Source organism: Microbacterium jejuense (assembly GCF_039544225.1).
Classification (GTDB): domain Bacteria; phylum Actinomycetota; class Actinomycetes; order Actinomycetales; family Microbacteriaceae; genus Microbacterium; species Microbacterium jejuense.
Window position 1 is genome coordinate 142,246 of sequence record NZ_BAABLG010000008.1, and the last position, 55,545, is coordinate 197,790.

Consider the following 55,545-nt stretch of genomic DNA (forward strand, 5'->3'; position numbering starts at 1 on the left):
ATCTCGATCCAGTGGCCGAGCAGCATGATCACGATGAGGAGCGCGAGCTCCCACCAGAACTCCAGCTCGTGGTGCAGCAGGCCGAGGCTCGCTCCCCACGAGGCGAAGAACGCGACGGTGATCGCGAGCCCGATGAGCAGCATCATGCCGGGCTTGCGCGCACGCAGTTCCGACACGGCGCCGGTGAGGAAGGGCCAGCCGCCCCAGAAGTACATGACCGTGCCGATCACGGGGGCGACCCACGCCACCCAGGGCGCATCGGGGAGCGTGTAGCCGAGCACCATCGCGAACATGCCCGAGAACGCGACGACCGGCACGGCGAGGACGAGGTTGATCCAGAACAGCCGGCGGAAACGCGCGACGTGGTCGGCGCCGTGGCCCGCGTGCGCACCGTGGCCGGCGTGCGCGTCGTGGCCTTCGTGGTCCGTCATCGACATCGCGGTGCGGTCGTGCGACGCGTGGTCGTGCGCGGTGTGGTCGTGGGCCACGTGGTCGTGGGCCGCGTGCACGGAAGGGCCGTGCTCGGCGCCGGTGGGCGCCGGCGCGTGCGCGACTCCGCCGTGGTCGTGATGGTCGTGGTGCGGGTCGGTCACGTTTGCTCCTCGTCGAAGGGACAGTTCCGTTATACCCCCTAGGGGTATCAGGGTCAATGCTCGCGACGCGTGTCGTATTCCCGTTCGCCGGGACGTCTTCCCGATGTCGGAGGAGCGCGCGACACTGGCGTCATCCCGGAATCGTCGAAGGAGCCGAAATGGACATCATCCTGGTCGCCGGCCTGTGGATGGGCGGGTGGGCGTGGTACGAGGTCGCACCCGCCCTCGAGGCGGCGGGTCATCGGCCCGTCCCCGTGACGCTCCCCGGCATGGCGTCGGTGGATGACGACCGCTCGGTCGTGTCGCTGGCCGATCATGTCGCGGCCGTCGTCGAGGCGATCGATGCCGCGCCGGGCGATCAGGTCGTGCTCGTCGGACATTCGGCCGCCGCGGGCATCGTCTACGCGGCCGCGGATGCGCGCCCCGATCGGGTCGCGCGCCTGATCCTCATCGGCGGCTTTCCGACCTCCGACGGCGAGCCGCTGCTGCGCGGCTTCGAGCCTGTGGGCGCCGAGCTTCCGCTCCCCGACTGGAGCGAGTTCGACGAGGCGGATCTGCGCGATCTCGGCGAGGGCGGCATGGCGGCCTTCGGCGCGTACGCGGTGCCGTCGCCGGCGGGCGTGGTGACCGGCATCCAGCAGCTCCACGACGACCGCAGGTTCGGCATCCCGGTCACGGCGGTGTCGACGGAGTACACGACGGCCGATCTGCGCGACTGGATCGCCGCCGGCGAGGCGCCGGTGCAGGAGTTCACGCGCCTGCGCGACGTCACGTACGTCGACCTGCCGACGGGGCATTGGCCCATGCTCACGCGGCCGCAGCAGCTCGCCCGGATCATCGTCGCGCAGCCGCCGATCGGCGACGGCACGATCGAGCCCGAGATCGAGACCATCAGCGCGAAGGCGTTCCACGCCGCCGAGGGCGTCGAGGACTGGCGCGTGCTCTACGGCGGAGCGCACGCCTTCTTCCGCACCGAGTCGCTGGGCGACGGCGCACGTCTGGTGGCCGAGGTCGTCGCGATCGCCGAAGAGCAGGGGCACTTCCCCGACGTGGATCTGCGCCCCGAGGGCGTCTTCGTCAAGACCTTCAGCCGTCGCGACGGGGCGCTGAGCGCGGCGGACGCCGAGCTCGCCGCGGCGGTCTCCGCCTCCGCCCGGCGCCTGGACCTGGAACCGGACCCGTCGGTGCTGCGCGTGCTCGGCATCGCGGTGGCACAGGATCCCGACGCACGGGTGCGGCCGTTCTGGACCGCCGCACTCGGGTACGAGCCGATGGGCGCCGACGACGCCGTCGATCCGCTGCGCCGCAGTCCCCATCTGTGGTTCCAGACGATGGACCCACCCAGATCGGGCCGTGGGCGCACCCACATCGACGTGTCGGTGCCGCGCGACCAGGTCGACGCCTATCTCGCCGCGGCGCTGGAGGCGGGCGGCCGCCTGGCCGACGACTCGCACGCGCCGGAGTGGTGGACGCTCGCGTCGCCCGACAACCACGGCATCGACCTCGCCGCGTGGAGCGACGACACCGACGAGACGTACTGACCGGGCGACTCAGCGGGTGGGGATCCACACCCGCATGGCGCCCGGCGTGCGATTCGCCCACCGGTAGTACGGGATCGCGGTCACCGGCCCGTAGTCGACGACCGTGGGTTCGCCGGCCGCGGGGGCGTAGAGCGCGTCGTCGGCATGCCGCACCCGGGCACCGAGGATCTCGAGCACCGGCGCGCGCAGCTCCGGGTCCCAGCCGCGGTCCCACGCCGTGGGGACTGCCGGGATCACCACGTCTTCCAGCCGCAGCTCGGCGAAGTACGGATGGGCGATCTCGGGCATGGCGAGGGCGATGGTGCCGGTGCGGCCCGAGCTCAGATTGCGCGCCGACACGTTGAGCGTGTAGTTCAGCTCCGCGACCGCGGCCTGGATGCGCGCCCGCGTCTCGGGACGGATGTACGGGTAGCCGTTGAAGTAGTTCGAGATGGTCTTCTTCGACACCCCGGCCACGCGCGCGACGTCGGCCATGGTGGCTGCGCCCATCGGATCCTCCTCGTGACCTATCGCACCATGCGGGCGTCGGTGATCGACGGCGCACCCTCGTCGACCACTTCGACGCCGTCGAACTCGAACCCGTTGCGACGGTAGAAGGCGATGGCGCGCGGGTTCTGCGTGGCCACCCACAGCATGGCGGGCCCGTCGCCGAGCACCCCGTCGATGAGCGCCTGCCCGGCTCCCCCGCCGTGCGCCTCGGCCGCGAGGTACAGCATGTACAGGTGACGGTCGCGCGGCGCCTCGTCCGCGAGCGGGCCGATGGGTCGCCCCGACACCGCGAAGCCGATGATGCGCCCGTCCTGCTCGGCGACGCGGATGATCAGGTCGTCGCGCGGCTCTTCGATCATCCGGGTCCACATCCGGCGGCGCCCCTCGAGGAACGCGTCGTCGAAGTAGCCGTCGGGCAGCAGCTCGGTGTACGTCTCCTGCCACGTCGACACGTGCAGGGCCGCCAGCGCCTCTGTGTCGGCGGGCTCGGGTCCGCGCAGGGTGAAGGTCATCCCGTCATCCTGCCAGCCTCGGCGCTCCGTCACCGCGGCATGTCGAAAGCCTCGAGGAACCGGTCGCGGAAGGCGTCCATCCGCCACACCGGCGCGGCCTCACCGGGGCGCAGGCCGCCCTGCCAGCGCCACTCGCCGATCGCCGCGAGAACGGCCGGGTCGCGGGCGATGAGGGTGACGGGCACGTCGTGTGAGGCATCCGGTCCGCTCACGATCGGCGCCGGCTGGTGGTCGCCGAGCACGAGCATCACGAGATCCGGGTCGTCGATGTTCTGCAGGAACGACACCAGCGCGCCGAGCGAGTACTCGACCGACCTGCCGTAGAAGCGCTGCACCGTGCGTGGGTCCTGCCACACCGCGTCGGCCGAGGCGCTGAGCGCGGGCTGGCCGTCGAAGACCGAGCCGTCGCCGAGCTCGTGCCACGGCACGAGCCGGGGCAGCGGCGCCCACGGTGTGTGCGACGAGACCAGGTCGATCTCGGCCATCACCGGTTCGTGCGCGCCGGCGAGCTCGGTGTCGGCGAAGTGCTTGAGCGTGTACTGATCGGGCACACGGGCGTAGCCGAACCTGGGCCCCTGGTAGCCGACGTCGCTCGCACCGAGCAGAGTGTCGTAGCCGTAGAACGACGTGCCGACCTCCCACGGCCGGATGTTCGACGGCACATCGCCCACGGTGCGCCACCCGGCCTGCGAGAACGCCCGGGTGAGCGTGAGGCGGTCGCTCGCGACGACCTGCTCGTACGCGGTCTGCGCGTCGATCCACACGCCGGTCTGCAGCGTCGAATGCGCGAGCCAGCTGCGCCCGCCGTAGGTCGGCGAGGTGAGCCACGCGCTCTGCGCCAGATAGCCGCCGGCGGCGAGCGCCGACTCGGCGTCGCCCAGCACCGTCCCCACACCCGGCGAGATGCCGGGGTCCTCCAGCGCGACGCGTCCGTAGCTCTCGACGAACACGACGAGCACGTCCTTGCCCCGCAGGGCCGTGAGCAGCCGGTCGCCCGGCACCTCGGCGAAGGGATCGTCGGCGATGTCGCGCGCGAGGGCGGCCTGCTCCTGGAGCGCCGAGACCGTGCGGTCCACGGCCGTGCCGACGGATCCGACGGATGCTGCCGCCGCGACCGGGTCCGTCGTCCGCAGCGGCGGCGCCACAACGGCGGCGACGATCCACACCCCGGCGACGGCGGCGACCGCCGCACGTCCGTCCGCGCGGCGACGCACGATCCGCGCCACCCGCAGCGCGGCCCACGCCAGACCGCCGACACACGCGGCGATCACGACGACGATGCCCGCGACCAGCAGGTTGGCGAATGTGGCGCCGACGGCATCCGTCACCACGCCGTAGGCGTCGCCCAGCTGCGGCCAGTCCAGCGGGACGAAATGGATGCCGAGCACGGCCTCGTAGCCGCGGTCGATGCCCGCGAGCACCAGCGCCAGCGTGACGAACGCCCCGAACGCCCCGGCGAGCGCGACGCGGGCCGCACGCCACGGCACCACGGTCAGCAGCAGCACGATCGCGAGCGATTCGACCGGGATGCGCACGAGTCCCGTCCCGCCGGCGCCCGCGAGCAGCCCCGGACCCAGCGGCAGCGCGACCAGCAGCGCGATCGCCGTGCCGGTCGCCAGCGCCGCCGGCCACCGGCGGCCGCTGCCCTCCCGCGGGTTCATGCCGGTCGCCCCGTCACAGGGTGGCGGCGAGCGCGGCGCGATGGCGGTCGAGGGCGTCGCAGCGCTCCGACAGCGAGTACCGCAGCAGCACGACGTCGCCGATCTGACGGGTGTCGGCCAGGCGAGCGCGCCGCGACGCGGTCCACGGGAAGCATCCGGGTCCGACGACACGCGGCGCACCGGCCTCGCCCACGAAGAACGGCGCCACGACGAGCTGCAGCTCATCGACGAGGTCCGCCTCCAGGAACTGCGTCAGCACCCGCCCGCCGCCTTCGACCATCAGCCGCCGGACGCCGCGGTGGGCGCCGAGGTCGTCGAGCAGCGCTGCCATCGTGACGCATTCGCCCAGCCCCACGACGGTGGCGAGGTCACCGAGCCGCGCGCGCAGCGCCGGTGCCGCAGCCGAAGGGCTGTATACGAGCCGGGAGGCCTCGCCCGTCGTGAAGAACGCGGCCTCGGGCGACAGCTCGCCCGAGGCTGTGACAGTGACCTTGATGGGCGACTCGGGCCGGCCGTACGACAGCCGGCGGGCGCGGCGCACGGTGTCGCGCACCAGCAGCCGGGGATCGTCGCGCCGCACCGTCGAGGCGCCGACCATGATCGCGTCGCTGCGGGCGCGCACCTCGTCGACGCGGTCGAGGTCCGCCGCATTCGACATCGCCAGGCGCTGCGGCTCGGCGCTGTCGAGATAGCCGTCGATCGACATCGCACAACTGAGGGTCACGTACGGCCGCTCATTCATCGTGTCCGCCTCTCCCCCGCGGGCCCCCGCCCGCGCCGGCGTGCGGCGCTCCCGTCCGAACGCCGCCCCCACCTCCCGTCTTACTCCGTTCGCTCGTCGCCTGTGCACGCAAGATCGCGGATTCGGCGTGCACAGGTGACGAACGAACGAGGGAGGTGGCGGTGGCCGGAGCGTCCGACGGCGCGACGGCCGCGTGCGCGCGGCGGCGACGGCGCCCCGCCAGCAGCACCACTGCGCCCGGTGCGACAGCGATCAGGGCCAGCACGCCGAAGGCTGTCGAGGTCGCCACGCCGTCGGCGGCCCCCGCTCCGGCCAGCGCGAACGCGGCGCCGGCCGCCGCCTCGCGCGGTCCCCACCCGCCCACATTGATCGGAAGGGCGGATGCCGCCAGCACGACCATCGCGGCCGGCACCAGGCCGACCGGCGCGGCATCGAGCCCGACGGCCAGTCCGGCCACCACGAACAGCGTGACGTGGGCCGCGACGACCGCGATCGACGCCAGCAGGATCGCGACGACGGCGAGCGGGCGGGCGAGCACGGGGCGCAGCATCCGGTACTCCCGCCGCAGCACGCGACGCGCGCGCGGCACGCTCATCGCGACCGCCACGGCCAGCACGACCGCCACGGCGACGACACCGGCGCCCCACACCACCGGCGCGAGCGAGGAGCCGAATCCGAGCGGCAGGACGACCGCGAGCGTCAGGACGAACTGCACGACCTGCCCGAAGACGCGTTCGGCCGCGACGGCGCGGGCGGCGAGCCCGATGCTGTCGCGGGCACTGCCGTGGACGTACGCCCGGTGCACGTCTCCGACGACCCCGCCGGGCAGCACGGCGTTGAGGAACTGCGAACGGTAGTACGCGCCGAACGCCTCACGCCACGGCAGATCGAGGCCGAACCCCGTCGCGACCACGCGCCACCGCCAGGCGGCCGCGGCCGTCGCGACGGCGATCAGCCCGAACGCGGCCAGGATCGACAGCGGCGACACGGCGGCGATACCCTGCAGGAAGGGCCCCACCCCCACCACGATCGCCGTTCCGGCGACGACGGTCACGCCGGCGGCGATCCGCACCGCGGTGCGCGTGCCCCCACGATCCCGCGCGGCGGCAGACTCCACCGCCCCGACCCGCCCCGACCCGGCCGACGCGACGCTCCGTGCGGCGCCTGCCGCATCACCCGCGGCAGTCGTCAGCGCGGCCATGCCAGCACATCCTCGTGTCCGACCTCGACGTGCAGCGTGCCCTCCGCGGCCTGGGACCGACGCCACCTGACATACGTGTCGGCGATGCCGTCGAGCTCGGGGCGCTGCTCGACGGCGGCACCCACCCAGCCCTCGAGCCACGACACGAGGAGCTCCGCGTCCGCCGCGCCGAGTCGCCATGGCGTCGCCTCACGGTGCACGTGCCAGCCGGCCTCGGCGAACCTCAGCCCGAGCACCGGCACGGCCTCGGGCCCCAGCATCCGTCGTCCGTCCGCCTCACGACGCTGATGGTCGTTGAACGCCGCGCCGAACGCGGCGTCATCGGGGTGCGGCGGGTCGAGGGTGACCTGCCCGGTCACCGACAGGCTGAACAGGGCGGGCGCGCGAGCCTCGACGCAGGCGTCGACGATGCGAGCGGCTTCGTCGCGGGTCAGCACGTCCAGCAGAGCGGATGCCGTCACGCCGGCCGCCCCGCGGAACGCTCCGACCGGCAGCAGACCGAGGTGCTCGACCGTCGTGTCGACGAGGACCGGTCGGCCGGCATCGTCGACGACCGACCGGAGATCGAGGTGCTCGAAGATGGCGGCGTCGCCGTCGTGCAGTACCCAGCGCTGCGGGCCGGGCAGCTGCGGCGCGAGCCAGCGGGTCATGGCGCCCGTCCCCGCACCGAGATCGTGCAGCTCGACGGGCGCCGCGGGCAGCAGCTCGGCCAGCGCCGCGGCGAGCACCTGTGAGCGCGACGCGCCGTCCGCGGCCGCGCGCAGAGCGAGCCACGAGGAGGATGCCGTCGAGATCGCGCTCACGTCGGCCCGCTTCGCCCGCTCGGTCCACCGCACGCCGCCTCGAGTGCCCGCGCGACCGCGGCCGTCGCGTCGGCCCAGGTCGGCATCGTCGTGCGCGCGGCCCGGGCCTCGCGGCGCAGCCGTCGTCGCAGCGCGGGGTCGGTCATCCAGGCCTGCAGCGCCGCGGCGAGAGCGCCAGGGTCGTCGGGACGCACCAGGACGGCGCCTCCGCCCGCGACGGTGTCGGGGATGCCGCCGACCGCTGCCGCGACGACAGGGATGCCGCGGGCGCGCGCCTCGGCGATCGCCATGCCCGCGCTCTCGACCCTCGAGGGTGCGACGAGCAGCCCGCCGCGCCGGTACTCCGCGGCGAGCGCCGCGGGTCCGAGCACCCCGGTGAACCGCACGCGACCGCCGAAGCCGGCAGCATCGCTGCGCACCGTCGCGGCGAACTCCGGCGCAGCGTCGGGCGAGCCGACGATCGCGCACGTCCAGTCCAGCCGCGGCAGACGCGCCAGGGCAGCGAGCAGCACGTCCTGCCCCTTGTGCGGTGCGACGACGCCGACGCACAGCCACCTGCCGTCGCGTCCCTCCCCCGCTCCTGCCACCACCGGTTCGTTCGTCGCATATGCACGCGTCTCGGCGGGATCCGCGTGCGTAGACGACGAACGAGCAGAAGACGACGGATCGACGGGAGAGGATGCCGCCACCCCGGGGGCGGCGACCGTCACGCGTGCGGCATCCACGAGCCCCCGGCGCGTGAGCTCGCGCGCCGTCCACTCGCTCGTGACCACGACTCCGTGTGCTGCGGCGAGCACGCGCCTCTCGGCCTCGACGAGCGCCGGCGTCGCGTCGGAGAACGCCGAGGCGACCATGTGCGCGAGCACCACGACGCCGGTGCGCGCGGAAGCCGCCGCGACCTCGGCCGGCGCCCAGCCCGCGACGAGGCCGTCGAGCAGCACCGTGGCGCCCGACGGCAGCTGTCGCAGGGCGAGCGCGGCGGATGCGGCATCCCCCGCCTCCACCGTCGACACCGACCATCCCGCAGCCCCGAGACCCTCGCGCAGGCGGCGGTCGTACACGTTGCCGCCGCTCACGCGCGCGGGATCGTCGAGGCCCTCGGGCACGACGAAGACGACCGGCCGCCCGGTCACAGCGACACCTCGTAGCTCGCCCAGGCGATGTGGGACTCGTGCAGGGTCACGGCGATGCCGGTGAGACGTGAGCCGCCGAAGCCCGAGACGCGCGCGGCCAGCCGGTCGCCGATGATCTGGCACAGCCGCTCGGTGGTGGTGTTGACGCCCTCCAGGTCGGGTTCGTCGTCGAGGTTGCGGTACGACAGCGCGCCGACGATCTCGCGCAGCTCGTCGGCCGCCCATCCGATGTCGACCACGACGCCATGCTCGTCGAGCTCGTCGGCGCGGAACGTGGCGTCGACGACGTAGGTGGCGCCGTGCAGCCGCTGCGCCGGCCCGAAGACGTCGCCGCGCAGGCTGTGGGCGATCATGAGGTGATCGCGGACCGTGACGCCGAAGCCCATCAGGCGCTCCAGTCGATCGTCTCGCACAGCTCTCCGGCCGTGCCGTCGGCAAGGGCGGCAGTGATCTCGGGCAGCCGTCGCCACGAAGACGTCGCGCCGAGCAGCAGGTCGTACGCCGGGTCCTGCAGCAGCCGCAGCGCGAGCGTCAGCCGCTCCCGCGTCGTGTGGCGCGATCGTCGGTTCGACGCCACGGCGCCGACCTGGCTGGACCGGATCGAGAGCCGCCGGGAGTGGAAGTCCCCGCCGAGCTCCAGCGGCACCGCCTTGCCGCCGTACCAGCTGGCGACGACGATCTCGCCGTCGGTGGGCGCGACGCGCAGTGCGTGCTGCAGCCCGGCTCCGCTGCCGCTCGCCTCGATCACGACGTCCGCCTCATCGACAGTGTCGGCGGCGAGCGCGAACCGCGCCCCCAGGCCTTCGACCACCGTCCGCTTCGTCGGATCGACATCGACGACGATCACGTCGGATCCGGGGATGCCGGCGGCCAGGCGTGCGACGGCACAGCCGATCATGCCGGCGCCGATGATCACGACGCGGTCTCCGATCGCCGGAGCCGCATCCCACAGCACGTTGACCGCGGTCTCGACCGCCCCCGCGAGCACCGCCCGCCGCGCGGGAACGCCCTCGGGCACCGCGACCAGCGCGTCGGCGGGCGCGACGAAGCGCGACTGGTGCGGGAACAGCGCGAACACCGTCCGCCCTCGCAGGGCGGGCGGGCCGTGCTCGACGACCCCGACGTTGAGATAGCCGTACTTGACGGGGAACGGGAAGTCGCCGTCCTGGAACGGCGCCCGCATGCGCTCGCGCTCCGAGAGGGGCACCGATCCCTTCGCGATGAGCGACTCGGTGCCGCGGCTGATGCCGGTCCACAGTGTCCGCACCGACGCCTCCCCCGCGTGCACCGCGGGCAGCGGCTCGGTGCGGAACTCGCCCCAGCCCGGGCCGACGGTCCACCACGAGGTGGCGGAAGCCGCTCCCTCGATCTGAACCGAGTCGGGCACCTGCGTCGTGTCACTCGTGAGGACCATGAAGGGAACACGGAGCCCGCATGCGAAAAGTTCACCTGACACCGTGGTGGTGGGCGGCGGCCGGAGTCGCCGCCCTGATCGTCGTGGCGACGGCGGTTCCACTGTCGCCGCTCGCGTGGGCGGCCGGGCTCGCATACCTCGTCGTCTCGTCGCTGCTCGTCTCGCTCGGGCTCCGCAGGCGGCGGGCCACGCGGTTCGGCTCCGCCAACGGCGTGACCGCCACACGCTCGGTGCTGGTCGGCGTGGCGACGGCGCTGGTCGTGGAGTCCTTCTCGGGCGAGGCGGCCACGGTCCTGCTGGTGGCGATCGTCGCGGTGGCCCTCGCCCTCGACGGCGTCGACGGCTACGTCGCGCGACGCACCGGCAGCGTGAGCGAGCTCGGCGCACGCTTCGACATGGAGGTCGACGCCTACCTGCTGCTCGTGCTGAGCGTGTACGACGCGCGGTTCGTCGGGTGGTGGGTGCTCTCGATCGGGCTCATGCGGTACGCGTTCGTGGCGGCGGCGTGGCTGCTGCCCTTCCTCGGCCGCACGCTCCCGTACCGCTACTGGCGCAAGGTCGTGACCGCGGTGTGCGGTGTCGCCCTCACGCTGGTCGCGGCACAGCTGCTGCCTCCCGTGGCGAACCTGCTCGTCGCCGCGGCCGCGCTCGCACTGCTGGTCGAATCGTTCGGCCGCGACGTGATCTGGCTCGTGCGGATGAACCGCGCGGGGACGGATCTCGTGTCCTCTGAGAAGGCCTCGACTCGAGACGAAAGCAGGTAGGACGATGGCACCTCCCACCCCCGCGCTCCGGGTGATGCGGATCCTCAGCGCGCTCGCACTGCTCGCGGCAGGCGGCATCCATCTGTTCCTCGTCTTCGACGGCGTGGGCGGGATCCTCGGCGTGATGTTCGTGCTGAACGCCGTCGGCGCACTCGTCCTCGCGATCGGGATGCTGTTCCTGCAGGGCCGATGGCTGCAGCTGGCGACAGTGCTCAGCCTGCTGTTCCTCATCGCGACGCTGCTGGCGCTGATCCTCGCGCTGACCGTCGGGCTGTTCGGGATCACCGAGACGTGGGACTTCACGCTCGTGCCCGAGACGATCATCGTCGAGTCGATCGGCATCGTGATCTTGGGCGTCACGACGGTGCTCGTCCTGCGCCCGAAGCCGGTGGCGGCCGCCTAGCACCGCTCCCCAGACACTTCAACCCCCGCCGCCGCGGCGGGGTCCGACGCTTAGCGTCAAGAAAGAGACGACCGCACCGGTCGAACGCCCGAAGGGGGCGAACCCATGATCGACATGAAGGATGCCGCCCACAGCGGCCGCTACATCCCCACGACCACGCACGGCGAATGGGGCACGGGTCACCCGCGGCTCATCGTCTCGGGCGGGGATCACTTCGAGTTCCCGCTCAACGCCGATCGGGTCACGATCGGCTCCGGAGCGGACGCGGACCTCCGCGTCGACGGCACCGAGACCCGGCACGCCGAGATCCGCCACGACGACGGCGACGAGTATCTCCTGCTGACGTACGCGAAGACCGAGACCAACGCCAGACCCGAGCCGAGGGACTCGCTCGACGGGGCCGAAGCCATCGTCCTGCGCTCGGGCGCGCAGTTCCGGATGGGCCAGTGGCGCTTCACGTTCGCCCGCGACGAGTATGCCGATCACGGCCGTCCGTACGGCGGCCGTCAGGGTGGCGAGATGTCTGACCAGCCCGTGCAGCCGGCGCGCCCCGACTACGCCGAGAACAGCGCGCACGCGCACGATGCCGAGCACCGGCGTGAATCCACGCGGAGCCCCGGCGACACCGGGGACGCGCGCGACATCAAGCCCGACCGGGCCTGAGTCCGCGACCTGACGCGGTCAGTCCTCGTCGCCGCCGTCGCCGTCGGCGTCCGCGTCCGGATCGACGAGCACCTCATCGACCAGAAGGATGCCGCCCGATGTGTTCGCCGAGTGGGCGAGCTTGTCGATCCAGGCGCGACTGAGCTCCGGAGGCTCAGCGTCGTCGAAGACGAACATGAGCGGGATCGACGGATGCAGCCAGATCGTCGAGCGCCCGCCAGGACCTTCGTCGGGGTGCTGCCACGACAGCGTGAAACTCTCGTTGCGGCGCAGCTTGGTGGCGATCACCACCTTCAGATGCGCGAGCGCCCGGTCCTCGATGTGGATGGGCACATCCTGCGCGCCGTAGTAGAGAGTTCCCATACGAGGGACGCTACCCTCTGCGGGTTCTTTCGACGTCATCGGGTTTCCTCCTCGGTGGGATCGTTCTGCGCGCCGGTCGACGGCTCGAACGGCGCACGCGCGGCGGACGCGTTCTCGTGGGCACTCTCCGGCTCGCCGTCGTCCGTGAGCTCCCCGTCCTCCGGTCCCGGCGATGGCGTGTCTTTCGCGCGCGCGGAGCGGCCGCTGCCGTGCTCCACATGTGAGGGCAGCGAGCCCTGGTTGTCGACGTCGCTCATGACCACCCCCGGGTGCCGCGTTGTCTCCAGTTCGCACGCTAGGCGTCGGAGCCGCGCGTCAGCGAGGGCCTTGACAGCGCCGTCCCGCCTGTCTACCGGGCTGCCGATCATGGGCCGCTGACGCTGCGGCGGTCCGGCGCGCGATGCCGCGCGCGCCGAGGCTAGGCTGACGGTGGGCGTCCGCAGTCCCCGCTCGGCGGACGCCGGGGAGGATGTCATGGGTCGTTTGACGTATGAGGGGTCGGTCCGCCTCGATGTGGACGACCGCACGCTCACCCATCTCGCCGTGGTGATCAGCGACAAGTTGCGCAGGGCGGAGTCGTTCCCGCTCACGTGGCGGAACGATCCGTCCACCGGCGATGGCCGCACGATGATCTGGGTGCATCCCGGATCGTCGCTGGTCTTCGAGTATTCGGGCAGCCGCCGCCCCGCGCTGAACCGCACCTGGCTCGAGGCGCTCGCGATCGTCGCGAATTCCCCCGAGGGCCTGCACATCATCCCCGAGCCCGCCGACGAGGGCATCCCCGACGTGATGGTCGAGCCCGCGGGCACCGCCTGACGCCGCGGGCGCTCAGACGGCGGTGAGGATCGCCTCGCGCTGCGCCAGCAGCGTGCCGATTCGCGTCGAGGTCTCTGCAGCGACGGTGGCGAGGTGCTCGGCGAGCTGAGTGAGGCGGTCGTCCAGTCTCTCGGCGCTCGCTCGGGCTTCGGAGATGCGGTCCATCACCATCCAGTCGCTGAGGATGTTGTCGAACAGCACGTCGAACACCGCCAGGGTGTCAGAGATCTCGACGCCGTCGACGGTCGAGCCGCCGAGGTCCGCGAGCTCGGTGGAAAGCCGTTCGAGTGCCCGATTCACCTCGGTGAAGCCATCGGTGGCCTCGCTGAGGTTCGAGTGCTTGATCATGTCCGCGACGAAACCGCCGCCGAAGAAGGTGTCGTATGTCGACCAGCCTCCCGCGCTGTCCAGCCGCTGGAGCGCTTCGTCCAAGGCCGCCTTCGCGGCGCGCAGCGCGTCGACAGCCTCCGCGATCTCACGTCGACGCGCCGCCGCCACGCCCAGCTGGTCGGCGATCGTGGTCAGTTCTGCCGCGTCACGACCACCGGTCGCGCGCAGGGCGACCTCATAGGCGGCCAGTGCCGCGCCGTATTCGCCGTCTGCTCCGTGGAGGCCGTCGCGTTCGCCGCGGAGTCGGGTGGTGTCGGCGAGCGAACTGTCGAGCCGCGCCTGTGCACCGGCGACCGCGAGCCCGGCGGCATCCGCCTCGGCGCGTTCGATGACGAGGCGATCGGCGGCGTCTCCGCGCAGCGTCGCCCAGATCTTCGTCGGCGACAGCTTCTCCAGCCGGCGGACATCGGACTGCTCGATCCGCAGTCTCTGCTGCAACTCGGCCAGCTCGCCGCGCCGCGACTCCACGAGCGCCCCCGCGGCATCGAGCTGGACACCGAGTCGACGATGACGGGCACGGGCCTCGGCGGCAGCGCGGACGCCCTCGGCGAGCGCAGCCAGATCAGGTTCGGTCACCAAGCCACTGTGTCACGTCTGCGTCGCCGCCGACTCCCGAAGGAAGGGCCGCCCTCGGTGCGCCTGTCACCGCGACGACGCAGAACGCTCCACGACGACGTCGCGCTGCGGGCCGTAGTGCAGCGGAGACGCGACGAAGGCGACCACGGCGACCAGCGCGAGCGCCGAGACGATCACGCAGACGCGGGTCATGACCGCGGACGTGCGCGCGCCCGACCTCCGACGGACGAGTGCGAAGATCCCCCAGCCGGCGAGCGCCCCGGCCGTGTTGACGATGAGGTCCGTGGTGTCGAAGCTCCCGGTCGAGATGAGATGCTGCACCGTCTCCAGCACAAGACTGGCGACCAGCGCGGCTGCTCCGGCCCTGACCCACGACCAGGCCGGCACGAGCGCCCCGACGAACAGGCCGAACGGCACGAAGAGCACGAGGTTGATCAGCAGCTCGGTGGGCGCGCTCGCTCCCGCGTCTCCGCTCGATACGAAGGGCACCAGCTTGATCGGCCGGGCCAGGCCCGCAGCGTCACCGCCCCAGGGAACCTCGAGCTTCCACAGCACGACCCATGCCAGCAGCGCGAGGTAGACGACGAACGCGACGATGAGGATGCCGCGGCTGCGACGCGAAGGATGCCTGGCCGGAGTGGTCACAGGGCATTCTCTCGCGAGACCCTCTGAAGGCACCGAACCCCGGTCGAGCAGTGGTCCCGCGGCGTCCCACCAACGACAAAACCCCCGGAATCCCGGGGGTTTCATTCTGTAGCAGGAGCGGGGCTTGAACCCGCGACCTCACGATTATGAGTCGTGCGCTCTCACCAACTGAGCTACCCTGCCGCACGCATCCGCGGTCGTGATGACGGATGTTGCGAGCCCCGAGTCAGGATTGAACTGACGACCCCTTCCTTACCATGGAAGTGCTCTGCCACTGAGCTATCGGGGCGTGCTGCCTGCAAGCAGGCAACTAGAAGAGGATACCAGAGCCGCGGCCCCCTTCCGAACCGAGTCACCCCACGGTGTGGGTCCCGTCGGTGTACGTCTGCAGCCACGGCCACGGGTCGATCGGCGTGGTGCCGTTCTTCCAGATCTCGAAGTGCGTGTGGGCGCCGAACGAGCGCCCGGTGTTGCCGGTGCGGCCGATGATGGTGCCCACGGTGACGTGCTGGCCGGCGACGACCTGGAGCGAGCCGTACTGCATGTGCGCGTAGTGGCTCGACACGAGCTCGCCGTCGACGATGTGGTCGATCACGACGTGCACGCCGTAGGCTCCGCCCGACTCCGACGCGATGCGCACGGTGCCGTCGGCGATCGCCTGGACGGGCGAGCCGGCGCCGGGAGTGAAGTCGATGCCCTCGTGCATGCGACCCGACCGCATCCCGAACCCGTACGACATCGTCACGCCGACCGAGAACGGCCATTGGATGTTCGAGTTGGGGTCGTTGTGGAACAGGTTCGAGAAGTTGCGGATGCCGGCTTCGGACGCCAGCTGGGCGGTCGTGGTCGTCCCGTAGTTCTCGGTGCGGTTGAGCTGGTCGCTCTGCACGTCGCCCGGCGCGACATACGCCTGGATCTCGGACGCGTCCAGCGCGCCGCCGACATCGCCCGGCGCCATGACCGACAGCGTGGACTCGGTGCCGTTGACCGCGGCCACGGCCTCGACGGGAGTCGTCATGCCGACGGCGATCAGTCCCACGACGCCGAACACGCCGATCGAGAAGGATGCGGTCGCCACACGCCGGAAGGCGGAGCCGCGACGGGTCTGCGCGACGCGAGGCGCGGTGTGCTGCGGGGCCTGCTCGGGTGCGGGTTCGGCGGCGGACGGAGCGGCAGCCGACTGCGTCGGCGTCTCGCCCGTGAACGAGAACAGGCGTGCGGCTGCGGCGAACTCGTCGACACCGGGGGCCGCAGGTGCGGGGATCGGCCCGGTCAGCGGCTCGATGCGCTCCGTGCGCGGACGCTCGGCCCGCACGCGCTCCCCCGCGGACTTCGGCTGCGGAGACGCGACAGGCTCTGCCGCCGGCTCGGGCGTGCGCGTCGGCTCTGCCACTGGAGCCGCCGCACGGACCGGCTCAGCCGCCGGCGTCGCCTTCGGCTCGGCAGCCGGCGTCGCCTTCGGCTCGGCAGCCGGGGTCGTCTTCGGCTCGGGCGCGCGCACCGGCTCGGGTGCGGGAGCCGCAACCACGGGCTCGGGCCGCGCTGCCTGCTCCGGGACGACGGGGGCAACGGGCTCGATCACGACGGGAGCCGGCGCGGGAACCGCGGCGGCGTCGACGGCCATGAGCCTCGCAAGCGTCTCGGCCATCCAGTCCGACGGCGCCGCGGGCTCCGCCGGAGCGGCGACCGGCGCAGCCTCGACCGGCGCCGGAGCGGCCTCGACGGTGGGAGCGAGGAGTTCGAAGGGCTCAGCGGGAGCGAGCACGGTCTCGCGCAGCGGCGTCGGCTCGTTGCGCGACATCACCTCGGCCTCGAACGCGGCAGCAGGCCGGACGGGCTCGGCGGGAGCGACCGCCGCGATCGGCGGCACAGCGACGACCGGCTGCTCGCCCGGCTGACCGCGACGTGCGCGACGGCTCAGCTGCTCAGTGGTGCCGGCGGAGGAAGAAGCGGATGCCGCAGCCACCGGCTTCACCGGCGCCACAGGTGCGACGGCCTCGACGACGGGGGTCGATGCGACGGGCAGTGAGAAGGGTGCGGGCGCCGGAACCTCGGGGACGGAGGCGACCGGAGCGGCAGGGTCCACCGGCTCTGCCGGGACGGCGGGCGTCACCGGCGCGGCAGTGGACGGAGCGGCCGCGGGCTGCCCAACGGGCGGGGTGGCGGCATCCACGCGCTTGAGCTCTGCAGCGCGACCCCAGACGACCGCGGGACGCTCGGGAGTGCTGCCGGCCGCCTGGCGCCGCGCAGTGGCGCGGCCGCTCGGGGTCTCCGGCGTCGCCTGGGCAGGCGTGGCGGCGGAGCGGCTGGAACGGCGCGTGGGCGCAGAGTCAGCCTGGGGAGCGTCAAAAGGCAAAGCGGCGGGGGGCTCTCGGGTCGTGCCGCGAGGGGGGTGTACGCGGCAAGGCGGTCGTTCGGGCTATGACCACCTTCGCCGTTCGGGCGGCGAAGGTAACGATCGGGTAAACGCTACACCGGAGGCCCTGGGAATGCCATGTGCGGCTCGGATTTTATGCGTGTCGCTTCGTGAGGATTCGATGAGACCCACGCTCACACGAGTCCCGCGGCCGCGGCGAGACTGTCGAAGATCGCCGGGGTCGCGGCGACGATGAGCGGCGAGCGCGCCGATCCGTCGGGCTGATTGCGGCCGTATCGTCCGCCGGCCTCGGTCACGAGCAGCGAGCCGGCGGCGAGGTCCCACGGCGCGAGCCCGCGCTCGAAGTAGCCGTCCAGGCGCCCGGCCGCGACGTACGCGTGATCGAGCGCCGCCGAGCCGCTGCGACGAAGGTCGCGGGCGACCAGCGGCATGACGTGGGCGATGAGCTCCAGGTCGCCGGGCCGCGTGGCGGGGTCGTAGCCGAAGCCGGTGGCCAGCAGGGCCCCCGCGGGTCCGACCTCAGGGTTGACCGCCAGCCGCCGACCGTCGAGCCACGCGCCCTCGCCGCGTGCGGCGCGGAACATCTCCCCCGCGACCGGCGCGTACACGGCTCCCGCGACCGCCTCCCAGGCTTCGGGCGTCGGCTGGCCGGTCACGGCCGCGATGCTCACCGAATACTGTGGGATGCCGTACGCATAGTTGACGGTGCCGTCGATCGGGTCGACCACCCACGTGATGTCGGACGTGCCGCGCTCGGCCCCGGTCTCCTCCCCCAGGAACCCGTCCTCGGGGCGCTCGGCCGCGAGCCGCGCACGGATCAATGCCTCGACCTCGCGGTCGGCCTCCGTGACGATGTCGGCCAGCGCGGACTTGGTCGCCGCGATGGCGACGCCGGCGTCCCGCCGGGTGCGGGCCAGTTCGCCCGCCTCTCGGGCGATGTCGACGGCGAGGGCTTCGAGCTCAGAGACGAGGGTCATGCCTCCACGCTATGCCTCCGGCGTGAACGCCGGGTCACGGCTGCTGCGTCGGGAGCGGGGGTGGCGGCGGGTATCCCTCGTATCCGGATGCCGCACCGGGCGCCTGAGGCGCGACGGGAGCCTGCGGCGCAATGGGAGCCTGCGGCGCAATGGGAGCCTGCGGCGCGACGGGCGCCTGAGCCGGTGCCGCGGCCGCCGGGGCGGGAGCCGGCGCCGGCCACTGCGGAGCAGCCTGCGGCGCCTCGACCTGCGGCGCGAGCGGAGCGAACACGTGGGCGCCCGGGGTCGGGTGGCCCGTGTAGTACGCGTTCCAGTCGGGCGAGCCGTCGGGCAGCATCGGCAGGGGCGTCACGGCGTCGATGTAGGTCGGCCAGGGCAGCAGCTCGGCGTGACCGGCCGGCTGTGCGCCATAGGCAGCCGCATGCACCCGGGGCTTCTTCGGCGCGAACAGCACGTTGACCAGCGGCACCAGGGCCGTGCCCACGGCGGCGAGGATCGCGACGGCCACGGTGATGCGCCAGTACAGCTCGGCCAGGTTCAGCCACTCCGCGAAGGCGAGCGGGATGATCAGCAGCGCGGCCAGGGCGACGACGAGAGAGATCGTGGCGATCGTCACGACCCGTGTGAAGGTCGTCTCGTACCGGTGGAACGCCTTGAGGAACAGTCGCACGTGCAGCAGCACGAGCTGCAGGATCAGGACGATCAGCAGGAACTGGATGAACCGGGTGACGCCGAGCCACGGGAACCGGCTCGGCATCCAGATCATGATCGCGCCGAGCAGCAGCGCGATGATCCAGCTGCCGAGGCTCGCCAGCGCGTACCAGGCAGGACGTGACGGAGCGAGGTGCGCGTCGAGGATCGCGACGCCTGCGAACGCCACGAGCAGCAGGATCGTGAGGAACGCGCGCCCGACGATGCCGTTCTGCGAGCCGACGAGCACCCAGACCACGCACACCAGAGCGGCGGCGATGAGGGCGCCGATCGCGACCCAGATCGCGGCACGCAGCAGCGGCGAGATCGCGTTCTCCGAGCGGGCGGGCTGAGCCGGCGCATAAGGAGACGTCGCATACGGATCGGGCACGGTCATGGCGTTCCTCTCGTGTCACGGACCGACGGCCCGCTTCCCCAATCCTGACACGCTGACGCAGCGCGTGCAGAGGAGGACCGTCAGCCCTGCGCCCTCCCGAGCCCCTCGACGAGCTCGGCGCCCGGGAGGGCCAGCAGCGCGCTGCCGGGGAGGAAGAGCTTGCTGCCGCGGATTCCGCCGCCGAGCACCACCTCAGGCGCAACCGCGACCGCGGCGTCGACGAGGATCGGCCAGCCTGCGGGCAGACCGATCGGGGTGATACCGCCGAACTCCATGCCGGTGAGGTCGACAGCCTCGTCCATCGGCGCGAAGGAGGCCGTGCGCACGTCCAGCCGGCGGCGGACCACGCCGTTGATGTCGGCGCGGGTCGTCGCGAGCACCATGCACGCCGCGAACCTCGTGTCACCGCCGCGCTTCCCCTTCACGACGACGCAGTTCGCCGAGGCCTCGGGCGCCACGCCGTAGCGCTCGCAGAACACGGCGGTGTCGGCGAGGTCCGCGTCGATCGGCGCGACCCCGATTGTCGCGGCGACCTCGGGGGCGAGCCGCGCGAGCGCGTCGGCGACGGGCGCGGCCACGAGGTCGGGGCGGGTGAGCGCGGGTACGGCGGCAAGGATTCCGGTGGCCGTCCAGTTCATGGGTTCACGGTAGCGGGCGCGGCTAGCATGAGCCGATGCAGAGCGCACCGTCGCGCGACGTCGATGTCGCGATCGTCGGCGGCGGGCACAACGCCCTCGTCGCCGCCGCCTACCTCGCCCGCTCCGGCCACCGCGTGGTGGTGCTGGAGCGACGGGACCACGTGGGCGGGGCGGCCGTCTCGGAGCGGCCCTGGCCCGGCGTCGACGCGCGCGTGTCGCGATACTCGTACCTGGTCAGCCTGCTGCCTCGCCGCATCATCGACGACCTGGGGCTCGACATCCGGCTGCGCCGGCGGCGGATCTCGTCATACACGCCCGATCCCGCCGCACCCGAGCGCGGGCTGCTGGTCGACACGGCCGATCCGGGCGCCACCGCGGCGTCCTTCGCCCGGACGACCGGCGACGACCGCGAGGCGGCGCGGTTCGCCGCCTTCTACGAACGGCTCGCTCCCCTCGCACGGGCGGTGTTCCCCACGATGACCGCGCCGCTGCCGCGCGGGGCAGACGTGCGCTCGGCGGTCGGCGACGACGCCCTGTGGGACGCCGTCGTGGCGCGGCCGCTCGGCGCGCACCTGCGCGCCTCGCTGCGCACCGACCTCGCCCGTGGAGTCGCGCTGACCGATGCGCTCATCGGCACCTTCGCCACCGCCGACGATCCGTCGCTGCGGCAGAACCGCTGCTTCCTGTACCACGTGATCGGCGGCGGCACCGGCGACTGGGACGTGCCTGTCGGTGGCATGGGCCAGGTCTCGGGTGCCCTACGCGATGCGGCGCTGCGCGCGGGCGCCGAGCTCGTCACCGGCGCGGAGGTCACCGCGATCAGCCCCGACGGCGAGGTGTCGATCGGCGACGGCGAGGCGATCGTCCGCGCCCGGCTCGTCCTGAGCGGCGTCGGCGAGGCGGTGCTGAAGAGACTGGTGGATGCCGCCGCCCCCGGCTCTTCCACGGCCGAGTCCGCCGCTCCCGAGGGCGCCCAGCTCAAGGTCAACATGCTGCTCTCGCGACTGCCACGTCTGCGTGACACCTCGGTGGACGCGGCTGTCGCCTTCGCGGGCACGTTCCACATCAACGAGACGATGACCCAGCTCGACCGGGCCCACGCCGACGCCACCGCAGGTCGTGTGCCCTCGCCGCTGCCGGCCGAGGTGTACTGCCACTCGCTCACCGACCCATCGATCCTCGGCGGCGCGCTGCGCGCGTCGGGCGCCCAGACGCTCACGCTGTTCGGGCTCCAGGTGCCGCATCGGCTGCTCGCGGACGCCGACCCGGACGCCCGCCGGGCCGAGCTGCTGGCCGCGGCCGAGGCGAGCCTGGACGCGATGCTCGCCGAACCGCTGCGCGACGTGCTGTTCCGCACACCCGAGGGCGAGCCGTGCGTCGAGGCGCGCACGACTCTCGACCTGGAGCAGTCGCTCGGCATGGCCGGCGGCGACATCTTCCACGGCGGCCTCGACTGGCCATGGGCCGGCGACGACGATCCGCTGGACTCCCCCGCCCGCGCGTGGGGCGTCGACACCGAGCACGACCGCATCCTGCTGTGCGGGTCGAGCGCCCGCCGCGGCGGCGCCGTCAGCGGCATCGGCGGCCACAACGCCGCGATGGCCGCGCGGGAGCTACTGGCCCGCTGATCGCGCACTGCCCAGAAACCACGAAACGCCCCACGAGGGGGCGTTCACGCTGGTGGCGAGTGAGGGATTCGAACCCCCGAAGTCTAAGACGGCTGATTTACAGTCAGATCCCTTTGGCCGCTTGGGTAACTCGCCAAGTGCGCACCCGCCCGGCTTTTCCAGTCGATCGGAGGCGCGATCCACCATCTTACGCGTAGATGCGCGAGGTCAGAAATCGAGCCGGTTCAGGTGCCGATACGGTCCAGATCCATGCCGCTCAGCGCGCTCGGCGTGCGCAGCAGAGCGCCCTCGAACCGGCACGTCGCGGCGGCGGCATCCATCGCGGTCTGCAGCACCGCCTCCCACCCCTCGTCGCCCTCGGGAGCGCCCGCGACCAGCGCGGCGACGGTCGCGGCGAACGCCGCGTCGCCCGCACCCATGGTGTCGACCACGCGACCGGGCAGGTTCGAGATCGGGCGGGTGACCACGACCTCGCCGGCCTCGAGGGTGGCGCCGGCGGCCCCTTCGGTCGCGAGCACGGCCCGCGCGCCGAGATCGATCAGCCGCGCCCGCAGCGCGTCGACGCGTTCGCCGTAGAGCAGCGCGGCGTCGTCCTCGCCGACCTTGACGAGCGCTGCACCGGCGGCGAGCGCCTCGAAGCCGCGCACGAACTCCGCCGTGTCGTGCATCATGCCCGCCCGCGGGTTGGGATCCAGGGCGAGCGACGCCCCGGCCGACGAGATCGCGTCGGCCAGCTCCGCCGCCTGCTCGGCGTCGTCGAGCGCGACGCAGCTGACGACCACGAGGTCGGCGGCCGCCAAGGCCTCGCGCTCAGGCTCGCCGAACCGGATGCGACGGCGCTGGGCCGCCTCGTTGAACACGTACGTCGGCTCGCCGCCGCCGGTGCGGGTCGACACGGCTCGCGCGGTGCCGAACAGCGACGGCGTCGCGATGAGCCCGACGCCGTAGTCGTCGAGGTAGCGGCGAACGCGCGACGCCGGCTCGTCGTCGCCGAGCATGGCGATCAGGGTCGCCGGCACGCCGAGCCGGGACAGGCCGACCGCGACGTTGAGCGCGGCTCCCCCGACGAACTCGCGCACGCCGTGGTCGTCGCGCAGTTCGTCGATGAGCGCATCGCCGACGACCACGACGGTCATCGGCGCACGCCCGCGGTCTCGAGCACGCGGCCGACGAACGCCTCGGTGCGGCGCCTCGTGCCGTCGATCTTGAGGTCGACGCTCGCCCGCACCTCGTTCGGCGCCAGCGGAGCGGCCAGCCGCACGTTCTCGTGGCATGACAGGTCGGCGCAGATGTACGTGCCGACGCTGTCGCCGTGCACACCCGCCTCGCCCGCCCGGCGGGCCGTGTACATCACGACCTGGTCGGCCGGCTGCATCGTGTGGCACAGGTTGCACATCGCGGCACGCGCGTGCGACGACCCGTCGGCCGCGCGCATCACGATCCCCGCGGGACTGCCGTCGATCTCGGCCACGACGTAGCCCCGACCGCGCGTGCGCGGGTCGCGCCACGCCAGGAAGTCGAGGTGATCCCAGTCGGTCAGCACGAAATCAGCCGGCAGGGCGACGAGTCTCAGCTCGTCGGATGAGGCGTTCACGAATGACGAACGCACGTCTTCTTCGGTCAGCGGGCGCATGGCACCTCCTCGCCGCCCCAGTCTACGAAGAGTGGATGCCGCCGCCACCCTTTGCGGTCGGTCCGCGTACCGGCGCCGAGACCGGGGCCTGCGCGGGCGAGCCAGGGGAATCTCTGCGAGACCGGGGACGAGGCCCTCGGTCTCGACGCGAATCCCCCGGCTCGGCGAGACCGGGAATCTGAGCGCCGAGACCGGGGATCCGCGAGGCGAGACCGGGGAGCTGAGCGCCGAGACGGGAGCCGCGCCTCAGGCGCCGGGCACCACGACGCCGGGCAGCATCCACACCGCGAAGGCCGGGCCGTCAGCCGACAGCAGGACCGAGCCGTCGTCGCCGACACCGAGCGTCGCGTCGCCGTACACGGCCTCGGCCGCCGCGGCGCCGGGCAGTGCGCCGGCGGGGATGACGGCATCCGCATCGCCCTTCGCGGCGAGCACCAGCAGCGTCTCGCCAGCCGACTCGCGAACGAACACGACAGTGTCGTCGTCGACGTGCACCCAGCGCAGACCGCCGGTCGCCAGGGCGGGGTGTGAGCGGCGGAGCGCGATGAGGTCGCGGTACAGCGCCAGGCGCCCGGCCACCGCGGGCTCGTCCTCGGTGCCCCACGGCATCGGGGTGCGACTGGCCTCGCCGTCGATGCCGACCAGGCCGAACTCGTCGCCCGCGAACACGACAGGCAGACCCGGCAGAGTCATCATGAGTCCCGCCGCGACGGGAACCGTTCCAGGTGCGGCGTTCGTCGCGAAGCGGCCAGTGTCGTGCGTGTCGAGCGGCTGCATGTTGCACAGGCGCACGCGCCACGGGATGCCGGCGGTGAACCGCACGACGGCATCGACGAACTGCCGCGCGGTGTAGCGCGGGATGCCGCCGATCGGCTGGGTGAAGAACCACGGCTCGGTCTGCATCGAGCCGTCCCACGCGACGTACGGCGCGTGCGTGGGCTCCGACAGCCAGCCCCACACCGGACGCGTGAACGACGGGTACGTCATCGCGCCGTGCCAGCCGTCGCCCTGCAGATCGCTCGCGGCGTCGTTCGTCGACTCGCCGAGCAGGATCGCGTCGGGGTTGATCTCGTGCACGCGTCCGCGCAGCAGCTCACGCACTTGTGCGTTGAGGTCGACGGCGCCCAGGCGCCCGGTCATGTTGGCGACGTCGATGCGCCAGCCGTCGATCGAGAACGGCGGCTGCAGCCACTTCGCGACCACCGAGTCGTGCGCTTCGACGAAGCGGCGGCGCAGCTCGGGCGACGACCAGTCGAACTTCGGCAGGGTCTCGTGACCGAGCCACGACTCGTACGCCGTGTTGTCGTCGTTCGTGAAGTAGTAGAACTCCTGCTCGGGTGCTCCGGGGTGCCCGTACGCGGCGCGGAACCACTCGTGGCGGTCGCCCGAGTGGTTGCTGGTGAGGTCGCCGATGACGCGGATGCCGCGCGCATGCGCCGCCTCGATCAGCCGCAGGTACGCCTCGTCGCCGCCGAGCAGCTCGTCGACGCGGTCGAAGCTCGACGCGTCGTAGCGGTGGTTGGAGGCCGCCGGGAAGATGGGCGTGAGGTACAGCAGATCGACGCCCAGCGCGACGAGGTGGTCGAGCTTCTCGAGGATGCCGTCGAGGTCGCCGCCGTAGAACTGGCTGGAGCGAGCGGGCACCACCGGATCCACCGGCTCGTCCCACGCCGCCGGGATCGCCCAGTCCGGTGCGGGGCGGTCGTCGGCGTGCGCCGACCGCGCGAACCGGTCGGGGAACACCTGGTACATGACCGATGAGGCCAGCCACGCGGGCGGGGCGGGCATGGCCACCAGCGCGAAGTCCTCGGCGTCGAGCGTCTCGATGGCGTGCAGCCCCGTCTGGTTCAGCCACTCGACACGGCCGTCCGCATGGACCAGCACCCAGCGGTACCCGTGCCGTGGGTTGCGCACCGTGACCGGCGCCTGCCACCAGTCCCAGCCGTCCTCCGAGCCGAGCAGGACGGCATCCGTCCACTCCGGCTCGTGGTCGGGGTTCGAGCGGGTGCGGACGGCCGCGAGCGGGCCGTAGCCGGACGGCACGCGCAGACGCACCTGCACCGCATCGCCGAGGGCCGGCGCCGCGTTCGACACGTACAGCGGGGATCCGTCGTGGTGGGGCTGCAGACTCGTCATGCTCCGGCCTTTCGTGAGGGTGTCATGATCGCACGCGCCTGCGACCAGCGGATGAACGAAGGATGCCGCACCCGTGCACGCCGCAGCGCGCCGGGTGCGGCATCCACTCGATCAGCCCTTGGTCGCGCCCGCCGTGAGGCCGCCGACGATGTACTTCTGCAGCAGCAGGAACAGCACCACGACCGGGATCGCGGCCATCACGGCACCCGCCGAGAACGCCGACCAGTCCGCGTAGCGGGGGTTCGAGACGAGCTGGGTGAGCCCGACGACGAGCGTCTTCTTCTCGGGATCGATGAGCATGACGCTCGCGATCACGTACTCGTTCACGATGCCGATGAAGGCCAGCAGTCCCACGACCGCCAGGATGGGTGCGACAAGTCGCAGGATGATCGTGAAGAAGATGCGGGCGTGGCCGGCGCCGTCGATCTTGGCGGCCTCGTCGAGCTCCTTGGGGATCGTGTTGAAGAAGCCGTACATGAGGTACGTGTTCACGCCGAGCGCGCCGCCGAGGTACACGAGGATCAGACCGCTGAGGGTGTTGAGACCGATCGCCGGGAACCAGTCGCCGATCGCGGTCATCATGAGGAAGATCGCGACCACCGCGAGCAGCTGCGGGAACATCTGCACGACGACGATCGTGATGAGACCCACACGGCGCCCCGCGAACCGCATGCGCGAGAAGGCATACGCGGCGAGAGCCCCGATGAACACCATCGAGAACCCGGTGACGAGGGCCACGATCATGGTGTTCAGGAACCACATCGGGTACGGCACGTCAGGATTGGTCAGCATCCGCACATAGCTGTCGAAGCTGATCTCGCCGAACAGGCGGTTGCTGCCGATGAGTGTGCCGTTCGAGTTCAGCGACGCCGACAGCACGTACACCAGCGGGAAGATCGCGAAGATCGAGACGACGATCGCGACGAGGTGACGCCAGCCGGTGTCGGCGAACCAGCGGCCGAACGTGCGACGGCGGGGCGCCGGGAGCGCGTAGGGGGCACCGGCGGCGGTGCGGTCTTCGGTCAGAGCGGCGGTCTGTGCCATGTCAGTTCAGCTCCTCGAGCGCCTTGGTCTTGCGGAAACTGATGATCGAGATCACCGCGACGACGATGAAGATCAGGATCGAGAACGCCGCGGCCAGACCGTAGTCGCGGTTCTGGCCGGTGAAGGCCACCTTGTAGACCATCGAGATCAGGATGTCGGTGTGCCCGACCGGTAACGACACGTCCGTGAAGCGTGGTCCGCCGCCGGTGAGCATGTAGATCAGGTTGAAGTTGTTGAAGTTGAACGCGAACGACGCGATCAGCAGCGGCGAGACCGTCACCAGCAGCAGCGGGAGCTTGATGCGGCGGAAGATCTGCCACGGGCTCGCGCCGTCCATGACGCCGGCCTCGTTGACCTCTTCGGGGATGCCCTGCAGCGCCCCCATGCAGACGAGGAACATGTAGGGGAAGCCGAGCCACAGGTTGACGATCAGGACCGAGACCTTCGCCAGCCACGGATCGGTCAGCCACGGGATCTCGGCGCCGCCGAGCAGCACCTGGTTGATGAAGCCGAAACTCTTGTTCATCATGCCTGCCCAGATGAGGGCAGACAGGAACGCGGGGAAGGCGTACGGCAGGATCAGCATGCTGCGGTAGCCGTTCTTGAACCGCATGCGCTTGTTCTGGAACAGCAGCGCCAGGAGCAGCCCGAGGAAGAACGTCGACGCGACAGAGATGATCGCGAACGCGAAGGTCCATGCGGTGACGGCCAGGAGCGGTCCGCGGATGGACGTGTCGGTGATCGCCCGCACGAAGTTGTCGAACCCGACGAAGACCTGCCAGCCCGGCAGCAGCTGCTCGCCGCTCTCGGAGGTGAAGGCGCCCTCGCCGTCGTCGGTGTACACCGTGCCTGTCGTGGTGTCGGTCATGGTGTCGGCGACCGGGTCGTAGTCGAGGGTCGAGACGTACAGGTAGCCCTTCTGCCCGTCCTGCGTGCGGATCGCCCCGTCGTTGGGGTCGTCGCTGTACGGGACGGCGAGCGCCTCGACCTCGTCGCTGCGCTGCAGCACGTCGGCGAAGGTGAGCGTGGTCCAGCCGTCGACGGTGCCGTCGGAGGCGACATCGACCGGCTCGAGCGGCTGCGTGTTGGTGCCGATCGACACCTCGTCGTCGGTCGGATCGGTGACCAGGAGACCGAGCTCGTTGAAGCGCTCGACGACGGCCACTTCATAGGTGGGCGAGTCCTCGACGCGCTCCAGCGACGAGCGCATGAGCGACGCGATCGCCTGGTCCTTCGTGCCGTTGTGCCCGGTGCCGTAGTTGGTGAAGCCGATGTAGGCGGTGTAGCTGAGGGTGAAGATCTGGAAGACGACGAGCAGGATGATGCCCGGCGTGAGGTACTTCGCGGGGATGGTCCGGCGCGAGAAGTAGATCCAGTTGACGAGGACCGTGACGGCGGCCACGAGCCCGAGCACGAGCCACTCGCTGTGTGCGAGCAGGACGAACACGGCGTAGACCGCGATGGCATCGACGATCGCGAGCAGCACGATCTTCAGCACCAGCCAGCGGAGCTTGCCTCCGGCGGCATCCGCGATGCGGGCCGCGCTGCGCTGCTTCGGCGTCTGCGGCGGCGCCTTCTCGGCGGTCTCGGGGGTGACGGTGTCGGTCATGGGGCGTCCTCAATCATCGGGACCGGGACGGATGCCGGCGGCATCCGTCCCGGTCGCCTTCGCGGTCATGCGACCGCGGTGACTTACTTGGTGATCGCGGCGCTCACGTCGTCGGTGAGCTTCTGCCACGTCGCCGTGGGGTCGGCGCCGTTGATGATGGCGGCCTCGGCGATGCCCCAGTACTGCCACACCGCGCCCATGGCCGGGATCGCGGGCATCGGGACGGCGTCGGCGCCGACCTTCTGGAAGCCGGCGATGATCGGGTCGGCGGCGGCCGTGTCGGCGGCGACCTTCAGCGCGGGGAGCACGTTGCCGGCCTTGAACAGGTCGAGCTGCACGTCCTCGGTGCCGATGTAGTTGACGAGGAAGTCGTTCGCGGCGACCTTGTTCTTCGACTCGGAGCTCACGAAGAAGCCCTTGACGCCGGCGAAGGGCGAGGCGACCTCACCGGTCGGGGACGGCACGGAGTCGATCGCGACGTTGATGCCGGCATCGGTCGCGGCGCCGACGTTCCACGGGCCGGTCAGCCAGAAGGCGGCCTCGCCGGTCGTGAACTTGGTCTTGGCGATGTCACCGGTGATGTCGGTGTTGAAGTTGCCGGCGGCACCCTGCGCTCCGAGCCACGTGGCGAACTGGAAGCCGCCCTCGTTGCCGATCTGCAGGTCGGTCGGGTCGTAGTTGCCCTCGGCATCGGTGCCGAACACGGGGGCGCCGAACGCCGTCTGGAACGGGTACAGGTGGTAGGGGTTGCCCTCGACGCCCTGTTCGACGACGAACGGGGTCTCGAGGCCGGCGGCCTTGCCCTTGGCGATCATGTCGTCGAAGCTCGTGGCGGCCTCGGGGATGAGGTCCGCGTTGCGGAGGATCGCGATGTTCTCGACCGCATACGGAAGCATGTAGGTGGTGCCCTCGTAGGTCGACGCCTGCAGCGCGACGGGGAGGTAGCCGTCGGCGCTGTCACCGAGCTCGATCGGCGCGACGACGCCGTTGGTCGACAGCTCGCCGAGCCAGTCGTGCGCACCCATGACGACGTCCGGCCCCTTGCCCGTCGGCACCTGCTGGATGAAGTCGTCCTTGATCTTGCCGTTGTCCTTGCCGACGAGGTCGACCTTGACGCCGGTCTTGTCCTCGTAGGCCTCGACGGCGCCCTTCATGGCATCGACGCGCTCCGTGTCGACCCAGACGGTCAGCGTGGTCGTGCTGGAGTCGTCCTTGCTGCTGTCGTCCGACGCGTTGCTGCTCGAGCAGCCCGCCAGGATGATCGACGCGACGGCGATGCCGCCGATCGCGAGCCAGCTCTTCTTGTTCACCTTCATCGGTGCAGTGCCTCTCTGGAGTACTGAGTGAGTCCGGCCGCTCTGCCGGGGCGCGACAGTGCGGGTTCGACTCGTTTCGCTGCGATTGCAAGCGCTTACATTCTGCATCGCCATGCGTTATATGGCAACACCGGCTCCCGATCGATATCTCGCCGTGACTTTGCTCGTGCTCGTGGAACCGCTTGCACGCTGGTTCTCACCTGCAACCGCTTGCAGCGGCATCCACTTCTTGCCGTCCACGCCACGCGGCCCGACGCCCGCGGATAGAATCCCGGCATGGCTGACAGCTCCTTTGACATCGTCTCGAAAGTCGACCACCAGGAGGCCGACAACGCCCTCAACCAGGCGCGCAAGGAGGTCGAGCAGCGATACGACTTCAAGGGCACGAACGCCTCGATCGAGTGGAGCGGCGAGGCGGTGCTCATCAAGGCGAGCACCGAGGAGCGCGCGAAGGCCGTGCTGGACGTGTTCCAGTCCAAGCTCATCAAGCGCGGCATCTCGCTCAAGAGCCTGGAGACCGGCGATCCCGTCGCCGGCAGCAAGGAGTACCGCATCACCTCGACGATCAAGGACGGCATCTCGTCCGAGAACGCGAAGAAGATCTCGAAGATCATCCGCGACGAGGGTCCCAAGTCCGTGAAGTCGCAGATCCAGGGCGACGAGCTGCGCGTGCAGTCCAAGTCCCGCGACGACCTGCAGGAGGTCCAGCGCCTGCTCAAGGCCTCCGACCTCGACGTCGATCTGCAGTTCGTCAACTACCGCTGATCTACACCTGGAGGGGTGGATGCCGCGCGCCGCGGCATCCACCCCTCCGTCGTCTGCGGCGGCGGCGGGCGGGATCAGCGCGGCGCCACGGGCTTCGTGCGCACCGGACCCATCCACGTCGCGACGAGCACCGACGTGAGGGCGCCGGCGGCCATGATCGCGGCGAGCACCACGATCTGGAAGCGCCCCGCCTCGATCGGCGAGATGCCGCCGAAGATGGCCCCGACGAAGGCTCCCGGCAGCACGACGAGCCCCGTGGTCTTGGTCTGATCGATCGCGGGCACGAGGGCGTCCCGGACGGCGCGACGGGCCAGGTGCAGCGTCGATGCCCGCGGGGTCGCGCCGAGCGCGAGCCAGCCCTCCACCTCGTCCCAGTGGTCCACGATCGACGTCGTGAACATCCGCCCGGTCAGCGTGGCGATGCTCATCGCGTTGCCGATGACGATCGCCCCGATCGCGAGGGCGTACCGCGTCGTCAGTTCGAGGGCACCCGTCGCGAACACGACGGTAGCGGCGACCAGGACGCCCGCCGCGATGGACGACGCCATCATCGCGAACGAACGGCTCGACCGGCCGACGCGGCCCGTTGCGACCGATGCCGCGATCGCGAACATCACGACCAGCGCGACGGCGATCCACAGGGCGCTGGTGATGACGCCGGTGAGGATCACGCTGATCACCGCGAGCTGCACCGCTCCGCGCAGGATCGCCACGACCGGCGCCCACAGCCCCGGGATCCGGAAGAGCGCGAGCACGCCCGTCGTGATGACGGCGAGGACGAGCACGCCGACGAGCGTCGGACCGAGATCGGCGGGCAGGGTCACGCTCGGAGCCTACCGAGCGCGTGTGCGCTCCGGGCTCCCCCTAAGCTCGGGCCATGCGCTTTCTCCGGGCCGTGCTGTCGGCCGTCGCGGCGACCCTGCCGGTCCTCGTCCTGCTGCTCATCCCGCAGTTCGTGCACGGCGGGGCCGGCAACCCGGGGCTCACCGCCCTCGGCGGCCCCTGGCTCAACGCCCTGTTCCTCGCCGCGATCATCCTGATCCCCCGGGTCAACGGCGCCCTCGACCCGCAGGTGCCGGACTGGACGTCGTCCACCGCCATGGCCTCGACCACGCGGGTGTGGCGCACCCGCATCTGGTTCGCGATCCTCGCGGCTCTCGCGCTGCTGGCCGTGTTCGCCGCCGGGCAGACGGCCGCGTACCTCCTGGGCGTCGCGTCTCCGGCGATCGTCGACGGAGAGCTGCACTACGGCCGCTTCCTCGCGCAGGAGGTCGTGGTCTACCTGCTGGGCTACGTGCTCTCGCTCACGGTGTACACGCTGATCATCCGCGCCCTGGTGCGTCCCGAGCCCAAGCCCGGCAAGCGCTGAGCGACGGGATGCCGCGGGCCGCGGCATCCCTGAGTCCCCCAGGTCACCGCACCCGACGTAGAAGGCCCCGGGTGCTGGGGACACCCGGGGCCTGACGTCGCGGGCAATCACGCTCGTCCACCCCCCGGCGAACGGCACCACGCGACGGTGGGAAGGTTTCTTGGGGAGGTCCCTTCCCTGAGGCGCTGGGGACGCCTCGCGATAAGCCTAACCCGATTGGTACAACCAAGTCTGTCCCCTCTTCGGGGGACAAGACTGCAGGCTTCAGTGGTGGACGATATAGCCGTCCGACCAGCGGCGGAGCGCCGCGAAGGCGTCGGCGCGGGGCGTCGGCCGCGACAGGAACACGTCGTGGATGGCGCCCTCGATACGCGCGATCGTCACATCCCGGCCGATGCGGGTGGCCGCACGGGCGATCTCGTCGACGACGAGCACCGCGTCGGTGGAGGTCATCGACTCCTTCCACGACAGCGGCGGCGTGGACCGCGCCGACAGCAGCACGAACGCGGGGCCGCCGACGTCGAGGCCCGCGGCGACCGCCCGGTGTCCGTCCATCACGGCCGCCAGCCATCCGGGGGCGGTCGGGAAGCCGCGGTCGGGACGCCAGGTCTCGCGCTGCGGATCGGTCGGCAGCGACCCGATCTCGTGCTGCGCGCGCGTGTAGAACCCGAAGTCGACCTCGGGCTGCGAGCCGCGCGGGTCCCACTTGGCCCGCATCTCGACCAGCGGCGCCAGCGCGTGCCGGCCGATCGCCCCCACCTGCAGCTCCAGCCACGGGCTGTTGAGCACGACGGCGCCGGCGCGGCCGGCGTGACGCGAGGCCCACAGCGTCAGGATCAGCCCGCCGGTCGAGTGCCCCATGAGCACGAGGCGACGTGCGGAGGCAGCATCCGGCGTCCCCTGTCCCATCGCGTCGAGGGCGGCGGCGATGTCGACGTCGTAGTCCTCGAGACGGTCCACGTAGCCCGGCGTCATGCCGGCGCGCAGGCTCCGCCCGTAACGCCGCAGGTCGAGGGCGTAGAAGCGCGCGCCGCGGCTGGTCCAGAACTGCGCCACATCCCGCTGGAAGAAGTAGTCCGACCAGCCGTGGACGTACAGCACGTCCACGTCGCGCAGCGGCGCCCACAACGTCAGCAGCGGATTCGGGATGCTGCGCACCAGTGTCGCCACCAGCTCGCCCTGGGCGCCCTCGACGCCGAGCGGCATGGTCAGCTGCTCGAACGGCTTCCCCAGGATGTCGGGGACCCACGCGAGGGACGTCCCGGCCATGCCCCTCAGCCTAGGGGGCGGGCGTCACTCGCCGCGGGAGATCGAGACCATCTCGTCGCGCGGGACCACCTTGACGCGCGCACGCTCGTGTGGGGCGCCGAGGGCGATCTCATGCTCGTCGAGACGGTGCCAGCCGTCGAGGTCGGTCCACCGCACACCGCGCTCGGCGAGGAGCGCCGGGATGGCGGCCTCGGACGGATCGGCCGGCTGCCACCACGTGCCCTGGTCGTTGATGAGGTGGCGGACGGTCTCCATCGCGTCGGACTTGGTGTGCCCGATGAGCCCGACCGGGCCGCGCTTGATCCAGCCCGTCGCATACACGCCGTTGACGCGCTGGTTGGAGTCCTTGCTGAGCACCTGACCCTCACGGTTGGGGATCACGCCGTGCTTCTTGTCGAACGGGACGCCCGGCAGCGGCGAGCCGAAGTATCCGACGGCTCGGTACAGCGACTGGATCGGCACCTCGCGCAGCTCGCCGGTGCCGACCACGCCGCCCTCGCCGTCCGGGCGGGTGCGCTCGTACACGAAGCCCGACACGCGGCCGTCGGCGTCGGTCCTGATCTCGACCGGCTTGGCGTAGAAGTGCAGATGCAGGCGACGGGATGCCGTCCCCCCGGCGTTGTTCACCGAATCCCGCTTGCGCCACGACTGCAGCACGCGATCGATCACCATGACCTGCTTGTTGCTCGCGATGGCCGCCTGCGAGGCCTCGTCGTAGTCGAAGTCCTCGTCGTACACGACCATGTCGACGTCACGCAGCTCGCCGAGCTCGCGCAGCTCGAGGGGCGTGAACTTGACGTTCGCCGGGCCGCGGCGGCCGAACACGTGCACGTCGGTGACCTGCGAGGCCACGAGGCCGGCGTGCACGTTCTCGGGGATCTCGGTGGGCAGCAGGTCCTCGGCGTGCTTGGCGAGCATGCGCGCCACGTCGAGGGCCACGTTGCCGTTGCCGATGACGCCGACCGAGGCCGCCTCGAGCGGCCACTCGCGCGGCACGTCGGGGTGACCGTCGAACCAGCTGACGAAGTCGGCCGCGCCGTACGAGCCGATGGCGTCGATGCCGGGGATGTCGAGGTCGGTGTCGTGGATCGCGCCGGTCGCGAAGATGACGGCGTTGTAGTGGTGCTTGAGGTCGTCGAGCGTGATGTCCTCACCGAAGCGCACGTTGCCGAAGATGCGGATGTCGCCGCGGTCGAGCACCTCGCGCAGCGCCGTGATGATGCCCTTGATGCGGGGGTGGTCGGGAGCCACTCCGTACCGGACCAGCCCGTAGGGGGCGGGCAGCTGCTCGAACAGATCGATCGACACGTCGAACTTGCGCTCGGCCTTCAGCAGGATGTCGGCGGCGTAGATGCCTGCCGGGCCTGCGCCGACGATCGCCAGTCGGAGCTTGGTCATGCGTGGTCCTTTCGGGGATCGGGCTCGTCCCGGCCCGGTTCGTTGAGCGAGCGAAGCGAGACGAAGCGCCGACGTGGCTAGCTGGAGCGGTCGGCGACGGCCTGCGCGAACCGCGTGAGCGCCTCGCGCACCGCACCGTCTGGCAGCGGTGCCAGTGCGTCGATCGCCTCGTGCGACCACGCGTTCGCGAGGTCGAGGGTGGCCTGCGTGGCCTCGTGGTCGCGCAGCTGCGCGAGCGGCTCGTCGAGCAGTGCCGGGTCGGCGCCGTCCGCGATCTGCGCGACGCCGTCGTCGATGCGGGTGCGCAGCGCCACCGCGTCGGCGTCGGTGCGCTGCCCCAGGACGAGGTACGGCATCGTCGGCACGCCGGCGCGCAGGTCGGTGCCGGGCACCTTGCCGGTCTCCCCCGGGTCGGCCGACAGGTCGATCACGTCGTCGAGCAGCTGGAAGGCGACGCCGGCCTTCTCGCCGAACACGACCATCGGCTGTTGGAACTCCTCTGGCCCGTTCGAGAAGATCACGCCCGCCTGGGCCGCGGCCGCGATGAGCGAACCGGTCTTGTCGGACAGCACCTGCAGGTAGAACTCGACGGGGTCGTCGTCATCCGACGGCCCCACGGTCTCGTGCATCTGACCGAGCACGAGCCGCTCGAACGTGTCGGCCTGCAGCCGGATGGCCCGGTCGCCGTGGCGCGCCATGATCTGGCTCGCGCGCGAGAACAGCAGGTCGCCGGTGAGGATCGCGACGTTGTTGCCCCAGACGGCATGCGCACTGGGCACGCCGCGACGTTTGTCGGCGGCATCCATCACGTCGTCGTGGTACAGCGACCCGAGGTGGGTGATCTCCAGCGCGGTGGCCGCCTCGATGACCTCGTCGGTCGCGCCGTCGCCGAGCTGGGCCGTCAGCAGCGCCAGCATGGGACGCACGCGCTTGCCGCCGGCGTCGTACAGGTAGCGGCTGGTCGCATCTGCCAAGGCGTCGGTGGCGTGCAGTTCGCTCTCGAGGGCGAGGTCGACGCGCTTGAGGCCCGCCTCGACGGTCTTGCGCAGGCCGCGCGAACGCGCCCCCGCGAAGACGCGGTCGGTCAAGCCCAGCTTGCCCGCGATGCGCGAGCCCGGCACGGTCGGTGTCACCCTGCCAGCCTACCGGGGCTGCGTTTCGTCTCGCTTCGCCCGCTCGACGACCGGGGGCCGTCGCTTCGCTCCCTCGACGACCGGTGGCTTCACGGCGCGATGGAGGGCCACGATCCCGAGGGTCAGATTGCGGTGTGCGACCTCGGTCCAGCCGCTCTCGCGGATCCAGGCCGACAGGCGGCGCTGGTCGGGCCAGTCGCGGATCGACTCGTTCAGGTAGTCGTACGCCTCGGCGTTGGAGCTGACCGCGCGTGCAGCGACCGGCAGCACGCGGTCGTTGTAGAAGCGGTAGAGACCGTTGAAGACCTTCGACGGCGGCTGCGAGAACTCGCACACCACCAGGCGCCCGCCGGGCTTGGTCACCCGCAGCATCTCGCGCAGCGCCTTCTTGGGGTCGTCGACGTTGCGCAGTCCGTACGAGATCGTCACGGCGTCGAACTCGTCGTCGCCGAACGGCAGCGCTGTCGCGTTCGCCTCGACGAACGACAGATTCGGGATGCCGCCCCCCGGCGCCTGCGGACCGTAACGGCGCTCGCCCTCGGCCAGCATGCCGGGCGAGAAGTCGGCGGCGACCACCTGGGCGCCCCGGCCGGCCAGCGCGGCGCTGGACATCGCGGTGCCGGCCGCCAGGTCGAGGATGCGCTCCCCACGTCGCGGGTCGACCGCCCGCACCATGGCGGCACGCCAGAACCGGTCGTTGCCGAGGCTCAGGACGGTGTTGGTGCGGTCGTATCCGGCGGCGACCTGGTCGAACATGCCGCTGACGCGCGACGGGTCCTTGTGCAGGTCGGCGCGGTTCGCGTCGTGATCGGAGGGGTGCGCTGCCACGGTTCGAGTCTAGGCGGCGGGTCCGGGAGCGCCGCTGTCGGCGGCGGGATCCGGGAACGTCACCGTCGGGAGGGGTTCGACGGGCGGCAGCGCGGCGAGCTTCGCCAGCCAGTGCGCGGCTGTCGCGTCGTCGAACGGCGGCTCGGCCGCGCGCACACGCCGCTCGAGGTCGACCGCGACGGCTTCGAGCTTCTCGACGAGGTCGAGCGGATAGCCGTAGGCGATGCGGTGCTCGTCCCACTCGTCGCGGTCCTCGATGTACACGTCGCCGGGGCTGCGCAGCACACCCTCCCGGTCGACGTACGGTTCTGCGGGCTCGCGCCGGACGACGTCGAGGTCCATGTCGATGCCGGTGGGGACGCCGGCATCCCACCGTACGTCCCAGGCGACGTCGATGTACACGCGGGTCGGGTGCGGAGCCGCATTGTGCGTGTAGGCGTAGTCACCGCTCGGCGGCATGAGCGTGACGCTGTCGTATTCGGCGGGGAACTCGCGGCCGGGACGGACGTTGCGCCACCCGGCGGGCTGACCGAGCCAGTCGCCCCAGCGGTCGCTGCCGAGGTAGATCTCGTCGCCGACCCAGTGCGGACCGCCGTCCCATTTGCGCCACCGGAACTGGAGCGCGGTGCCGATCTCGGGCCGGTCGGGGCGGTTCGGTCTGGGCTGTGCGGCGGCGGCGTCGGTCACCCGGCGAGTCTAGGCTGGAGGGGTGACATCTTCGCGCCGCCCGCCTCAGCTGGTGGTCGAGACCCGCGAGATCGAACTCGTCGACGACCTGCTCGCGTACGCCTCCCCCGACGAGCCGCTCGCGTGGCTGCGCCGTGGCGACGGCATCGTCGGCATCGGCCGCGTCGGCGGGTACGAGCGCGGTCCGCACTCGCCCGCCGTCGGCGTCCACGGCGACCTCGGGCTGTCGCCCGCCGACACCTGGCGCGAGATCGCGTTGACCGCCGAGGTCGACGACCCCGTCGGGCTCCCCGGCACCGGCCTCGTCGCGTTCGGCACCCTCGTCTTCGATGAGCGCTCGGCGGCCACGAGCAGGCTCGTCGTGCCGCAGGCGATCGTGGGGCGCCATCGCGGGCGCTCGTGGATCACGCGCGTCCGCTCGAGGTTCGATCTGCCGGAGCCCTCGCTCCAGCCCGCCCCGTACGGCCCGCACTGGTCGGCGACGCTCGGTCCGGGCACGCTCGACCCCGCGGGCTACCAGGCCGCGGTGCGCGCCGCGGTCGAGGCGATCCGCGCCGGCGAGCTCGAGAAGGTCGTGCTCGCGCGCGACCTGGTGGGCACGATCCCCGCCGGTGCCGACCTGCGTCGCCTGGTGCGCGCTCTCGCGCACGACTACCCCGACACCTGGACGTTCGCCGTCGACGGGATGATCGGCGCGAGCCCCGAGACCCTGGTGACCGCCTCCCGCGGCGTCGTGACCGCCCGGGTGCTCGCCGGGACCATCCCGCGCGGGACCGACGCGCACGACGATGCGGCGGCATCCACCTCCCTCGCGCACAGCGACAAGGACCTCGGCGAGCATCGCTTCGCCGTGCAGAGCGTGCTCGACGCGCTCGGCCCGCACGTCAGCCACCTCCGCGCCGATCCTGAGCCCTTCACCCTCAAGCTGCCGAACCTGTGGCACCTCGCGACCGATGTCGCCGGCGACCTCGCCGACCACGCGTCCTCGCTCGACCTCGTCGCGGCGCTGCACCCGACGGCCGCCGTCGCGGGCACGCCGACCGCTGCCGCCCTCGACGCGATCCGTCGCCTCGAACCCTTCGACCGCGGACGCTACGCCGGCCCGGTGGGCTGGGTCGACGGCGACGGCAACGGCGAGTGGGCCATCGCGCTGCGGTGCGCGCAGATCGGCTCGGACCCCGCACACGGGCACGCCGAGTACAGCGCCACGATCCCCGTCGTCGCGCATGCCGGTGCGGGCATCGTCGCGGCGAGCGACCCCGAGTCCGAGCTGCTCGAGACGCGCGTGAAGTTCCGCCCGATCGTCGACGCCCTGGCCTGACGCGCGCGACGCATATTCGGATCAGCAGCGGGCGGCGAGTGGATGCGGGGCGCCCGGCATCCCTCCCGCCCCGTCAGCGGGCGAGCAGCGCCCGCAGCGGGTCGAGGCCCATCGGGCCGAGGGCGAGGGCGTCGCGGTGGAAGTCCCGCAGTGAGAACGCGTCGCCGAGCCGCTCGCGATGCGCCGCGCGGGCGTCGCTCCACAGCCGCGCGCCGACCTTGAACGCGAGCGCCTGACCGGGCCAGCCGAGGTAGCGATCGACCTCGAAGCCGGCGAGCGCGGGCTCGACGAGGGCGAGATCGACGAGCAGGTCGCGGGCGAGCTCGGGCGTCCACTCCCCCTCGGGTACGAGCGCGTTCGGCGGGACCGGGCGACCGGTGTGCAGCCCGATGTCGGCGACGATCCGCACCGAGCGCCAGATCTGGCCGAGCACCAGGCCCAGGCGCTCGGCCGGGTCGCGAATGAGCCCGAGCTCGTCGGCCAGCTGCTCGGCGTAGTGCGCCCAGCCCTCGGCATAGCCGTGGATGTGGCACAGGTGGCGCTGCCACGGGTGAAGCTCGGGGTACGACGCGGTCAGCACGAACTGCAGATGGTGGCCGGGCACGCCCTCGTGGTGCACGCTCGTGACCTCCTGCCACGTCGCCGCCACGGGCACGCCGCTCGGGATGGTCCACACCACGCGTCCGGGAGTGGACCCGTCGGGCGCTCCCGGCGTGTAGTACACGACGCCGGTCGCGGCCTCCGAGACGAGGCATTCGACGTCGCGCACCGACGCCGGCAGGTCGAACGCGGGTGCGACGGCGTCGATCGTCTCGCCCACCCGCCGGGTGAGCCATGCCTCGATCGCCGCGACGCCGTCGAGCCGGTAGCGCGGATCGGAATCGAGAAGGGATGCCGCCGACCGCACGGGTTCGTCCCCCGAGCCGCCGAGCCTCCGGGCGAGGGCGCGCGCCTCGCCCACGAGACGTTCCAGCTCGGACCACCCGTAGGCGTACGTGTCGTCGAGGTCGATGCGGGCGCCGAGCATGCCGGTCGCGAGGTCGGCGTACACCGCCTCGCCGACGGCGTCCACTGTCGGCGCGACCGGTCGCAGCTCGTCGCGCAGCACCGCGACCAGCTCGGCGAGCGCCGCGCGGGTCTCATCGGCGGCGGCCCGCGCGCGGGTGCGGGTGGAGGCATCCAGGTCTGCGGCGATCGGGACGGAGCCGAACCAGTCCGACTCGGCCCACATCGCGACCTGCGCGGCGAGGGTGTCGAGCTGACGGACCGGTGCGACGCCGCCGCCGGTGAAGCGGTCGCCATGATCACGGGCCCACCGCAGGGCGGCGATGTACTCGCGCACCGCGGCCGGCGCGGCTTCGAGCGCCGCCAGCACCGACTGCCCGTGGGCGTCTGCGGTCACCGAACGGCCTTCCAGCGCGTACCGCACCCGGTGCACCGGAGTGGCCAGACCCGCGACGAGGCGGGGCGTGAACCCGGTGTCGAACAGCAGCCGCTCCCGCTCGAGGCGCTCGCGAAGCGCGGCGCGCAGCACCTCGTCGCCCTGGCCGGCCGCGTCGAGCGCGGCGAGCGTCGCGCCCTGCAGCTCGTGCTTGGCGACGAGCCACCCGGGCGACAGATCGGGCAGCGGACGCGCGACGAGCCCGAACGCCCGTGCGGCGTCGGGCTCGTGGCCGGCGAGGCCGCGGACGTAGTCGTCCGCGACGTCGCGGACCGGGTCAGAGCTCACCGGTCCACCCTAGGACGCGGACGGGAGCGACGTTTCGTCTCCGCTCCTTGGTCGCTCCGCGGGGCGACCCGGGGGAGAGAGGCCTGTCGCTCGGCGGGGCGACCGTGGCAAGACTCACACAGAGCGCTGGTACGCGCGGATCGAGCGCACGGCCCACACGAACGCGAGCGCGGCGAGCGCCGTGAGGCCCCCGATCTGCCACCACCCGTTGTCGGGGAAGGTGCCGTTGAGGCCCCCACGACCGAGCTCGACGGCCCAGGTCATGGGGTTCCAGCGGGCGACGTCCTGCACCCACTGCGGCATGAGGTCGGCGGGCATCATCGTGGTCGACAGGAACGTCGCCGGCAGCACGATGAGCTGCGACAGGCTGATGAGCGCGATCTGGCTGCGTGCGGTGAGCGCGACGGCCGTCGACGCGCAGCAGAAGATCGCGGCCAGCAGTGTCGCGACGCCCAGCGCCATGAGCATGCCGCCGAGGCCGCCCGGGTAGCGGGCGCCGGCGAGCCAGCCGATGCCCAGCACGACGAGCGACTGCGCGAGGCTGATGATCAGCTGCTGCACGAGCGGGCCCGTGATGATGGCCGAGCGCGACACCGGCGAGGTCAGGTACTGGTCCATGACGCCCGAGTTGATGTCGTCGATGTAGCCGGTGCCGGCCCAGGCGCCCGAGTACAGCACCGTCATCATGAGGATGCCGGGCACCAGGTAGTCGATGTACCCGTCGCCGCCGAACTGCGGCAGCGCGCCCAGCGAGTGGAAGACCTGTCCGAACAGCACGATCCAGATGACCGGCTGGATGAGTGACATCACGGGCCCCCACACCTGGCGGAGCGTCGCGATGAGCCAGCGGCGCAGCACCTGGCCGGCCTGGGTGAACCAGCCGGCGCGCGACGGCGCGGCGGTGGCGGCGGTGAGGGCGATGACGGTCATGCTGCGACTCCTTCCGGAGCGGTGACGGCGTCACCGAAGGTGTGGCCGACGAAGTGCAGGTACACGTCGTCGAGGGTGGGGTGGGATGCCGCGACCTGGCCGAAGCGGATGCCGGCGGCATCCAGCGCCGCGATCACGGCGCCGACGGCGGCCGAGGCGTCGTCGGTGCGGGCGGCGAGGACGCCGTCGACGCCGGACGCCTCGACCACCACGTCGCGCAGGCCCGGCACGCGGGCGATCGCGGTGCGGACCGCCGCCGCGTCGGGCTCGACGAGCGAGACCCGCAGCGAGTCGCCGTGCAGCGCCGCCTTGAGCTCGTCGGGCGTGCCCTGCACGACCGCTCGGCCCTTGTTGACGAGCAGCAGCTCGTCGGCCAGGCGATCTGCCTCTTCCATGTAGTGCGTCGTCAGCACGACGGTGAGGGCCTCCTCGCCCGACAGGCGCCGGATCTCGGCCCACATCGCCGCGCGCGCCTCGGGGTCGAGCCCGGTCGTGGGCTCGTCGAGGAACAGCACGCGGGGGCGGTGCACGAGCGCCGCCGCGACGTCGAGCCGGCGGCGCATGCCGCCCGAGAACGACCCGACGGGACGGGTGGATGCCTCGGCCAGCCCGAACTCGTCGAGCAGCCGCGCGGCGCGGCCGCGGGCATCCCCCGCGCTCACCCCGCGCAGGCGTGCGGCGATCTCGAGGTTCTCGCGGGCGGTGAGCAGCGGATCCGTGCTCGCCCCCTGCGACACGTAGCCGATCGCGGCGCGGACGGCCGCCGGGTCGGCGGCGACGTCGTGGCCCGCGACGATCGCCGTGCCGCTCGTGGGGCGCGACAGGGTCGTGAGGATCTTGGTGGTCGTGGACTTTCCGGCGCCGTTCGGGCCGAGCAGGCCGAACACGCGGCCCGCGGGGACCGAGAATCCGAGGCCGTCCAGCGCCCGCACGACGGGCCGGCGGCCGCGGCCCGGGTAGACCTTCACGAGGTCGCGGGCGACGATGGCGTGGTTTTCGGGCATGGCGAAGCATCCCTTCCTTCGAATGGGTCGATGAATGGCCGAGGGGGCGACGGTGCGGCCCCCTCGGGTCAGGACTTGTCGGCCTTCTCGGGCGCGAACAGCATGCGGGCGAGGAGCAGCATCATCAGCGCGAAGCCGCCCACGAAGGCGATCGGCGCCCACCACCAGCCGACCGTGAACACCAGCACGGCGATGACGGCGAAGGTGATGAGCCAGATGGCGGCGGTGTACACGCCGAAGCGTGCGGCGGTCTCGGGCTCGCGCTCGAACCGGTTGGGCGGCGTCGCCGCGGCGAGCTGCCGCGTCCAGGCCTTGTGCCGGTTGGTCTGCGTGGCGCCGAGGAACGAGAACAGGATGATCGAGGCGATGATCCCGAGCGCGGCGAACACGATGCCCCACATCGGCATCGAGCCGAAGGCGACGAGCGCGACGAAGCCGAGGCCGAACGAGCCGAGGAGCGTCGCGAGGAAGTAGCCCGCGGCACGGTTCTGCGGCATCGGGTGGTTGGTGGTCGTCTCTTGCGAGAGCGAGTCGCCCACGATCAGGGCGAGCGCCGTCGACGCCATGCCGAACAGCCCGATCTGCGGGCCGATCGGCAGGGGCAGCACTCCGCTCGCGCCGAGGATCGCCAGAGTGATCCCGACGACGGCCGCGATCGAGTACGCCACGGTCCGCACGACGTAGCCGGGCTTCGGGCGCACGTGGTGGCGCTGGATGAGCGCGGTGTACTCGTCAGTCGTGCGCCGGGGGGCGGCATCCGACGTCTCTTCGAGCAGTTCGCGCACGTCGCCGAGCTCGGCGACAGCCTGGTGCGCCGCGTCGGAGGGCGCCGCGCCCGCGGCCTCGAGCTCGTCGGCGCGGGCCATCAGGTTGGCGCGGACCTCTTCTTTCAGGTCCTGGGCGTCGGGGGTCATCTCGATACCCTGGAAGGCCTCGTCGAGCAGGCGGTGGATGTCGGTGTTCATTGCTGGCTCTCCTTCACGTCGAGCAGTTCGTCGATGATGCGCCGGGTCGCGGTCCACGCCGCGACGTTGCCGCGGAAGACCGCCCGGCCGGCGTCGGTGATGCGGTAGTACTTGCGGCGGCCGCCCTGGGACTCGTCTCCCCAGTAGGACTCGACCAGCCCGTCCTTCTCGAGTCGGCGGTACGTCGCGTACAGCGTCGCCTCTTTGATCTCGTAGTCGCCGCCTGTCGCATCGCGGATCGCCTTGTAGATCTCGAAGCCGTAGGCGTCGCCGCGCCGGAGCACGCCGAGCACGATCGTGTCGGTGTGCCCGCGCAGCAGGTCGGCTGCGAACGCGTCGTCTTGTGTCATGTCCAGTACTGTATCACGTCAAGTACTCGTGGGCATCAAGTACTTTGCCAGACCGATATCATCCGATCGGCTATCGAGGTCGATCCTGGCGGGCGATGCGCCACCCGAACGGCGAGCGCAGAATCGAAGCGGTCTCGACCTCGACCGCGTCAACCTCAACGGCTGGACGGAGCTCCTGGAGGCTGTCGTCTTCGGGACGGCGGAGCCGGTCAGCAGGAGATCGCACGCCTGCTGCTCGCCGCGGGTGCAGACCCCGGCATCCGCGACGCGGCCGGTCTCACCGCGCGCGAGGAGGCCGAGCGCCGCAGCTTCACCGAGCTCGCGGGCATCCTTGCCGCCGCCCGTTGAGCGACACCCGCCCCCGCCAACGGATCGAGACTCTCCACCCGGTCGTTGAGCGAGCGGAGCGAGACGAAACGCCGCGAGCCGCGCTCAGGACTCGCCCGCCTCGCCGCCTCTGCGTCGGGTCGTGTTCTCGAGGCCTGCTCACGACGTTTCGTCTTCGCTCGTTCCTCGCTCCGCGGGGCGACCGGGGGGGGGTGACACTCAGCTCGCGGCGAGGCGCGCCTTCTCGGCAGCGACGTCGAACGTCGCGGCGGGCCAGTGCGGGTCGATGGCCTCCAGCGCCTCGAGCAGGAGGTGCTGCACTGCCAGGCGCGCGTACCACTTGCGGTCGGCGGGCACGACATGCCAGGGCGCATGCTCGGTGGAGGTGCGCTCGAACACCGTCTGGTAGGCAGCCATGTACGACGGCCACAGCTCACGCTCGTCGACGTCGCCCGGGTTGTACTTCCAGTGCTTGTCGGAGCGGTCGAGCCGCTCCATGAGCCGCTCCTTCTGCTCGTCGGGCGAGATGTGCAGCATGACCTTGACGATGCGGGTGCCGGCGTCGCTCACGCGCTTCTCGAACTCGTTGATCGCCCCGTAGCGGCGCTCGATCTCGTCGGCGGGTGCGAGGGAGCGCACGCGGCCGATCAGCACGTCCTCGTAGTGCGAGCGATCGAAGACGCCGATGAGCCCGGGCTCGGGCAGCCGCTTCTCGATGCGCCACAGGAAGTCGTGCTCGAGCTCTTCGGGCGTCGGCTTCTTGAACGCGGCGAGCGCGATGCCCTGCGGGTCGGTCGACCCGACGACGTGGCGGATGATGCCGCCTTTGCCTGCCGAGTCCATGGCCTGCAGCACGAGCAGCACCGACGCGTTCGTCGCGTCGACGCGGCTCTGCGCGAACAGGCGCTCCTGATACTCGTCGAGCTGCTGCGCGCCCGACTTCAGATCTTCGGCGGCGGCGTGCTTGTCACGCTCGTACCCGGGCGTGGCGCGGGGGTCGACGTCCGCGAGGACGAAGCCCTCGTCGACCCGCAGGAGCTCGGCGACGTCGCCGCTCCAGTGCTTCTGACTCAAGGCGATCATTCGCCCATCATGTCGGAGATTCGGGATGCCGGGGCTCAGCGCTCCAGCGGGACCTCGATGAGCTGGCGGCCCCCGATGGGCGAGGTGAGCGCCTGGTCGAGCGCAGAGCGCGTGGTCACGCGGCGGTACTCCCACCCGTAGGCGAGCGCGAGCTGCTCCAGCCGCACCGTGTGCGGGGTGTAGAGCACGCGGTCCATCGCCTCGGCGCCGGCGACACCGGCCACCTCGAGCCCGTCGAAGATCGTGCCGCCGCCGTCGTTGCCGACGATCAGCTGCAGACGCGGCTCGTCCTCGTGGGGCGGCAGCAGCAGCCCGCCCACGTCGTGCAGCACCGCGAGGTCGCCGAGCAGCACGCGCGTGACACCGGCCCCCGAACCCGACTGGCTGGCCAGCGCGATGCCGGTCGCCGTGGCGATCGTGCCGTCGATTCCGGCGAGCCCGCGATTGGAGTGCACCGGCACCTTCTTGCCCGGCAGCACCTCGTCAGCCACGCGGACCAGGCGCGACGAGCCGAACACGAGCCGGTCGTGCGGCCAGGTCGCCCGCCACACGGCGTCGACGAGCGCGGCACGGTCCAGCGGCGCCCGGATCACCTGCAGCTCGGCGGCGATGGCCCCGAGCCGTTCGGCGGGCTCGGCCGACGACAGACCGTCGGCATCGGGCGCCGGGGGCGTGAGATCGACGGCCGCAGCGCGGGATGCCCGCATCCACTCCCCGAGCCAGGCGCGATCCGGGTCGCCGGTCGCGACCGCGATGCGGTCGGCGGCGACAGTGGCACCGTTGAGGTTGAGCGGCTCGCCCGGTCCCCTGACCGCGATCACCTCGACGTCGGGGTCGGCCAGCAGACGCGCAGCCTCGCGACTGAGCGTCGGATGACCGAGCACGACGACGCGTTCGATGCGCCCGCCGAGCGCCGGGTCGCGCAGCAGTGCGCGGTAGCCGTGCACGAGCTGCCGGCCGAAGCGCGCGCCGCTGACGATCTCGGCGATGAGAGGCCAGCTGCCGACGTGCGCGAGCTCCTCGGCATCGGTGCCGGCGTCGGCGCCCGCGAGCACCACGGTGCGCGGGCCGCGTTCGAGCACATACGGGGCGTCCTCGGGCTCGGTCGGGACGTCGGACTCGCCGATGCCGCCCCCGCCCTGGTAGAGCGCTCCGGATGCCTCCTCTTCGGGCTGCTCGTCGACCGGGGGCCCGTCGGGGTCGAGGTCACTGGTCGCCGCGAGCTCGGTCGCCGGCACGCCGAACCACGGCGGCAGGGCGCCGGCGAGCGGCTCACGGTAGGGAAGGTTGAGGTGGACCGGACCGGGCGACCACGTGCCCTCGCCGAGCGCGGCGGCGATCGCCGCCTCGGCGACGGCGCGCAGCATGACGCTCTGCTCGTGCGTGCCGTCGAGGTCGACAGCCTCGGGGACCGGCAGGTCTGCCTCGAACCGCACTGTCGGGGCGAACATTCCAGGCTGGCGGGTGGTCTGGTTGGCGCCGACGCCCCGCAGCTCGGGCGGCCGGTCCGCGGTCAGCAGCAGCAGCGGGACCCCGGCGTGATGGGCCTCGAGCGCGGCAGGGAGCAGGTTCGCGACGGCGGTGCCCGAGGTGCACACCACGGCCGCCGGCATCCCGGACTCCCGCCCGATGCCGAGGGCTGTGAAGCCGGCGACGCGCTCGTCGAGACGCACGTGGAGGCTGATCGCCCCTCGGCTCTCGAACTCGGCCGCGACGAGGGCCAGGGCCTGCGAGCGCGAGCCGGGGCTCACCACCACATGCCGGACGCCGAGCTCGACGAGCCGGTTGAGCAGCGCGGCCGCCGCGTCGGTCGCGGGCGCGGCGTCGGTCGCGCGCTCGGCGCTGTGCGGGTCGGTCACGTCAGCCGATGGCTCCGCGCTGACCACGGGCGTCGTCGTCGCCTTCGGCGGGGCGGGCGGGCGGCGTCGCGGGCGGGGTTCCGCCGGTCGCGGCGGTGCCGGGCGTCGCGGTCCCCGTGGCGGGGTCGTCGGATGCCGCAGTCCCTCCCGGAGGGTTCCACTTGGGATCGTCGTCCTCGGAGTCCAGCGCCGCGAGCTCTTCTTCGAGACGGCGGATGCGCTCGTCCTGGTCGCTGATCGAGCCGAGCGTGCCGAGGAACTCGGGGTCGTCGTCGGGAGCGCGGCGCAGCACCGCGACCGAGCCGCGGGCACGACCCACGGCGAGCCACAGGATGCCGCCCAGCACCGGGAACACGACCACGATCAGCACCCAGACGGGCTTGCTCACACCGCGGTGGCGGATCGGAGGCTGGATGGCACAGTCGACGATGGTGAAGACCCAGAACACTGTCGCCACCAGGGCCAGAATGAGCAGCCCACGAGCCATGCCTCCATCCTAGGCGGGCGCGGCCCCTCGCGGGCGGCGGAGGGTCGCTCCGTGACGCAAACGTAGGATGGACGGGTGAAAGCACGCTCCGCCATCGTCTACTCGGTTCTGCGACTGCTGGCGTTCCTCGTGCCCTTCGGCATCATGATGCTGTTCCCGATCATGCGCGAGTACTACTGGCTCGCCGCGATCTTCGCCGCCCTCATCGGGCTGAGCCTGTCGCTGCTGTTCCTGCGCAAGCCGCTCGACGACGTCACCACCGGGCTCGCCGACCGCCGCGCCCAGACGCGCGCGTCGGTCTCGGACGAGGATGCCGAAGATGCCGCCGCCGACGCCGCATCCGGCACGGACTCCCCCGACGCCCCCACGTCCTGACCGCCGCCCCGGCGGGATGCCGCGAGCCGCGGCATCCCGATCACACGGGTCTCAGCCGATGAAGGCCCACATGAGGAAGGCGCCGTAGGCGACCGACGTCAGCGACGTGAGGCCGAGGGCGACGACCAGCTCGCGCGGGTCGCGGTACATCCACACGATGAGCATCGCGGGGATGCCGGCGAGCAGCGCGAGGAGCGTGAGCCACGCGATCGGGTAGCCGATCCAGGCGAGGAACACCGCGATGAGGAACGCCACCACCAGGAACACGGTGAACAGCCACTGCGTCGCGCGGCGGCCGATCAGCACCGTGAGGGTCTTCTTGCCGGCGGCGCGGTCCTGGTCGATGTCGCGCAGGTTGTTCGCCAGCAGCACGGCGCATGCGATGAGGCCCGCTGCGACGGCGCCGAACCAGGCCTCCTGCGGCAGGGCGAGCGCCTGCACCCACGTCGTGCCGAGGGTGGCGACCAGGCCGAAGAAGACGAACACGAACAGCTCGCCCAGGCCGTAGTAGCCGTACGGGCGCTTGCCGCCCGTGTAGAACCAGGCGGCGACGATGCACACGGCGCCGACGGCGATGAGCCACCACTGCTGCGTGCGGATCGTGATGGTCAGGCCCGCGAGCGCGGCGATCGCGAAGAACGCCAGCGCCACGAGGAGCACGGTGCGCGGCTTCGCGCGGCGACTGGCCGTCAGACGCGACGGGCCGACGCGGAAGTCGTCGGTGCCGCGGATGCCGTCGCTGTAGTCGTTCGCGTAGTTCACGCCGATCTGCAGCGCCACCGACACGATGAGGCAGAACAGCGCGATCACCCAGTGGAAGACGTCCACCACGATGATCGCGGCGCCCGTGCCGATGAGGATCGGCGTGATCGCGAGCGGCAGCGTGCGCAGGCGCGCGGCGCCGATCCAGTCGCGGGCTGTCGCCTTCTCGACGTGCGCGGGATCGCGCGAGATGTGCGCCTTCTGCGGGTTGCCGCGAGAGTGCTGCTTCTTCGGGCCCGCGGTCTTGCGCTTCTTGCTGGGGGTTCCTGCCACGAGAGCACATCCTAGAGGGCGCGCCGATGCATCGCGGATGACCGGCTCCCCCGGCATCCCTTCCTCGTGAGCCGTGTCCCTGTTTCGCGCGGTCCGTGTCTCGATGGCGGCGCTTTCCGCAGCGCCGTGTGCGCGAGATCGGGACATGGGCGACCCCATGGCGCGTGCGGGCGCGAGCGCGCAGGATGGCAGCATGCTGAGCATCGGATCCACCGTCCTCACCGTCGAAGACATCGGGCGAGCCGGCGACTTCTGGCGGGCCGCCCTCGGGTACGTGAACCGGCGCGATCCGAGCGAGGACTGGGTGATCCTCGATCCGCCGGGCAAGCGGGACTGGGCGGCGGCGGGCGCGAGCCTCGCGCTGTCGGTCACCGGGTACCCGCAGCACTATCCGCCGCGCATCCACCTCGACCTGTACGCGGAGGATCAGTCCGCCGAGGTCGAGCGGCTGCTCGCGCTGGGCGCCCACCGCGTGGACTGGGACCACTACCCCGAGGGCGCCGACTGGGTGGTGCTCGAAGACACCGAGGGCAACCGCTTCTGCGTCGTCGAGACCGGTCCGTACCCTGCGCCATAGCCCGCGGCATCCCGGTGCCGAACCGTCGCAGAAGGCCGCTCGCCCTCCCGGGAACCGCCACGTCGCGACGGTTCGCGGGCGGAATCAGTGCAGGGCGGCGACCGCGCGGCGGATGGCCTCGCGGTCGGGCTTGCCCGAGGGCAGCGTGGCGAGCTCGTCGACGAGCACCAGCCGTGACGGACGGGCGTGCGAGCCGATCTCGGCCTGCACCGCGGCGCGCGCCTCCTCGAGCTGCACCGCTTCACTCCGGCGCAGGGCCTCGCCGCGCGAGGCGACGATGACGGATGCCTCGCCCCACCGCTCGTCCGCAATCCCCACCACGACGGCGGTGTCGAGTCCGGGCACCGATCGCACGATGCGCTCGACGCGGTCCAGCGAGATGTTGACGCCGCCCGAGACGATGACGTTGTCGATGCGGCCGTGGATGCGCAGCACGCCGTCCTCGAACAGGCCCGCGTCACCCGTGCGGTACCAGCGGCCGCCGTCGGACTCGCGCACGAACACGGCGTCGGTCCGCTGCTGATCGCCCAGGTAGCCGTCGGCGAGGGTCGGACCCGACACCTGGACCTCTCCGCGCTCGATGCGCACCTGCACGCCGCGCAGCGGCACCCCGTCGTACACGCAGCCGCCGCTCGTCTCGGTCGAGCCGTACGTGCGGGCGATGCGCGCGCCGGCGGCCTCGGCGCGCTCCCGCGTCGCGGCGGGCAGTGCCTGACCGCCGACGAGGATGCACTCGAACGATCGCAGCGCCGCCAGGACGTGCGGGTCGTGGTCGGCGGCGTCGAGCAGCTTCGACAACTGCGCCGGCACCAGTGAGGTGTACGTCGGGACGCGTTCGCCGCCGACGGACGACGCCATCGTGAGCGCTGCAGCGGTGAATGCCTGCGGGGTGAACGCCCCGGACAGGATCGCGGGCTCGCGGTCGGCGACGATCGAGCGCACGAGCACCTGCAGCCCCGCCACGTAGCTCGCCGGCAGCGCCAGCAGCCACGCGCCGTCGCCGATGCGGTCGGCCGTGGACAGCGCGCTCGCGGTGAGGGCGTCACGACCGAGCACCACGCTCTTGGGGACGCCGGTCGAGCCCGACGTCGTGACCACCACCGCGGTGCCCGGTCGCACCTCGGTCGGGAACCCGTCGACCATCCCGAGCCCGAGTGCGGGGCCGGCGCCGTGCAGCGCTCCCCGCAGCGCCCGCAGGATCTCTCGCGGGTCGTGACCGACGACGGGTTCGAGCTTCATCGTGTCAGTAGTGCCAGGGGTAGGGCGACCAGTCGGGGTCGCGTTTCTCGAGGAACGAATCGCGGCCCTCGACGGCCTCGTCGGTGCCGTAGGCCAGGCGCGTCGCCTCGCCCGCGAACACCTGCTGCCCGACCATGCCGTCGTCCACCGCGTTGAACGCGAACTTCAGCATGCGGATCGCCGTCGGCGACTTGGTGAGGATCGTGCGCGCCATCGCCACGGCCTCCTGCTCCAGAGCGGCGTGGGGCACGACCCGGTTCACGGCGCCCATCTCGTAGGCACGCTCTGCCGAATACTCCTCGGCGAGGAAGAACACCTCGCGCGCGAACTTCTGCCCGATCTGCCGGGCGAAGTAGGCCGACCCGTAGCCCGCGTCGAACGAGCCCACGTCGGCGTCCGTCTGCTTGAAGCGGCCGTGCTCGGCCGAGGCGATCGACAGGTCGCAGACGACGTGCAGCGAGTGGCCGCCGCCGGCCGCCCACCCCGGGATGACGGCGATCACGACCTTCGGCATGAACCGGATGAGCCGCTGCACCTCGAGGATGTGCAGTCGCCCGGAGCGGGCCTGGGCCTGCGGACCCACCGACTCCTCGGAGTCGGAGTACTTGTAGCCGTCGCGGCCGCGGATGCGCTGGTCGCCGCCCGAGCAGAACGCCCAGCCGCCGTCCTTGGGGCTCGGGCCGTTGCCGGTGAGCAGCACGACGCCGATGCGCGGGTCCTGACGCGCGATGTCGAGCGCGCGGTAGAGCTCGTCGACGGTGTGGGGCCGGAACGCGTTGCGCACCTCGGGCCGGTCGAACGCGATCCGCGCGATGCGGCCGTCCGTCGAGACGTGTGAGGTGATGTCGGTGTAACCGCCCTCGGGAGCCCCGGCCGCCGGCATCCACAGATCTTCGTCGAACAGTTCCGAAACGCTCACCCGCCCAGCCTACGGCGGCGCGGCGGGGCACGTCATGCGGGCGTCATGGGGAACCGGACAGCCGACGCCGCCGACTACCCTTGATCGGTGACCTCGACTCTTCGCACCCTGGCCATGGCCGCGGCGTCCGCCGCGCTGCTGCTCACCCTCGCCGCCTGTTCGACCCCCTCGCCCGACCCGACGCCGACCGACGCCGCATCCGGCGACCAGACGGCCGTCGTCGCCGTGAAGACTCCGTGCGAAGGTGATGAGGGCGTCACGGTGACCGTCGACGCGAGCGCGCTCGGCGACGCGGACGACGTGTCGGCCACGTGGTGCGTCAGCACGGACGAGGCGATCGTCGCCGCGGACGCCTTCCTCGCCGCGAACGTCTCGACCGAGGGCACCGACCAGTACGGCGACCAGGTCGTGTGCCGCGTCAACGGCGTGCCCGCCGAGGACGTGGCGATCCCCGCCGAGGACGGCTCGGACTACTTCGAGAAGTGCGAGTCGATGCCCGCCGCGTTCGCGTACTGGGCGCTGTGGGTCAAGCCGGAGGGCGCCGAATGGGCCTACGCGCAGGAGGGCCTGGCGACCCAGCAGCTCGAGCCCGGCGAATCCGTCGAGCTGCTGTTCACCCTCAACGGCGAACCGGCCGCACCGGCCTCATGATCGTCCGGCCCGGGCCCCTGCGGGCGGCGGCGATGCTCGCCGCCGGCTTCGTGGCGGCCCGGGTCGTCTACCGCATCCTGTTCCACGGGGCCGATGGCGCAGGGACCGTGCTGCTGCCGCTGCCCGAGGTGCGCCTCGCGCCGCCTTTCGCTCATGTCGTGCTGCTCGGTCCCGTCACGACGGACGGACTCGTGGATGCCGCAGCCAGTGCACTCCCGATCGCCCTCGCGATCCTCGCGTTCGGGGTGCTGAACTCCCTCGTCGATCTGCACCGCGTGTTCGCGCGCGCCTCGCGGCGCGGTCCCCTGCGGGGCGTGGCACGCGCCCTCGCGATCGCGTGGGCGACCCTCCCCTCGCTCGCCGACGGCGCCCGCGCCGTGCGGTTCGCGCAGCGGCTGCGCGGCGAGCGCGGCGGCGTCCGCCTGCTGCTCCCCCTGCTGCAGCGCACGCTGGAGCGTGCCGGTCACGTCGCCGCCGCCCTCGAGCTGCGCGGCTTCGCCGGACGCGGCCTCGACGGCGACTGCCTCGCGCCCGTCGAGGCCCGCGACGTGGCGGCGGGCTTCGGCGGAGGGGATGCCGCGGCCGCCGGCATCCGTCTCCCCTCCGCTCTGACGCTCGAAGCCGGCACCCTCACCCTCGTGTCGGGGGCGACCGGTTCGGGCAAATCGACCCTGCTGCGGGCGATCGCGGGGCTGCACACGCACACCGACGGCGGGTGGCTCGCCGGGACGCTGCGGGTCGTCGGGCACGACCGCGCGGCGGTGCCCCCGCGGGACCTGGCGCAGCGGGTCGGCGTGGTGCTGCAGCACCCGCGCGAGGCGTTCGCCACCGAGCGCGTGCGCGACGAGATCGGGCTCGCGCTGGAGCTGCGAGGCGTCGCCCGCGTGATCGTCGATGCCCGCGTGGCCGAGGTCGCCGACCGGATCGGGATCAGGCGCCTGCTGGATCGCCCGACGCGCGGGCTGTCGGCCGGCGAGGCGACGCTCGTGGCGATCGCCGCGGCGATCGTCGAACACCCCATCCTGCTGCTCGTGGACGAGCCGCTCGCCGACCTCGACGCCGACGCCCGGGTGCGCGTCGCCAGGCTGCTGGGCTCGCTCGCGCACGAGGCCAGCATGTGCGTCGTCGTCGCCGAGCATCGCGTCGCCGCCCTGGCCGCGGTCGCGGACGACGTGCTGCGGATCGAGGACGGCACCGTGCACCCGGTGCCTGCGGCGGAGGTCGCCCCGCAGGTCGCGGACCGCTCGACGGAGGTCGCCCCGCGGGTCGCGGGCCGCGCCACCGAGGCTGCACCGCGTGTCTCCCGCGACGCGCGCGCGGAGCCCGTGCTCTGCGCCCGCGGCATCACCGTGACGCACCGCGGCACCGTCGCGGTGGCCGGTGCCGATGTCGACCTGCGCCCCGGCGAGATCGTCGCGCTCACCGGGCCGAACGGCGCCGGCAAGTCGAGCCTGCTCGCGGCGCTCGCCCTGCCGGCGCGGGGTTCGGACGTCGTCGCCGAGGGCCGGGTGGCGCTGGTGCCCGACGCCTCGGACGACCTCTTCGTGTACGACACGGTCGCCGCCGAGTGCGCCCGGGCCGACCGGCACAGGTCGACGCGCCATGCTTCGTCTCGCCGGCGCTCGCTCAGCGATTCGGGGACTGGGTTGCGGAGGCCGGCAGCGGCGGCTGAGTCTCACGGAGCATCCGAGGTCCGGACGCTGAGCGAGCGAGGCACGAGCGAGACGAAGCGCAACCGTGGCACGCGGGAGCACCTCGGCACCGCCGCGCGCTTCGCCGGGTTCCTCGGCCTGGATCCGGACGGCCCCGAGGTCGCGGAACGACTGGCGCGGCATCCCCTCGATCTCTCGGCCGGGGAGCGGCGCTGCCTGGCGCTCGCCGTCCAGCTCGCGACCCATCCGCGCGTGATGCTGGTGGACGAGCCGACGCGCGGCCTCGACCCCGCCGCCCGCGCCGTCGTGTGGGCGGCGCTCATGTCGCTCGCCGACGACGGCACGGCGGTGCTCGTCGCCTCGCACGAGCCGGAGGTCGCCGCACACGCCGACAGTGTCCTCGTGATGCGCGACGGGGTGCTGACAGCTGCCGCTCCCGCTTCTGCGCACCCGCGCGTGCAGGGAAATCAGGAGAATCGCACGCCGCCGTCGCGCGAGGCGCGGAATCCCGCGGGAGCCCTGGCCCCGACCAGCGGATCTCCTGAATTCCGCACGCGACCGGCCCGGCCACCGGCATCCCGTCCCCCGCTGCTTCCGGTGGCGGCGCTCGTCGCGGCGAATCTCGTGGCGCTCGGCGCGTTCTGCTGGCCCCTCGTGGCGACGGCGGTGCCGTCGCAGGCCTACGCCGCCGTGCCGATCGCCGCCCTGGCGCTCGCGCCGCTGGCGGTGCTCGTGGTGATCGCGACGCTCGACGGCACCGTCCGGTCGGCGCACATGCTCGCGCTGCTCGGGACCCTCGCCGCGATCGGCGCGGCGGTGCGCATCGCGAGCACGGGCGTCGGAGGCGTCGAGGCCGTGTTCGTGCTGCTGATCCTCGCGGGGCGGGCGTTCGGCGCACGGTTCGGCATGCTGCTCGGGATGGCCTCGATCGCCCTGTCGACGCTCGTCACCGGCACGTTCGGGCCGTGGACGCCGTTCCAGATGTTCGCCTGCGCCTGGGTGGGCGCGGGCGCCGGCCTGCTCCCCCGGCTGCGCTCGCGCGCGGGCGAGATCGCGATGCTCGCCGTCTATGGCATCGTCGCGTCGTACGTCTTCGGGCTGCTCATGAACCTCTGGTACTGGCCGTTCGCCGTCGGCTACGGCACCGGCATCTCGTACGACGGATCGGCGCCGCTGGCGGTGAACCTGTCGAGCTTCCTGCTGTACTCGCTGGTCACGTCGACCCTCAGCTGGGACACCCTCCGCGCCGTCACCACCGTCATCGGCCTGGTCGTCGTCGGGCGTCCGGTGCTCGCCGCCCTGCGGCGCACGAAGCCGCTGCAGCCCGTTCGGGTGCTCGGATCAGCTCCGCAGTCGTTTTCTGCGGCCGCGGCCGCCGCTGACCGCAGGACGTGACTGCGGAGCGATCCACGGCGCCCGGACCCTCGTGAGGGAGATGCCGGGCGCCCGGCATCCACGCCCCACAGGCTCCGCGTCAGACCGAGAAGTACTTCGCCTCGGGGTGGTGGAAGACGAACGCGTCGGTGGACTGCTCGGGGTGCAGCTGCAGCTCGTCGCTGAGCTCGACGCCCATGCGCTCGGGGCGCAGCAGCTCGACGACCTTGCGGCGGTCCTCCATGTCGGGGCACGCCGGGTACCCGAGCGAGAAGCGGGCGCCGCGGTACTCGAGCTTGAACAGGCCCGCGGTGTCGGTCGGGTCCTCGTCCGAGAAGCCGAGCTCGGAGCGGATGCGGGCGTGCCAGAACTCGGCGAGCGCCTCGGTCAGCTGCATGACCAGGCCGTTGAGCTCGTAGTAGTCGCGGTACCTGTTCTCGGCGAACAGCGTCGACGTGACCTTGTCGATCGCCGCTCCGGCGGTGACGAGCTGCACGGGCAGCACGTCCACCTGGCCCGACTCGCGCGAGCGCACGAAGTCCGCGAGGTTCAGGTGGCGGTCGCGACGCTGGCGCGGGAAGTGGAAGCGCAGCCGGTCGGTGCCGATCGGGCCGCCCGAGCCGCCGTCGGGCGCGAGAAGACCGGGCACGCCCAGCACGCCGGTCGGATCGTCGGCGTGGTGCAGCACCACGACGTCGTCGCCCTCCGACACCACCGGGAAGTACCCGTAGGCCACCGACGCGTCGAGCATGCCCTCGCCGAGGATGCGGTCGAGCCAGTAGCGCAGCCGCGGCCGGCCCTCGGTCTCGACCAGCTGCTCGTAGCTGAGGCCATCCTCGCCGCGGCCGGGCTTCAGGCCCCACTGGCCCATGAACGTCGCACGCTCGTCGAGGAACGCGGCGTAGTCCTGCAGCGCGATGCCGCGGACGATGCGCGTGCCCCAGAACGGCGGGGCGGGCACGGGGTTGTCGGCGGCGACGTCGGACCGGACGGGCATCGCCTCGGGCTCGGTCAGCGTGAGCTTCGAGCCGGCCGCGTGCCGGCGCTTCTTGAGCTCGGGGAGAC

General features: G+C 71.9%; 55 protein-coding genes and 3 tRNA genes (2 of these 58 cut by a window edge). 13 read left to right on the forward strand and 45 right to left on the reverse strand.

All coding sequences use genetic code 11. The annotated features are described in order from the left end of the window. A protein-coding gene (locus ABEA46_RS13345) for a heavy metal translocating P-type ATPase (RefSeq protein ID WP_425563187.1) crosses the window boundary here: on the reverse strand, nt 1–593 show its 5' end (the start). 1,609 nt of this gene lie to the left of the window's left edge; the window shows 593 of its 2,202 coding nt (coding positions 1–593); it begins with the start codon at nt 591–593; its stop codon lies off the left edge, out of view. Nucleotides 594–751: 158 nt separating this feature from the next. Between ABEA46_RS13345 and ABEA46_RS13350 the strand changes: the two genes are divergently transcribed. Beyond that, nucleotides 752–2,134, forward strand: coding sequence for an alpha/beta fold hydrolase (locus ABEA46_RS13350; RefSeq protein ID WP_345545043.1), 1,383 nt, complete (start codon nt 752–754; stop codon nt 2,132–2,134). A 9-nt stretch (nt 2,135–2,143) separates the two neighbouring features. Here the strand turns inward: ABEA46_RS13350 and ABEA46_RS13355 are convergent, their stop codons facing one another. Genes ABEA46_RS13355 through ABEA46_RS13395 form a run of 9 tightly spaced genes read right to left on the reverse strand, consistent with a single transcriptional unit; the run spans nt 2,144 to nt 10,089 of the window. After that, nucleotides 2,144–2,623 (reverse strand): LacI family DNA-binding transcriptional regulator, encoded by a 480-nt coding sequence (locus tag ABEA46_RS13355; protein WP_345545044.1) that lies wholly within the window; start codon nt 2,621–2,623, stop codon nt 2,144–2,146. Between the two features lie 17 nt (nt 2,624–2,640). Continuing rightward, nucleotides 2,641–3,135: a GNAT family N-acetyltransferase gene (locus tag ABEA46_RS13360; protein WP_345545045.1), complete on the reverse strand. Its 495-nt coding sequence runs from the start codon at nt 3,133–3,135 to the stop codon at nt 2,641–2,643. 29 nt (nt 3,136–3,164) lie between these two features. After that, a complete protein-coding gene (locus ABEA46_RS13365; protein ID WP_345545046.1) occupies nt 3,165–4,796 on the reverse strand; it encodes an alkaline phosphatase family protein in 1,632 nt (543 codons plus the stop codon). Nucleotides 4,797–4,809: 13 nt separating this feature from the next. Further along, entirely contained in the window at nt 4,810–5,538 is a 729-nt protein-coding gene (locus ABEA46_RS13370; RefSeq protein ID WP_345545047.1) for a RibD family protein, read from the reverse strand. Further along, nucleotides 5,531–6,739, reverse strand: a complete 1,209-nt coding sequence (locus ABEA46_RS13375; RefSeq protein ID WP_345545048.1) for a lysylphosphatidylglycerol synthase transmembrane domain-containing protein — start codon at nt 6,737–6,739, stop codon at nt 5,531–5,533. Before ABEA46_RS13375 ends, ABEA46_RS13370 begins: the two co-directional genes overlap by 8 nt. Then, the gene (locus tag ABEA46_RS13380; protein ID WP_345545049.1) at nt 6,727–7,542 is read right to left on the reverse strand and encodes an SAM-dependent methyltransferase; all 816 of its coding nucleotides are present in this window, start codon (nt 7,540–7,542) and stop codon (nt 6,727–6,729) included. The genes ABEA46_RS13375 and ABEA46_RS13380 overlap by 13 nt, the downstream gene beginning before the upstream one ends. Further along, nucleotides 7,539–8,675, reverse strand: a complete 1,137-nt coding sequence (locus tag ABEA46_RS13385; protein ID WP_345545050.1) for a glycosyltransferase family 4 protein — start codon at nt 8,673–8,675, stop codon at nt 7,539–7,541. Before ABEA46_RS13385 ends, ABEA46_RS13380 begins: the two co-directional genes overlap by 4 nt. Continuing rightward, a complete protein-coding gene (locus tag ABEA46_RS13390; RefSeq protein WP_345545051.1) occupies nt 8,672–9,088 on the reverse strand; it encodes a 6-pyruvoyl trahydropterin synthase family protein in 417 nt (138 codons plus the stop codon). The genes ABEA46_RS13385 and ABEA46_RS13390 overlap by 4 nt, the downstream gene beginning before the upstream one ends. Then, nucleotides 9,061–10,089, reverse strand: a complete 1,029-nt coding sequence (locus ABEA46_RS13395; RefSeq protein ID WP_345545052.1) for a zinc-dependent alcohol dehydrogenase — start codon at nt 10,087–10,089, stop codon at nt 9,061–9,063. The genes ABEA46_RS13390 and ABEA46_RS13395 overlap by 28 nt, the downstream gene beginning before the upstream one ends. Nucleotides 10,090–10,109: 20 nt before the next feature. Here ABEA46_RS13395 and ABEA46_RS13400 point away from each other — a divergent pair, with 20 nt between their 5' ends. From ABEA46_RS13400 to ABEA46_RS13410, 3 genes are all read left to right on the forward strand, one after another. Then, nucleotides 10,110–10,853 (forward strand): CDP-alcohol phosphatidyltransferase family protein, encoded by a 744-nt coding sequence (locus tag ABEA46_RS13400; protein WP_345545053.1) that lies wholly within the window; start codon nt 10,110–10,112, stop codon nt 10,851–10,853. A gap of 4 nt (nt 10,854–10,857) precedes the next feature. Continuing rightward, a complete protein-coding gene (locus ABEA46_RS13405; protein ID WP_345545054.1) occupies nt 10,858–11,256 on the forward strand; it encodes a hypothetical protein in 399 nt (132 codons plus the stop codon). A gap of 105 nt (nt 11,257–11,361) precedes the next feature. Then, nucleotides 11,362–11,919, forward strand: a complete 558-nt coding sequence (locus ABEA46_RS13410; RefSeq protein ID WP_345545055.1) for an FHA domain-containing protein — start codon at nt 11,362–11,364, stop codon at nt 11,917–11,919. 18 nt (nt 11,920–11,937) lie between these two features. On the opposite strand, the gene ABEA46_RS13415 is transcribed toward ABEA46_RS13410, so the two are convergent. Together ABEA46_RS13415 and ABEA46_RS13420 are read right to left on the reverse strand one after the other, a co-directional pair. Then, nucleotides 11,938–12,282, reverse strand: a complete 345-nt coding sequence (locus tag ABEA46_RS13415) for a DUF7882 family protein (protein WP_345545056.1) — start codon at nt 12,280–12,282, stop codon at nt 11,938–11,940. A 35-nt stretch (nt 12,283–12,317) separates the two neighbouring features. Further along, on the reverse strand, nt 12,318–12,539 hold the full coding sequence (locus ABEA46_RS13420) for a hypothetical protein (RefSeq protein ID WP_345545057.1): 222 nt from the start codon (nt 12,537–12,539) through the stop codon (nt 12,318–12,320). A 217-nt stretch (nt 12,540–12,756) separates the two neighbouring features. Between ABEA46_RS13420 and ABEA46_RS13425 the strand changes: the two genes are divergently transcribed. After that, on the forward strand, nt 12,757–13,098 hold the full coding sequence (locus tag ABEA46_RS13425) for a DUF7882 family protein (protein ID WP_345545058.1): 342 nt from the start codon (nt 12,757–12,759) through the stop codon (nt 13,096–13,098). Nucleotides 13,099–13,110: 12 nt separating this feature from the next. Here the strand turns inward: ABEA46_RS13425 and ABEA46_RS13430 are convergent, their stop codons facing one another. The 8 genes from ABEA46_RS13430 to ABEA46_RS13465 form a co-directional block, all read right to left on the reverse strand. Then, nucleotides 13,111–14,064 (reverse strand): hypothetical protein, encoded by a 954-nt coding sequence (locus tag ABEA46_RS13430; protein WP_345545059.1) that lies wholly within the window; start codon nt 14,062–14,064, stop codon nt 13,111–13,113. A 66-nt stretch (nt 14,065–14,130) separates the two neighbouring features. Continuing rightward, nucleotides 14,131–14,709: a VanZ family protein gene (locus ABEA46_RS13435; protein ID WP_345545060.1), complete on the reverse strand. Its 579-nt coding sequence runs from the start codon at nt 14,707–14,709 to the stop codon at nt 14,131–14,133. Between the two features lie 109 nt (nt 14,710–14,818). After that, nucleotides 14,819–14,892 (reverse strand) — tRNA-Met (locus ABEA46_RS13440). A 34-nt stretch (nt 14,893–14,926) separates the two neighbouring features. Then, a tRNA-Thr gene (locus ABEA46_RS13445) sits at nt 14,927–14,998 on the reverse strand. Between the two features lie 63 nt (nt 14,999–15,061). Continuing rightward, nucleotides 15,062–16,882 (reverse strand): M23 family metallopeptidase, encoded by a 1,821-nt coding sequence (locus tag ABEA46_RS13450; protein WP_345545061.1) that lies wholly within the window; start codon nt 16,880–16,882, stop codon nt 15,062–15,064. Nucleotides 16,883–17,259: 377 nt separating this feature from the next. Then, complete coding sequence (locus ABEA46_RS13455) at nt 17,260–18,063, reverse strand: inositol monophosphatase family protein (RefSeq protein ID WP_345545062.1); 804 nt, start codon at nt 18,061–18,063, stop codon at nt 17,260–17,262. Between the two features lie 34 nt (nt 18,064–18,097). Next, complete coding sequence (locus tag ABEA46_RS13460) at nt 18,098–19,150, reverse strand: hypothetical protein (protein ID WP_345545063.1); 1,053 nt, start codon at nt 19,148–19,150, stop codon at nt 18,098–18,100. Between the two features lie 80 nt (nt 19,151–19,230). After that, nucleotides 19,231–19,788 carry a YbaK/EbsC family protein gene (locus ABEA46_RS13465; RefSeq protein WP_345545064.1) on the reverse strand — a complete coding sequence of 186 codons (558 nt, stop codon included), beginning with the start codon at nt 19,786–19,788 and terminating at the stop codon, nt 19,231–19,233. A gap of 35 nt (nt 19,789–19,823) precedes the next feature. On the opposite strand from ABEA46_RS13465, the gene ABEA46_RS13470 reads away from it, so the two are divergent. Beyond that, a complete protein-coding gene (locus ABEA46_RS13470) occupies nt 19,824–21,416 on the forward strand; it encodes a phytoene desaturase family protein (RefSeq protein ID WP_345545065.1) in 1,593 nt (530 codons plus the stop codon). Nucleotides 21,417–21,466: 50 nt separating this feature from the next. Here ABEA46_RS13470 and ABEA46_RS13475 read toward each other — a convergent pair. The 7 genes from ABEA46_RS13475 to ABEA46_RS13505 form a co-directional block, all read right to left on the reverse strand. Continuing rightward, a tRNA-Tyr gene (locus tag ABEA46_RS13475) sits at nt 21,467–21,551 on the reverse strand. 89 nt (nt 21,552–21,640) lie between these two features. Beyond that, nucleotides 21,641–22,552 (reverse strand): PfkB family carbohydrate kinase, encoded by a 912-nt coding sequence (locus tag ABEA46_RS13480; RefSeq protein WP_345545066.1) that lies wholly within the window; start codon nt 22,550–22,552, stop codon nt 21,641–21,643. Next, nucleotides 22,549–23,049 (reverse strand): FBP domain-containing protein, encoded by a 501-nt coding sequence (locus ABEA46_RS13485; protein ID WP_345545067.1) that lies wholly within the window; start codon nt 23,047–23,049, stop codon nt 22,549–22,551. Before ABEA46_RS13485 ends, ABEA46_RS13480 begins: the two co-directional genes overlap by 4 nt. Before the next feature lie 246 nt (nt 23,050–23,295). Continuing rightward, entirely contained in the window at nt 23,296–25,185 is a 1,890-nt protein-coding gene (locus ABEA46_RS13490) for a glycoside hydrolase family 13 protein (RefSeq protein WP_345545068.1), read from the reverse strand. Nucleotides 25,186–25,296: 111 nt separating this feature from the next. Continuing rightward, a complete protein-coding gene (locus ABEA46_RS13495; RefSeq protein WP_345545069.1) occupies nt 25,297–26,229 on the reverse strand; it encodes a sugar ABC transporter permease in 933 nt (310 codons plus the stop codon). Nucleotide 26,230: 1 nt separating this feature from the next. Beyond that, nucleotides 26,231–27,838 (reverse strand): ABC transporter permease subunit, encoded by a 1,608-nt coding sequence (locus ABEA46_RS13500; protein ID WP_345545070.1) that lies wholly within the window; start codon nt 27,836–27,838, stop codon nt 26,231–26,233. Between the two features lie 83 nt (nt 27,839–27,921). Further along, a complete protein-coding gene (locus ABEA46_RS13505; protein ID WP_345545071.1) occupies nt 27,922–29,154 on the reverse strand; it encodes a sugar ABC transporter substrate-binding protein in 1,233 nt (410 codons plus the stop codon). 276 nt (nt 29,155–29,430) lie between these two features. Here ABEA46_RS13505 and ABEA46_RS13510 point away from each other — a divergent pair, with 276 nt between their 5' ends. After that, a complete protein-coding gene (locus ABEA46_RS13510; RefSeq protein ID WP_345545072.1) occupies nt 29,431–29,919 on the forward strand; it encodes a YajQ family cyclic di-GMP-binding protein in 489 nt (162 codons plus the stop codon). A gap of 74 nt (nt 29,920–29,993) precedes the next feature. Here ABEA46_RS13510 and ABEA46_RS13515 read toward each other — a convergent pair whose 3' ends face one another. Beyond that, on the reverse strand, nt 29,994–30,743 hold the full coding sequence (locus tag ABEA46_RS13515; protein ID WP_345545073.1) for an ABC transporter permease: 750 nt from the start codon (nt 30,741–30,743) through the stop codon (nt 29,994–29,996). Nucleotides 30,744–30,796: 53 nt separating this feature from the next. Between ABEA46_RS13515 and ABEA46_RS13520 the strand changes: the two genes are divergently transcribed. After that, entirely contained in the window at nt 30,797–31,288 is a 492-nt protein-coding gene (locus tag ABEA46_RS13520) for a hypothetical protein (protein ID WP_345545074.1), read from the forward strand. A 264-nt stretch (nt 31,289–31,552) separates the two neighbouring features. Here the strand turns inward: ABEA46_RS13520 and ABEA46_RS13525 are convergent, their stop codons facing one another. From ABEA46_RS13525 to ABEA46_RS13545, 5 genes are all read right to left on the reverse strand, one after another. Continuing rightward, entirely contained in the window at nt 31,553–32,557 is a 1,005-nt protein-coding gene (locus tag ABEA46_RS13525; protein WP_345545075.1) for an alpha/beta hydrolase, read from the reverse strand. Nucleotides 32,558–32,581: 24 nt separating this feature from the next. Then, entirely contained in the window at nt 32,582–33,955 is a 1,374-nt protein-coding gene (locus ABEA46_RS13530) for an FAD-dependent oxidoreductase (RefSeq protein ID WP_345545076.1), read from the reverse strand. A 77-nt stretch (nt 33,956–34,032) separates the two neighbouring features. Then, on the reverse strand, nt 34,033–35,088 hold the full coding sequence (locus ABEA46_RS13535) for a polyprenyl synthetase family protein (protein ID WP_345545077.1): 1,056 nt from the start codon (nt 35,086–35,088) through the stop codon (nt 34,033–34,035). 9 nt (nt 35,089–35,097) lie between these two features. Then, nucleotides 35,098–35,916, reverse strand: a complete 819-nt coding sequence (gene ubiE / locus ABEA46_RS13540; protein ID WP_345545078.1) for a bifunctional demethylmenaquinone methyltransferase/2-methoxy-6-polyprenyl-1,4-benzoquinol methylase UbiE — start codon at nt 35,914–35,916, stop codon at nt 35,098–35,100. A gap of 9 nt (nt 35,917–35,925) precedes the next feature. Next, a complete protein-coding gene (locus ABEA46_RS13545; protein ID WP_345545079.1) occupies nt 35,926–36,603 on the reverse strand; it encodes a DUF402 domain-containing protein in 678 nt (225 codons plus the stop codon). A 22-nt stretch (nt 36,604–36,625) separates the two neighbouring features. On the opposite strand from ABEA46_RS13545, the gene ABEA46_RS13550 reads away from it, so the two are divergent. After that, nucleotides 36,626–37,924, forward strand: coding sequence for an isochorismate synthase (locus tag ABEA46_RS13550; protein ID WP_345545080.1), 1,299 nt, complete (start codon nt 36,626–36,628; stop codon nt 37,922–37,924). A 73-nt stretch (nt 37,925–37,997) separates the two neighbouring features. On the opposite strand, the gene ABEA46_RS13555 is transcribed toward ABEA46_RS13550, so the two are convergent. The 8 genes from ABEA46_RS13555 to ABEA46_RS13590 form a co-directional block, all read right to left on the reverse strand. Then, nucleotides 37,998–39,653, reverse strand: coding sequence for a DUF885 domain-containing protein (locus ABEA46_RS13555; RefSeq protein ID WP_345545081.1), 1,656 nt, complete (start codon nt 39,651–39,653; stop codon nt 37,998–38,000). 114 nt (nt 39,654–39,767) lie between these two features. Continuing rightward, nucleotides 39,768–40,583 (reverse strand): ABC transporter permease, encoded by an 816-nt coding sequence (locus tag ABEA46_RS13560; protein ID WP_345545082.1) that lies wholly within the window; start codon nt 40,581–40,583, stop codon nt 39,768–39,770. Then, the gene (locus ABEA46_RS13565; RefSeq protein WP_345545083.1) at nt 40,580–41,587 is read right to left on the reverse strand and encodes an ABC transporter ATP-binding protein; all 1,008 of its coding nucleotides are present in this window, start codon (nt 41,585–41,587) and stop codon (nt 40,580–40,582) included. Before ABEA46_RS13565 ends, ABEA46_RS13560 begins: the two co-directional genes overlap by 4 nt. A gap of 68 nt (nt 41,588–41,655) precedes the next feature. Beyond that, complete coding sequence (locus ABEA46_RS13570; protein WP_345545084.1) at nt 41,656–42,552, reverse strand: permease prefix domain 1-containing protein; 897 nt, start codon at nt 42,550–42,552, stop codon at nt 41,656–41,658. Next, nucleotides 42,549–42,902: a PadR family transcriptional regulator gene (locus tag ABEA46_RS13575; protein ID WP_141896511.1), complete on the reverse strand. Its 354-nt coding sequence runs from the start codon at nt 42,900–42,902 to the stop codon at nt 42,549–42,551. Before ABEA46_RS13575 ends, ABEA46_RS13570 begins: the two co-directional genes overlap by 4 nt. Nucleotides 42,903–43,448: 546 nt before the next feature. After that, nucleotides 43,449–44,312, reverse strand: a complete 864-nt coding sequence (locus ABEA46_RS13580; protein ID WP_345545085.1) for a PPK2 family polyphosphate kinase — start codon at nt 44,310–44,312, stop codon at nt 43,449–43,451. A gap of 35 nt (nt 44,313–44,347) precedes the next feature. Further along, complete coding sequence (gene menD / locus ABEA46_RS13585) at nt 44,348–46,171, reverse strand: 2-succinyl-5-enolpyruvyl-6-hydroxy-3-cyclohexene-1-carboxylic-acid synthase (protein WP_345545086.1); 1,824 nt, start codon at nt 46,169–46,171, stop codon at nt 44,348–44,350. Nucleotide 46,172: 1 nt separating this feature from the next. Beyond that, nucleotides 46,173–46,658, reverse strand: coding sequence for a PLDc N-terminal domain-containing protein (locus ABEA46_RS13590; RefSeq protein ID WP_345545087.1), 486 nt, complete (start codon nt 46,656–46,658; stop codon nt 46,173–46,175). Between the two features lie 75 nt (nt 46,659–46,733). On the opposite strand from ABEA46_RS13590, the gene ABEA46_RS13595 reads away from it, so the two are divergent. Further along, on the forward strand, nt 46,734–47,033 hold the full coding sequence (locus ABEA46_RS13595) for a DUF4229 domain-containing protein (protein ID WP_345545088.1): 300 nt from the start codon (nt 46,734–46,736) through the stop codon (nt 47,031–47,033). Nucleotides 47,034–47,084: 51 nt separating this feature from the next. Here the strand turns inward: ABEA46_RS13595 and ABEA46_RS13600 are convergent, their stop codons facing one another. Then, on the reverse strand, nt 47,085–48,068 hold the full coding sequence (locus ABEA46_RS13600; RefSeq protein WP_345545089.1) for a 1,4-dihydroxy-2-naphthoate polyprenyltransferase: 984 nt from the start codon (nt 48,066–48,068) through the stop codon (nt 47,085–47,087). Nucleotides 48,069–48,261: 193 nt separating this feature from the next. Between ABEA46_RS13600 and ABEA46_RS13605 the strand changes: the two genes are divergently transcribed. Then, a complete protein-coding gene (locus ABEA46_RS13605) occupies nt 48,262–48,645 on the forward strand; it encodes a VOC family protein (RefSeq protein WP_345545090.1) in 384 nt (127 codons plus the stop codon). 84 nt (nt 48,646–48,729) lie between these two features. Here ABEA46_RS13605 and ABEA46_RS13610 read toward each other — a convergent pair whose 3' ends face one another. After that, the gene (locus ABEA46_RS13610) at nt 48,730–49,884 is read right to left on the reverse strand and encodes an AMP-binding protein (RefSeq protein ID WP_345545091.1); all 1,155 of its coding nucleotides are present in this window, start codon (nt 49,882–49,884) and stop codon (nt 48,730–48,732) included. Between the two features lie 4 nt (nt 49,885–49,888). Continuing rightward, nucleotides 49,889–50,803 carry a 1,4-dihydroxy-2-naphthoyl-CoA synthase gene (locus tag ABEA46_RS13615; protein ID WP_345545092.1) on the reverse strand — a complete coding sequence of 305 codons (915 nt, stop codon included), beginning with the start codon at nt 50,801–50,803 and terminating at the stop codon, nt 49,889–49,891. 87 nt (nt 50,804–50,890) lie between these two features. Between ABEA46_RS13615 and ABEA46_RS13620 the strand changes: the two genes are divergently transcribed. After that, nucleotides 50,891–51,454 (forward strand): hypothetical protein, encoded by a 564-nt coding sequence (locus ABEA46_RS13620; RefSeq protein ID WP_345545093.1) that lies wholly within the window; start codon nt 50,891–50,893, stop codon nt 51,452–51,454. Beyond that, entirely contained in the window at nt 51,451–54,501 is a 3,051-nt protein-coding gene (locus tag ABEA46_RS13625; protein WP_345545094.1) for an ATP-binding cassette domain-containing protein, read from the forward strand. The genes ABEA46_RS13620 and ABEA46_RS13625 overlap by 4 nt, the downstream gene beginning before the upstream one ends. 79 nt (nt 54,502–54,580) lie before the next feature. On the opposite strand, the gene metH is transcribed toward ABEA46_RS13625, so the two are convergent. Beyond that, nucleotides 54,581–55,545 carry the end of a methionine synthase gene (gene metH, locus ABEA46_RS13630; protein WP_345545095.1) on the reverse strand. It continues 2,668 nt past the right edge of the window, so 965 of the gene's 3,633 nt are visible here — the last part of the coding sequence; its start codon lies beyond the right edge, outside the window — the gene reads right to left on this strand; its stop codon occupies nt 54,581–54,583.

Excerpts from the sequence above, each read along its gene's own strand:
- ABEA46_RS13350 (WP_345545043.1), top strand. The coding sequence starts at position 752 with ATGGACATCATCCTGGTCGCCGGCCTGTGGATGGGCGGGTGGGCGTGG.
- ABEA46_RS13355 (WP_345545044.1), bottom strand. The coding sequence starts at position 2,623 with ATGGGCGCAGCCACCATGGCCGACGTCGCGCGCGTGGCCGGGGTGTCG.
- ABEA46_RS13360 (WP_345545045.1), bottom strand. The coding sequence starts at position 3,135 with ATGACCTTCACCCTGCGCGGACCCGAGCCCGCCGACACAGAGGCGCTG.
- ABEA46_RS13365 (WP_345545046.1), bottom strand. The coding sequence starts at position 4,796 with ATGAACCCGCGGGAGGGCAGCGGCCGCCGGTGGCCGGCGGCGCTGGCG.
- ABEA46_RS13370 (WP_345545047.1), bottom strand. The coding sequence starts at position 5,538 with ATGAATGAGCGGCCGTACGTGACCCTCAGTTGTGCGATGTCGATCGAC.
- ABEA46_RS13375 (WP_345545048.1), bottom strand. The coding sequence starts at position 6,739 with ATGGCCGCGCTGACGACTGCCGCGGGTGATGCGGCAGGCGCCGCACGG.
- ABEA46_RS13395 (WP_345545052.1), bottom strand. The coding sequence starts at position 10,089 with ATGGTCCTCACGAGTGACACGACGCAGGTGCCCGACTCGGTTCAGATC.
- ABEA46_RS13400 (WP_345545053.1), top strand. The coding sequence starts at position 10,110 with ATGCGAAAAGTTCACCTGACACCGTGGTGGTGGGCGGCGGCCGGAGTC.
- ABEA46_RS13405 (WP_345545054.1), top strand. The coding sequence starts at position 10,858 with ATGGCACCTCCCACCCCCGCGCTCCGGGTGATGCGGATCCTCAGCGCG.
- ABEA46_RS13410 (WP_345545055.1), top strand. The coding sequence starts at position 11,362 with ATGATCGACATGAAGGATGCCGCCCACAGCGGCCGCTACATCCCCACG.
- ABEA46_RS13415 (WP_345545056.1), bottom strand. The coding sequence starts at position 12,282 with ATGGGAACTCTCTACTACGGCGCGCAGGATGTGCCCATCCACATCGAG.
- ABEA46_RS13420 (WP_345545057.1), bottom strand. The coding sequence starts at position 12,539 with ATGAGCGACGTCGACAACCAGGGCTCGCTGCCCTCACATGTGGAGCAC.
- ABEA46_RS13425 (WP_345545058.1), top strand. The coding sequence starts at position 12,757 with ATGGGTCGTTTGACGTATGAGGGGTCGGTCCGCCTCGATGTGGACGAC.
- ABEA46_RS13455 (WP_345545062.1), bottom strand. The coding sequence starts at position 18,063 with ATGACCCTCGTCTCTGAGCTCGAAGCCCTCGCCGTCGACATCGCCCGA.
- ABEA46_RS13460 (WP_345545063.1), bottom strand. The coding sequence starts at position 19,150 with ATGACCGTGCCCGATCCGTATGCGACGTCTCCTTATGCGCCGGCTCAG.
- ABEA46_RS13465 (WP_345545064.1), bottom strand. The coding sequence starts at position 19,788 with ATGAACTGGACGGCCACCGGAATCCTTGCCGCCGTACCCGCGCTCACC.
- ABEA46_RS13470 (WP_345545065.1), top strand. The coding sequence starts at position 19,824 with ATGCAGAGCGCACCGTCGCGCGACGTCGATGTCGCGATCGTCGGCGGC.
- ABEA46_RS13480 (WP_345545066.1), bottom strand. The coding sequence starts at position 22,552 with ATGACCGTCGTGGTCGTCGGCGATGCGCTCATCGACGAACTGCGCGAC.
- ABEA46_RS13485 (WP_345545067.1), bottom strand. The coding sequence starts at position 23,049 with ATGCGCCCGCTGACCGAAGAAGACGTGCGTTCGTCATTCGTGAACGCC.
- ABEA46_RS13490 (WP_345545068.1), bottom strand. The coding sequence starts at position 25,185 with ATGACGAGTCTGCAGCCCCACCACGACGGATCCCCGCTGTACGTGTCG.
- ABEA46_RS13495 (WP_345545069.1), bottom strand. The coding sequence starts at position 26,229 with ATGGCACAGACCGCCGCTCTGACCGAAGACCGCACCGCCGCCGGTGCC.
- ABEA46_RS13500 (WP_345545070.1), bottom strand. The coding sequence starts at position 27,838 with ATGACCGACACCGTCACCCCCGAGACCGCCGAGAAGGCGCCGCCGCAG.
- ABEA46_RS13505 (WP_345545071.1), bottom strand. The coding sequence starts at position 29,154 with ATGAAGGTGAACAAGAAGAGCTGGCTCGCGATCGGCGGCATCGCCGTC.
- ABEA46_RS13510 (WP_345545072.1), top strand. The coding sequence starts at position 29,431 with ATGGCTGACAGCTCCTTTGACATCGTCTCGAAAGTCGACCACCAGGAG.
- ABEA46_RS13520 (WP_345545074.1), top strand. The coding sequence starts at position 30,797 with ATGCGCTTTCTCCGGGCCGTGCTGTCGGCCGTCGCGGCGACCCTGCCG.
- ABEA46_RS13525 (WP_345545075.1), bottom strand. The coding sequence starts at position 32,557 with ATGGCCGGGACGTCCCTCGCGTGGGTCCCCGACATCCTGGGGAAGCCG.
- ABEA46_RS13530 (WP_345545076.1), bottom strand. The coding sequence starts at position 33,955 with ATGACCAAGCTCCGACTGGCGATCGTCGGCGCAGGCCCGGCAGGCATC.
- ABEA46_RS13560 (WP_345545082.1), bottom strand. The coding sequence starts at position 40,583 with ATGACCGTCATCGCCCTCACCGCCGCCACCGCCGCGCCGTCGCGCGCC.
- ABEA46_RS13565 (WP_345545083.1), bottom strand. The coding sequence starts at position 41,587 with ATGCCCGAAAACCACGCCATCGTCGCCCGCGACCTCGTGAAGGTCTAC.
- ABEA46_RS13570 (WP_345545084.1), bottom strand. The coding sequence starts at position 42,552 with ATGAACACCGACATCCACCGCCTGCTCGACGAGGCCTTCCAGGGTATC.
- ABEA46_RS13575 (WP_141896511.1), bottom strand. The coding sequence starts at position 42,902 with ATGACACAAGACGACGCGTTCGCAGCCGACCTGCTGCGCGGGCACACC.
- ABEA46_RS13580 (WP_345545085.1), bottom strand. The coding sequence starts at position 44,312 with ATGATCGCCTTGAGTCAGAAGCACTGGAGCGGCGACGTCGCCGAGCTC.
- ABEA46_RS13590 (WP_345545087.1), bottom strand. The coding sequence starts at position 46,658 with ATGGCTCGTGGGCTGCTCATTCTGGCCCTGGTGGCGACAGTGTTCTGG.
- ABEA46_RS13605 (WP_345545090.1), top strand. The coding sequence starts at position 48,262 with ATGCTGAGCATCGGATCCACCGTCCTCACCGTCGAAGACATCGGGCGA.
- ABEA46_RS13610 (WP_345545091.1), bottom strand. The coding sequence starts at position 49,884 with ATGAAGCTCGAACCCGTCGTCGGTCACGACCCGCGAGAGATCCTGCGG.
- ABEA46_RS13625 (WP_345545094.1), top strand. The coding sequence starts at position 51,451 with ATGATCGTCCGGCCCGGGCCCCTGCGGGCGGCGGCGATGCTCGCCGCC.